At 56.1% G+C, this 57,671-nt stretch carries 52 protein-coding genes, 1 pseudogene and 1 riboswitch (1 of these 54 running past the window's edge); of the genes and pseudogenes, 16 read left to right on the top strand and 37 right to left on the bottom strand.

The genetic code is table 11. The features are described from left to right. The 3 genes in view from BQ5462_RS04200 to BQ5462_RS04190 are tightly spaced (at most 1 nt apart) and all read right to left on the bottom strand, a layout consistent with a single transcriptional unit that may run on beyond the window. On the bottom strand, positions 1-1,268 hold the 5' portion of the coding sequence (locus BQ5462_RS04200) for an AMP-binding protein (protein WP_071142183.1). 46 nt of this gene lie to the left of the window's left edge; the window shows 1,268 of its 1,314 coding nt (coding positions 1-1,268); the start codon lies at positions 1,266-1,268; its stop codon lies beyond the left edge, outside the window. After that, the gene (locus BQ5462_RS04195) at positions 1,204-2,484 is read right to left on the bottom strand and encodes a thiolase family protein (protein WP_083378063.1); all 1,281 of its coding nucleotides are present in this window, start codon (positions 2,482-2,484) and stop codon (positions 1,204-1,206) included. Before BQ5462_RS04195 ends, BQ5462_RS04200 begins: the two co-directional genes overlap by 65 nt. Position 2,485: 1 nt before the next feature. Further along, positions 2,486-3,064: a biotin transporter BioY gene (locus tag BQ5462_RS04190; protein WP_012937770.1), complete on the bottom strand. Its 579-nt coding sequence runs from the start codon at positions 3,062-3,064 to the stop codon at positions 2,486-2,488. A gap of 807 nt (positions 3,065-3,871) precedes the next feature. Between BQ5462_RS04190 and BQ5462_RS04185 the strand changes: the two genes are divergently transcribed. Further along, positions 3,872-4,825, top strand: a complete 954-nt coding sequence (locus tag BQ5462_RS04185) for a LysR family transcriptional regulator (protein WP_071142182.1) — start codon at positions 3,872-3,874, stop codon at positions 4,823-4,825. Here BQ5462_RS04185 and BQ5462_RS04180 read toward each other — a convergent pair. Continuing rightward, a complete protein-coding gene (locus BQ5462_RS04180; protein ID WP_071142181.1) occupies positions 4,786-5,583 on the bottom strand; it encodes an MBL fold metallo-hydrolase in 798 nt (265 codons plus the stop codon). The two genes, BQ5462_RS04185 and BQ5462_RS04180, sit on opposite strands and share 40 nt — an antisense overlap. 227 nt (positions 5,584-5,810) lie before the next feature. On the opposite strand from BQ5462_RS04180, the gene BQ5462_RS04175 reads away from it, so the two are divergent. Further along, a complete protein-coding gene (locus BQ5462_RS04175; RefSeq protein WP_071142180.1) occupies positions 5,811-7,100 on the top strand; it encodes a dicarboxylate/amino acid:cation symporter in 1,290 nt (429 codons plus the stop codon). Next, complete coding sequence (locus tag BQ5462_RS04170; RefSeq protein ID WP_071142179.1) at positions 7,090-7,926, top strand: alpha/beta hydrolase family protein; 837 nt, start codon at positions 7,090-7,092, stop codon at positions 7,924-7,926. The genes BQ5462_RS04175 and BQ5462_RS04170 overlap by 11 nt, the downstream gene beginning before the upstream one ends. Positions 7,927-8,048: 122 nt before the next feature. On the opposite strand, the gene BQ5462_RS04165 is transcribed toward BQ5462_RS04170, so the two are convergent. The 8 genes from BQ5462_RS04165 to BQ5462_RS04135 all read right to left on the bottom strand — a co-directional run bounded on the left by BQ5462_RS04165 (position 8,049) and on the right by BQ5462_RS04135 (position 14,608). Further along, positions 8,049-8,414, bottom strand: a complete 366-nt coding sequence (locus BQ5462_RS04165; protein WP_071142178.1) for a DUF488 domain-containing protein — start codon at positions 8,412-8,414, stop codon at positions 8,049-8,051. A gap of 18 nt (positions 8,415-8,432) precedes the next feature. After that, entirely contained in the window at positions 8,433-8,603 is a 171-nt protein-coding gene (locus BQ5462_RS11230; protein ID WP_159429670.1) for a hypothetical protein, read from the bottom strand. Further along, positions 8,596-10,233 carry a hydroxylamine reductase gene (gene hcp, locus BQ5462_RS04160; RefSeq protein ID WP_071142177.1) on the bottom strand — a complete coding sequence of 546 codons (1,638 nt, stop codon included), beginning with the start codon at positions 10,231-10,233 and terminating at the stop codon, positions 8,596-8,598. Before hcp ends, BQ5462_RS11230 begins: the two co-directional genes overlap by 8 nt. 150 nt (positions 10,234-10,383) lie before the next feature. Then, on the bottom strand, positions 10,384-11,169 hold the full coding sequence (locus BQ5462_RS04155) for a ZIP family metal transporter (protein ID WP_071142176.1): 786 nt from the start codon (positions 11,167-11,169) through the stop codon (positions 10,384-10,386). Between the two features lie 108 nt (positions 11,170-11,277). Beyond that, positions 11,278-11,913, bottom strand: coding sequence for a hypothetical protein (locus BQ5462_RS04150; RefSeq protein ID WP_076978289.1), 636 nt, complete (start codon positions 11,911-11,913; stop codon positions 11,278-11,280). Further along, positions 11,910-13,133 carry a phosphopentomutase gene (locus BQ5462_RS04145; RefSeq protein ID WP_071142175.1) on the bottom strand — a complete coding sequence of 408 codons (1,224 nt, stop codon included), beginning with the start codon at positions 13,131-13,133 and terminating at the stop codon, positions 11,910-11,912. The genes BQ5462_RS04150 and BQ5462_RS04145 overlap by 4 nt, the downstream gene beginning before the upstream one ends. A gap of 5 nt (positions 13,134-13,138) precedes the next feature. Beyond that, positions 13,139-13,927 carry a uridine phosphorylase gene (udp, locus tag BQ5462_RS04140; protein ID WP_071142174.1) on the bottom strand — a complete coding sequence of 263 codons (789 nt, stop codon included), beginning with the start codon at positions 13,925-13,927 and terminating at the stop codon, positions 13,139-13,141. 90 nt (positions 13,928-14,017) lie between these two features. Then, positions 14,018-14,608, bottom strand: a complete 591-nt coding sequence (locus BQ5462_RS04135) for a hydrolase (RefSeq protein ID WP_071142173.1) — start codon at positions 14,606-14,608, stop codon at positions 14,018-14,020. A gap of 167 nt (positions 14,609-14,775) precedes the next feature. Between BQ5462_RS04135 and BQ5462_RS04130 the strand changes: the two genes are divergently transcribed. Then, positions 14,776-15,336, top strand: coding sequence for an ECF transporter S component (locus BQ5462_RS04130; protein WP_071142172.1), 561 nt, complete (start codon positions 14,776-14,778; stop codon positions 15,334-15,336). 147 nt (positions 15,337-15,483) lie between these two features. Here BQ5462_RS04130 and rny read toward each other — a convergent pair whose 3' ends face one another. From rny to BQ5462_RS04055, 15 genes are all read right to left on the bottom strand, one after another. Beyond that, positions 15,484-17,013: a ribonuclease Y gene (gene rny / locus BQ5462_RS04125; protein WP_071143303.1), complete on the bottom strand. Its 1,530-nt coding sequence runs from the start codon at positions 17,011-17,013 to the stop codon at positions 15,484-15,486. Positions 17,014-17,307: 294 nt separating this feature from the next. Continuing rightward, on the bottom strand, positions 17,308-17,796 hold the full coding sequence (locus BQ5462_RS04120; RefSeq protein ID WP_071142171.1) for a regulatory protein RecX: 489 nt from the start codon (positions 17,794-17,796) through the stop codon (positions 17,308-17,310). Next, positions 17,786-18,874, bottom strand: coding sequence for a recombinase RecA (gene recA, locus BQ5462_RS04115; RefSeq protein WP_071142170.1), 1,089 nt, complete (start codon positions 18,872-18,874; stop codon positions 17,786-17,788). The genes BQ5462_RS04120 and recA overlap by 11 nt, the downstream gene beginning before the upstream one ends. A 60-nt stretch (positions 18,875-18,934) precedes the next feature. Continuing rightward, positions 18,935-19,795, bottom strand: a complete 861-nt coding sequence (gene hslO / locus BQ5462_RS04110; protein ID WP_071142169.1) for an Hsp33 family molecular chaperone HslO — start codon at positions 19,793-19,795, stop codon at positions 18,935-18,937. Positions 19,796-19,804: 9 nt separating this feature from the next. Then, the gene (ribH, locus tag BQ5462_RS04105) at positions 19,805-20,266 is read right to left on the bottom strand and encodes a 6,7-dimethyl-8-ribityllumazine synthase (RefSeq protein ID WP_071142168.1); all 462 of its coding nucleotides are present in this window, start codon (positions 20,264-20,266) and stop codon (positions 19,805-19,807) included. Further along, complete coding sequence (locus BQ5462_RS04100; protein ID WP_071142167.1) at positions 20,266-21,489, bottom strand: bifunctional 3,4-dihydroxy-2-butanone-4-phosphate synthase/GTP cyclohydrolase II; 1,224 nt, start codon at positions 21,487-21,489, stop codon at positions 20,266-20,268. The genes ribH and BQ5462_RS04100 overlap by 1 nt, the downstream gene beginning before the upstream one ends. A gap of 12 nt (positions 21,490-21,501) precedes the next feature. Then, on the bottom strand, positions 21,502-22,140 hold the full coding sequence (locus BQ5462_RS04095; protein ID WP_071142166.1) for a riboflavin synthase: 639 nt from the start codon (positions 22,138-22,140) through the stop codon (positions 21,502-21,504). Then, entirely contained in the window at positions 22,125-23,243 is a 1,119-nt protein-coding gene (ribD, locus tag BQ5462_RS04090; RefSeq protein WP_071143302.1) for a bifunctional diaminohydroxyphosphoribosylaminopyrimidine deaminase/5-amino-6-(5-phosphoribosylamino)uracil reductase RibD, read from the bottom strand. The genes BQ5462_RS04095 and ribD overlap by 16 nt, the downstream gene beginning before the upstream one ends. Positions 23,244-23,323: 80 nt before the next feature. Next, positions 23,324-23,436, bottom strand: a riboswitch (FMN riboswitch). A gap of 188 nt (positions 23,437-23,624) precedes the next feature. After that, the gene (locus tag BQ5462_RS04085) at positions 23,625-25,523 is read right to left on the bottom strand and encodes a TonB-dependent receptor plug domain-containing protein (RefSeq protein ID WP_071142165.1); all 1,899 of its coding nucleotides are present in this window, start codon (positions 25,521-25,523) and stop codon (positions 23,625-23,627) included. A 233-nt stretch (positions 25,524-25,756) separates the two neighbouring features. After that, positions 25,757-26,494, bottom strand: a complete 738-nt coding sequence (truA, locus tag BQ5462_RS04080) for a tRNA pseudouridine(38-40) synthase TruA (protein ID WP_071142164.1) — start codon at positions 26,492-26,494, stop codon at positions 25,757-25,759. Further along, the gene (locus BQ5462_RS04075; RefSeq protein ID WP_071142163.1) at positions 26,491-27,297 is read right to left on the bottom strand and encodes an energy-coupling factor transporter transmembrane component T family protein; all 807 of its coding nucleotides are present in this window, start codon (positions 27,295-27,297) and stop codon (positions 26,491-26,493) included. Before BQ5462_RS04075 ends, truA begins: the two co-directional genes overlap by 4 nt. Beyond that, positions 27,291-28,154, bottom strand: coding sequence for an energy-coupling factor transporter ATPase (locus BQ5462_RS04070; protein ID WP_071142162.1), 864 nt, complete (start codon positions 28,152-28,154; stop codon positions 27,291-27,293). Before BQ5462_RS04070 ends, BQ5462_RS04075 begins: the two co-directional genes overlap by 7 nt. Further along, positions 28,139-28,975, bottom strand: coding sequence for an energy-coupling factor transporter ATPase (locus BQ5462_RS04065; RefSeq protein WP_071142161.1), 837 nt, complete (start codon positions 28,973-28,975; stop codon positions 28,139-28,141). Before BQ5462_RS04065 ends, BQ5462_RS04070 begins: the two co-directional genes overlap by 16 nt. A 196-nt stretch (positions 28,976-29,171) precedes the next feature. Continuing rightward, a complete protein-coding gene (locus tag BQ5462_RS04060; protein WP_407923323.1) occupies positions 29,172-30,728 on the bottom strand; it encodes an AbgT family transporter in 1,557 nt (518 codons plus the stop codon). A 273-nt stretch (positions 30,729-31,001) separates the two neighbouring features. Then, positions 31,002-32,546, bottom strand: a complete 1,545-nt coding sequence (locus tag BQ5462_RS04055; protein ID WP_071142159.1) for an AbgT family transporter — start codon at positions 32,544-32,546, stop codon at positions 31,002-31,004. Between the two features lie 239 nt (positions 32,547-32,785). Here BQ5462_RS04055 and BQ5462_RS04050 point away from each other — a divergent pair, with 239 nt between their 5' ends. Then, positions 32,786-33,364, top strand: a complete 579-nt coding sequence (locus tag BQ5462_RS04050; RefSeq protein ID WP_071142158.1) for a hypothetical protein — start codon at positions 32,786-32,788, stop codon at positions 33,362-33,364. A 217-nt stretch (positions 33,365-33,581) separates the two neighbouring features. Here BQ5462_RS04050 and rpoC read toward each other — a convergent pair whose 3' ends face one another. The 6 genes from rpoC to rplU all read right to left on the bottom strand — a co-directional run bounded on the left by rpoC (position 33,582) and on the right by rplU (position 43,079). Continuing rightward, on the bottom strand, positions 33,582-37,625 hold the full coding sequence (gene rpoC, locus BQ5462_RS04045; protein WP_076978288.1) for a DNA-directed RNA polymerase subunit beta': 4,044 nt from the start codon (positions 37,623-37,625) through the stop codon (positions 33,582-33,584). Between the two features lie 16 nt (positions 37,626-37,641). Then, complete coding sequence (gene rpoB / locus BQ5462_RS04040; protein WP_071142157.1) at positions 37,642-41,382, bottom strand: DNA-directed RNA polymerase subunit beta; 3,741 nt, start codon at positions 41,380-41,382, stop codon at positions 37,642-37,644. A 291-nt stretch (positions 41,383-41,673) separates the two neighbouring features. Further along, a complete protein-coding gene (locus BQ5462_RS04035) occupies positions 41,674-42,078 on the bottom strand; it encodes a type II toxin-antitoxin system RelE/ParE family toxin (RefSeq protein WP_071142156.1) in 405 nt (134 codons plus the stop codon). A gap of 60 nt (positions 42,079-42,138) precedes the next feature. Beyond that, positions 42,139-42,429 (bottom strand): 50S ribosomal protein L27, encoded by a 291-nt coding sequence (gene rpmA, locus BQ5462_RS04030; protein ID WP_071142155.1) that lies wholly within the window; start codon positions 42,427-42,429, stop codon positions 42,139-42,141. A 5-nt stretch (positions 42,430-42,434) separates the two neighbouring features. After that, positions 42,435-42,764 (bottom strand): ribosomal-processing cysteine protease Prp, encoded by a 330-nt coding sequence (locus tag BQ5462_RS04025; protein ID WP_071142154.1) that lies wholly within the window; start codon positions 42,762-42,764, stop codon positions 42,435-42,437. A 3-nt stretch (positions 42,765-42,767) separates the two neighbouring features. Then, on the bottom strand, positions 42,768-43,079 hold the full coding sequence (gene rplU, locus BQ5462_RS04020; protein WP_071142153.1) for a 50S ribosomal protein L21: 312 nt from the start codon (positions 43,077-43,079) through the stop codon (positions 42,768-42,770). A gap of 232 nt (positions 43,080-43,311) precedes the next feature. Between rplU and BQ5462_RS04015 the strand changes: the two genes are divergently transcribed. Genes BQ5462_RS04015 through BQ5462_RS04000 form a run of 4 tightly spaced genes read left to right on the top strand, consistent with a single transcriptional unit; the run spans position 43,312 to position 47,019 of the window. After that, positions 43,312-44,316 (top strand): ABC transporter ATP-binding protein, encoded by a 1,005-nt coding sequence (locus tag BQ5462_RS04015; protein WP_071142152.1) that lies wholly within the window; start codon positions 43,312-43,314, stop codon positions 44,314-44,316. After that, positions 44,313-45,173 (top strand): ABC transporter permease, encoded by an 861-nt coding sequence (locus tag BQ5462_RS04010; protein WP_071142151.1) that lies wholly within the window; start codon positions 44,313-44,315, stop codon positions 45,171-45,173. Before BQ5462_RS04015 ends, BQ5462_RS04010 begins: the two co-directional genes overlap by 4 nt. Next, positions 45,154-45,951, top strand: coding sequence for an ABC transporter permease (locus BQ5462_RS04005; RefSeq protein WP_071142150.1), 798 nt, complete (start codon positions 45,154-45,156; stop codon positions 45,949-45,951). The genes BQ5462_RS04010 and BQ5462_RS04005 overlap by 20 nt, the downstream gene beginning before the upstream one ends. Positions 45,952-45,957: 6 nt before the next feature. Further along, a complete protein-coding gene (locus BQ5462_RS04000; RefSeq protein ID WP_071142149.1) occupies positions 45,958-47,019 on the top strand; it encodes a polyamine ABC transporter substrate-binding protein in 1,062 nt (353 codons plus the stop codon). Positions 47,020-47,068: 49 nt separating this feature from the next. Here BQ5462_RS04000 and BQ5462_RS03995 read toward each other — a convergent pair whose 3' ends face one another. The 4 genes from BQ5462_RS03995 to BQ5462_RS03980 form a co-directional block, all read right to left on the bottom strand. Next, positions 47,069-47,512, bottom strand: a complete 444-nt coding sequence (locus BQ5462_RS03995; RefSeq protein ID WP_071142148.1) for a hypothetical protein — start codon at positions 47,510-47,512, stop codon at positions 47,069-47,071. A 58-nt stretch (positions 47,513-47,570) separates the two neighbouring features. Beyond that, complete coding sequence (locus BQ5462_RS03990; RefSeq protein WP_071142147.1) at positions 47,571-48,770, bottom strand: LL-diaminopimelate aminotransferase; 1,200 nt, start codon at positions 48,768-48,770, stop codon at positions 47,571-47,573. A gap of 93 nt (positions 48,771-48,863) precedes the next feature. Then, entirely contained in the window at positions 48,864-49,736 is an 873-nt protein-coding gene (gene dapF / locus BQ5462_RS03985; protein WP_071143300.1) for a diaminopimelate epimerase, read from the bottom strand. Positions 49,737-50,094: 358 nt separating this feature from the next. After that, positions 50,095-51,423: a purple acid phosphatase family protein gene (locus BQ5462_RS03980; protein ID WP_071142146.1), complete on the bottom strand. Its 1,329-nt coding sequence runs from the start codon at positions 51,421-51,423 to the stop codon at positions 50,095-50,097. A 129-nt stretch (positions 51,424-51,552) separates the two neighbouring features. Between BQ5462_RS03980 and BQ5462_RS03975 the strand changes: the two are divergent. The 7 genes and pseudogenes from BQ5462_RS03975 to arsB form a co-directional block, all read left to right on the top strand. After that, positions 51,553-51,777, top strand: a pseudogene (locus BQ5462_RS03975) (phosphohydrolase); the annotation flags it as partial. A gap of 427 nt (positions 51,778-52,204) precedes the next feature. Continuing rightward, positions 52,205-53,158, top strand: coding sequence for a LysR family transcriptional regulator (locus BQ5462_RS03965; RefSeq protein WP_071142143.1), 954 nt, complete (start codon positions 52,205-52,207; stop codon positions 53,156-53,158). 103 nt (positions 53,159-53,261) lie between these two features. After that, positions 53,262-53,582: an ArsR/SmtB family transcription factor gene (locus tag BQ5462_RS03960; RefSeq protein ID WP_071142142.1), complete on the top strand. Its 321-nt coding sequence runs from the start codon at positions 53,262-53,264 to the stop codon at positions 53,580-53,582. A 64-nt stretch (positions 53,583-53,646) separates the two neighbouring features. Then, positions 53,647-54,132, top strand: a complete 486-nt coding sequence (gene arsD / locus BQ5462_RS03955; protein ID WP_071142141.1) for an arsenite efflux transporter metallochaperone ArsD — start codon at positions 53,647-53,649, stop codon at positions 54,130-54,132. Positions 54,133-54,147: 15 nt separating this feature from the next. Further along, complete coding sequence (gene arsA / locus BQ5462_RS03950; protein WP_071142140.1) at positions 54,148-55,881, top strand: arsenical pump-driving ATPase; 1,734 nt, start codon at positions 54,148-54,150, stop codon at positions 55,879-55,881. Further along, the gene (locus BQ5462_RS03945) at positions 55,878-56,294 is read left to right on the top strand and encodes an arsenate reductase ArsC (RefSeq protein ID WP_071142139.1); all 417 of its coding nucleotides are present in this window, start codon (positions 55,878-55,880) and stop codon (positions 56,292-56,294) included. The genes arsA and BQ5462_RS03945 overlap by 4 nt, the downstream gene beginning before the upstream one ends. Further along, a complete protein-coding gene (gene arsB / locus BQ5462_RS03940) occupies positions 56,291-57,337 on the top strand; it encodes an ACR3 family arsenite efflux transporter (RefSeq protein WP_071142138.1) in 1,047 nt (348 codons plus the stop codon). The genes BQ5462_RS03945 and arsB overlap by 4 nt, the downstream gene beginning before the upstream one ends. Positions 57,338-57,671: the final 334 nt, after the last annotated feature.

Below are 57,671 nucleotides of genomic sequence, written 5' to 3'. Positions count from 1 at the left end.
ACCTTCCCCACGGCCGATAATGGCAACGCGTCGATTACTTTCCAGTACCCCGGGATTTCCGTGGGGAGCAGCTGCTCCCTCAGGGCCCTGCGTATCTGCTGCAATGTGGCGTCTTTGGCCAGTACCACGGCGGCGCCCAGATCCTCTCCCCGCTTTTCATCCTTCACCGGTACCACACAGGCATCAGCGATTCCTTCCGTCTGGAGCAGGGCCTGTTCCACCCGGCAGCAGCTCAGGGTAAGCCCGCCTTTGTTGACCACCTGTCCGGACCGCCCCTGGAAAATCAGGTATCCATCCTCATCGAAGTACCCCCGATCCCCCAGGGTGCAGGGCTGGGCCAGCCCCTCCACATGGTAGGGAGTGTCGATGTAAATAAGCCCGTCCCGGCATTCCACCGTAACCCCCGGACAGGGGCGCCCTACGCTGCCCGGATGGGCCAGCAGCTCTTCATAGGTGAGCCAGGTGATGTAATCCAGTTCGCTGGCCCCGTAATACAGCCACAACTGGCTCCGGGGAAAGAAGGATTTCAGCTGTCGGGCTGCCCCGGCTTCCAGCAGCTGGGACCCTGCCATCACCGTACGCACCGTCCGGCAGGGCTGCTGCAGATATCTCAGCAGCAGCTTCAGTTTTACCGGAACCAGGTAGATCAGGGTCACCGGGTACCGGGCCAGTGTCTCCACCCAGAGCCGGCTGTGAAGAGTGGTGCCAATGAGCAGGGTACCGCCGGCGTATACCACCGAGGACCACACACTCAGATTGCCCGTGAAACTCATACTGCCTTCCACAAAAGCCAGGGTATCCCTGTCGATCTGGAAGGCCCGGTTCTGCGCCGGAATGAACCCGGCCCAGCTTTCATAAGTCCGGAACATCAGCTTGGGCAGGCCGGTGGAACCGGAGCTGAGCACCCCCATGCACACCTCCGGCGCCGGTACGGGTGCCTCCGGATTCCCCTTCCGCAGGGTGCCATCATCAATCCAGCCGATCTGCCGCACCCGGCAGAGTTGGTCCGCTGCAGCAGGAGACAGATCTGGATGGCCCAGTACCGGTACCCAGCCGGCTGTTTCCGCGCCCAGGAAGGCAATCAGCTGCTCCACCGGATCCTGCCGCACAATCAGGAGGGTGTTACGGGGCAGGCCCTGGAATTGTCGGGCATAGGCCTTCATCTGTCGGCATATAGCCTCATAGGTATACTGACAGTCTTTTTCAATGAAAAAAGGTTTCGCCGGCTGCACCGCAGCCCAATGCTCCACCCACTGTGCATAATCCATCTGTTCCTCCCCCTGTCTCCAGGATCACCGCGGCTCCTGTCCCTCCGGCACCGGCAATGGCGCACAGAGCGCGCCTTCCGCCCTGTTGTTTCAGGGCCGCCAGGGCATGGATCACTAGCACGGCACCGCTGCACCCGTAAGGATGACCATAGGCCAGGGCCCCGCCCAGGGGCAGGTACCGGTCCACACAGTCCGGATGCCGCCGGGCAAACAGGGCAGAAATCACGGCAAAAGCTTCATTGTATTCGAAATCATCCACATCACTGACGGTCAGCCCCGCTTCCTCCAGGGCCTTGTCCCCTACGGCCAGGGCTCCCAGGGGGCTGAACCGGGGCTCCACCCCTGCCATGGTCACATGGACGATACGGGCCAGCGGTTCCACGGTCCGTCCTTCCCGGGACCACTTTTCCAGCTGCCGGCCGGAACACAAAAGCAGAAAGGCCGCCCCATCCTGGGTCAGGCAGGCATTGGCTGCCGTCAGGGTGGGTGTGCAACTCTCCGTCTTCTGCCGTTCTTCCGGCGTCAGCAGGGCTTCCACTTCATCCTTCCGGAACAGGGTGGGCATCCGTTTGGCCAGCTTTTCATTCATCCGGGGCCGCAGGCTCTCGTCCCGGGTACTTCCGAACAGGCTCACCACATAGGGCGCCAGGGCTCCGCTCTGCCGGGCCTCCGCCGCCTTCTGATGGCTGCGCACCGCCCACCGGTCCAGCTCCTCCCGGGGCACCCGGTACACCTGAGCCGTCCGCTCCGCTCCCTCCAGCATGGTCCGGGGGCTGTCCGTATCGGGCGAGAACTGGGCCGTCATATAGCCTTCCGGTGTATACCGCGCGTCCCAGGGCTGGTACACCCGCCGGGGCTGCATAGAGGACGATTCCACGCCCCCCGCCAGCACCACGTCCAGCAGCCCGCCGCGGATCTGGCCGTACCCCAGGGAAAGCGCTGCCAGAGCCGAGGCGCACTGCATATCCACGGTCAGGGCCGGGGTACTTACCGGAAACCCGGCCTCCAGGGCCATGAGCCGGGTCAGGTTGCCGCCACTGCCCACGGCGTTGCCTCCAATGACCAGCTGAGCCTCCCTGGCCACCGGCACCTGGACGCAAAGCTGCCGGAGAAGGGCAGCGCCCAGCTTCTCCGGCGGAACTTCCTTAAATATGCCATTCTGTAATCCCAGGTGGCTGCGCAGCCCGGCCACCAGATAGACGTCACGGCCCTCCATATCAGAACCCGTACCGCTGCAGCCGGTTGGCCAGGAACGCAGCCAGTACCACCTTCAGGGTATCCCCGATCAGGAAGGGGAACACGGCCATGACCAGAGTCTTCCACACGCCCACTTTGGCCACCGCGTACATGCTGATGCAGCCGCCGATGTAGATGATGGGCATGCCCACGCAGATGCCGATGGCCACCAGTTTCTTGAAGGAACGGCTGTTGCCCCGCACAGCGCTCATGGCGATGGCCGCCACCAGAAAGCCCAGGTTAAAGCCCCCGGTAGGCCCGATCAATTTGATCAGCCCGGACGTACCGCCCACGAACACCGGCACCCCCACAGCCCCCAGCAGCAGGTAGATGCCCAGGATGATCCCTGCCTGTTTTGGTTTCATGACAAAGGCCACCAAGTTCACCATGATGGTCAGTGCCGTCACCATGGCCGGTGTAAAAGGCAGCGGAAAAGAAATGTACGCCGAGACGGCCAGCAGCGCGACACAGACCGCACTGGCCGTCATCACCCGTACCTGTTCCCGCTGGCCGGTCACTGCGGCCGCAGATGGATGCAAATTCTCTCTCATTTCGCTCATTCTTTTCTTCCTCCCTGATATAGATCATGTTTCCCGCATGGACGGGAACGTAAAAGGCCATATGGAACCGCTCCGGTTCTCCCAGCTGTTCGAACAGGCTCCGCCACAGCAATAACCCCTGGACCACCGGATCCACACCCAGATGGATAGGATTCGTGTCTCCGGTAACCCGGGCAAAGGCCCGCAGTTCCTCCGACGAAAAACTCCGCCAGGGGGTATAGCCTTCCAGGCTTCCATCTTCTGCTTTTTGTAAACCTATTTTTTCACTATGGTTTACCTTTTGGGCAAAAAAGAGCAGCTCCGCCTGGAGCCAGCCCACCTGTTCACCCCGTTCCCAGCCTTCCACCAGCAGCTGCTGATAATTCTTCCGCTGCCGCCGGCACCGGGCTGTGAACCGGGTTTCCGGTCCTGCCGTCTGGAAGCGCCGGTAATGGAGCCGGCCGATATAGCTGTTGTCGTAAGCGGGACCCTGGAACGCACCCAGGCCCCTGATGTATCCATCCATGTTTTCTTTCATAATACGTATAAGCGTAGCAGATTTTTGTTTTCTGTTCAACTGTTTTTACAAGCAGGTTAACGCAAATGGTTCCTTATTTTCTCCCTATCTTTCCGGTCAGGCAGCCTGCCGACGTTCCGGAAATTGTATAATCAAGGCATCTGAACAAAGAGGAGGCCTTTCCATGAAAATCAATGCCCGTTATGTGAACCAAGAATGGGCCGGTGGGTGCAAAAGTGCGTGGAAACACCCTCTCTTTCCCGGTAACTATGGTATCATAGAGAAAATACGGCACGGCAGGAGGGATGGTCATGAACCAGAAACAGCTACAATATTTTCTCGATTGCTGCGAAACAAAAAACATGCAAAAGACGGCGGACCGGTTTTTTGTCTCCCGTCAGGGCGTCAGCAAAATGATCCGGGACCTGGAAACCGAATTGGGGACACCGCTGTTCCACCGCTCCCAAAAGGGGCTGGAACCTACAGATTTTGCGTTTTCTCTGATTCCCCATGCCCGGAACCTGCTGGACGAATACGCGTGCATCACCGGCATGAACACCCTGGCCGGCCAGAAGCAGAACGTGGTCACCCTGTATGCACTGGACCATGTCCTGGAATACCTGTCTGCGGATTTCCTGCGGGATTTCCGGAAAGCGTTCCCCCATACGATCCTGAGTACGGTGGAAAGTACGGATACAGGAGCGCTCAACGGCCTGCTTGCGCAGGAAGCCGATTTCGCCATCACCACCGGTCCCATCGACAGCACCCGTTTTACCGCTGGCCCTCTGTTCTATTCCCGTTTCTGCTTCCGTATGGCCGCCGATCATCCGCTGGCACGCAAAGAAAAACTGACCTACCAGGATCTGGCAGGTCAGAAAATCATCAGCAAGGGGCGGGCGTACCGCTGTTTCCGCACCCATATGGATGAAAAGATTCTGGGTGCCGGCATCGCCGTGGATATTTTTGCCGAAACGTCGGATGAAACCATCGCTCTGGACCTGATCCGGAAGGAAGGGGTCATCTCCATCGGTTACGACTATATGGATTTGCTGCATCCCGCCCCGGACATCGCCGTCCGTCCCCTGGACGCTTCCGAATCGGGCTCGGAGCTCTATCTGGTCACCTTGAAGAATACCCTGCCCCGGAAAAGCGCCCGCCAGTTCCGGCAATTTCTGCTGGACTGGATCCCAGCCCATGGCAAAGATCAGATTGCCTGGCCAGGAGCTCAATATTCTACAGTCTCCCCGTCTTCCGGCATATCGTAATCGGTGATGCCCCGCTTCTGCAGACGGCCGCGCATTTCCATACGGGTAATGGAAGCATGGGCTACATTGTCAAAGTGCGTGAGGAAGAGCTTCGCTTCCGGCAGAGTCTGGTGGACGCAATCCACATCTTCGTCATCCATGATCAGACGGCCGAAGCCCACCAGTTCCGCAGCACAAGCGTTCAGCGTCACCACATCGGGCTTGTATTGGAGCAGCGTATCCTGGACGCCCTGATACCAGACCGTATCCCCGGTAACGTACAGTTTCTTTTCGCCGGCTGCCTCGAAAACCACCCCGCAGGCTTCACAGGATGCCTTGACCAGACCGTGACGGGCCGGAGCGCGATGCAGCGTCACGTTCCCGAAAGAGACGCCTTCTGCCGTCAGCAGACGGACATCCGTAAAGCCGGATTTCCGCAGGACCGCCGCATCGGCTTCATCCTGGGTGAAGATCGGCAGACTGTGGTCCAGAGGAGCACCGATGGTCCCCTGGGCCATATCCATGTCGATGTGATCGGGATGGATATGGGTCAGGATATAGGCGTCCACGCCGGCCAGGATGGATTCCACTGATTCCGGCAGACCGAATAACGGCATAGGGATCTGCTCCTTCACCGGATCCGGCACCGTAAACGGATGGCCGGGAATGGTAGCAACCGTGCCAATGCCATACTGCGGCGCCAGCCAGGGGTCAAGCAGGAATGTTTTGTCCCCGAATTGGATCTTATTGGTTGCGTTGCGGATCTGTTCGATTTTCATATGATCTACCTCCTAAAAGGCCTTCTCAAGGCAACTTGCTCTTTGGTTCGTTTCGTTGTGTTCATTATACAGGGAGAGGCGCTGGCAGGAAAAGAACAGAAATCCATGTAGTCCGCAACCATTTGGTTGTCAGTACATATTTTTCACAAATTCTTGAATTTACCACAGTAAAGTTCTATAATTTGTTCATATCTTCATAATCCATTTTATACAAGGGGGAGATTTGTATGACAGCCGCAAACGGCAAATCCCGGTCCACACTGGCCAACTACCGGGATCCCATCATCCTGATCACGTTCTGCGTCCTGGGCGCCATCCTGGGACTGCAACTGGGGCCCAAGGCCGCGTTCCTGAAGCCCATCGGCCAGATTTTCCTGAACTTATTGTTCTGCCTCATCGTTCCTCTGATTTTCTTCTCCATCGCCGGTTCCATCGCCAACACCAAGGATACGGGCAAGGTGGGGAAGATGATCGGCTACACCCTGATCATCTTCATCATCACGGCCACCATCTCCGGCGGCCTGATCCTGCTGGTGACCCACTTCACCGGGGTGCCCACGTCCTTTAGTGTGCCCACGGCTGCCGCTGGTGCCGCCGCCGGGAAACCGGTGACCATCGCGGACCAGATTGTCAACACCCTGACGGTGGGCGACCTGCCGCTCCTGATTTCCCGTTTCCACGTGCTGCCGCTCATTATCCTGACCATCTTCTTCGGCATCTGCGTCTCTATGATCGGCGAACCGGCCAAACCGGTGGTGGACTGGATGAACGCCATGAGCCTGGTGTGCTACAAGATGGTAGCCATCCTCATGAAAGCCGCCCCCATCGGCCTGGGCGCCTACTTCGCCGATTTGACCGGCACCTACGGCGTGGACCTGCTGAAGACGTACGGCAGCGCCATGGCTGTGTTCTACACCGTGGTGTTCGTCTACTTCTTCGTGTTCCTGGGCTTCTACGCCTGGCTGGCCGCCGGCAGCTGGGGCGTTCGGAACTACTTCAAGGTCATCCTGGCTCCGGCCCTGACCGCCCTGGGTACCCGTTCCTCCGCCGCCACCATCCCGCTGCAGATGGAAGCCTGCGACAAGCTGGGCGTGCCCCGGGAGATTTCTTCGGTGGTGGTTTCCATGGGCGCTACCTGCCACATGGACGGTGCCTGCATCGCTGTGGTGTACTCTGAAGTGCTGGCCACGGCTCTGTTCGGCCATCCTCTGGCCGGTTTCGACTTCATCCTGGCCCTGTTCCTGGGCGTGTGCGCATCCGTAGCCACCTCCTCCGTACCCGGTGGTGGTGCAGCCGGTGAAACCATGATCGTCTCCGTGTTCCACCTGCCGGAAAGCGCGTTCCCCATCCTGCTCATGGTCATCGAGCTGTTCGACCCCGGGTGCACCCTGCTGAACTCCTGCGGCGATACGGTGGTGTCCATGATGATCAGCCGCATTTTCTACGGCAAAGACTGGTATAAAAAGAATCTCAACGGAAATCTGCCCGGAAAGGAAGCTCTCGTCCATGAAAATTGATGCCCGCTATCTGCTGGAAGAACCGGAACTGGGTGACGCCGCCCTGCCCGACTCCCTGGAACTGGACCTGCCCATCGACGGCGACCGGATCCTGGGCGAAGTTTATCTGCCAGCCGGGGTCTACGAAGGCCCCCATCCCGCGGTGATTTTGTGCCACGGCATCCCCGGCACCAACAACAACGACGATGTGGCCCAGTGCCTGCGCCGGATGGGCTGTGTGGTGATCCGGCCCTACCACCGGGGTGCCTGGGGCAGCGAGGGGATCTACTCCTTCTCCCACTGCATCCAGGACGCCATTGCCCTGGCCCGCTGGGCCCGGGAAGAGGTGGCGAAAGCCTATGACATCGACCCGAAGAACATCTTCCTGGCCGGCCATTCCAACGGAGGCAACACGGTACTGAACGCTGCCCGCTACCTGCCGTTCCTGCGGGGCATCATCGCCTTCTGTCCCTACGACCACCAGGCCGGGCTGGAGCACATCCCCCACCAGGACCTGAAGACTGCCTTCGAGGAAGCCGCCGCTGTGCTCCATGTGGGCCGGTTCGAAGACCTGTGGCAGGACAGTGTGGAGCACGCCAGCGAATGGAGCTTTACCGCCAATGCCCATCGGTTCCAGGACCGGAACCTGCTGCTCATTGGCGGCCGCCGGGACACGGTGGCTCCGCCGGAATGGATGATCGAGCCCCTGTGGCAAGAGCTGGAAGCCATGCCCACCCAAAGCCATCATAAAAAAGTGCTGCTGGATACCAACCACGGCCTGGACAACGCCCGTCTGGAGCTCATCCAGACCATGGGCGAATGGATCCAGGAAGTCGTGGAAGACTGATTCCGAGCATAAAAATGGGGTGTGAAAAAATACTTTTCACACCCTGTCACTAGTCCCTAGTCTCTAGTCACTAGCCGATGGAAGCCAGCTACGCTGGCAAAATAAAAGGAGCTGTGATTCGCTCACAGCTCCTTTTTTTCGATCCACTCTTTCAGGACCACCGCATTGTTGTGTTCCGGATCCTTGGCACCGTAGAGAAGCGTTACGTTGCCGGCATCCAGGAACGATTTTATTTTTTCCAGAAAGGCACCACTTTCCGGACTCTTTTCCAGCTCGTCCTCATACTTCTGGGCGAAGGCCGGGAACTTTTCCGGATCATGGCCGAACGCCTTCCGCAGTTCGTTTGTGGGAGCGATGGCTTTCTCCCAGGCGGTCAGCTCTGCCTTTTCCTTCTTGATGCCCCGGGGCCACAGCCGGTCCACCAGGACCCGGCTGCCGTCCGTTTCTTCCGGAGCTTCATAAATCCGTTTCACTTGCAGCTTTCCCATGGAAAAGCCTTCTTTCTGTTATTTCGCCTGCCGTTTTTCCTTTTCGGCCACCTGTTCACAGGCCGTCAGAGGGTAGCGGTCGGAATTGTGATGGAACTCGATGCAGGGTTCACAGTCCTTATACCGGGGGCAGTCGAAATTCTTGCATGGGCAGGTGTCCGGATCGTACAGTTTAATCATCTCAGGCACCGAAGAACAGTCTCATGTCGTCTTCTACCGTGCCGATACCGGCAATACCGAAGTTCTTCACCAGGACGTTGGCCACGTTCGGGCTCAGGAAGGCCGGCAGGGTGGGTCCCAGATGGATGTTCTTCACACCCAGGTACAGCAGGGCCAGCAGAACGATGACTGCTTTCTGTTCGTACCAGGCAATGTTGAATACCAGAGGCAGGTCGTTGATGTCTTTCAGACCGAAGACTTCCTTCAGTTTCAGAGCGATCAAAGCCAGGGAGTAGGAGTCATTGCACTGACCGGCATCCAGGACACGGGGAATGCCACCGATATCGCCCAGGTTCAGTTTGTTATATTTGTATTTGGCGCAGCCGGCGGTCAGGATGACGGTATCCTTCGGCAGAGCTTTGGCAAATTCCGTGTAGTATTCACGGCTCTTCATACGGCCGTCGCAGCCAGCCATGACCACGAACTTCTTGATGGCGCCGGATTTCACAGCGTCGACCACTTTGTCAGCCAGGGCGAAGACCTGTTCATGAGCGAAGCCGCCCACGATGGAACCGGTTTCGATTTCAGTAGGAGCCGGGCAGGTCTTGGCCTGTTCGATCAGGGCGCTGAAGTCCTTGTGCCCGTTTTCGTCAGCAGCTACATGGTTGCAGCCAGGATAGCCGGCAGCACCGGTGGTCCACAGACGGTTCTTGTAGCTGTCTTTCGGAGGAACGATGCAGTTGGTGGTCATCAGGATGGGGCCGTTGAAGCTTTCGAATTCTTCCTTCTGTTTCCACCAGGCGTTCCCATAGTTGCCGGCGAAGTTCTTGTATTTCTTGAAGAAAGGATAGTAATGAGCCGGCAGCATTTCGGAATGGGTGTATACATCCACGCCAGTGCCCTGGGTCTGATCCAGCAGCATTTCCAGGTCTTTCAGGTCGTGACCGGAAATCAGGATGCCCGGATTCTTGCGCACGCCGATGTCCACAGTGGTAATTTCAGGGTTGCCGTAAGCCGTGGTGTTGGCTTTGTCCAGCAGAGCCATGCCCTGTACGCCGTATTTACCGGTTTCCAGAGTCAGGGCAACCAGGTCGTCCACGGATTTGGTATCATCCAGGGTAGCAGCCAGAGCGCGTTGGATGAAAGCATCCACTTCTTCGTCGTCCTGGGCCAATACGTTGGCATGTTTGCTGTAGGCAGACAGACCTTTCAGGCCGTAGGTGATCAGTTCGCGCAGGGAACGGATGTCTTCGTTTTCGGTAGCCAGTACGCCCACGGTCTTGGCTTTGGCATCGAATTCTGCTTCAGCACCGTTCCACAGAGCAGCTTCCGGCAGGTCAGCGGTGTCACCCAGCTGAGCCAGCAGGTCAGTTTTCACTTTCAGGGTATCTTTGATCCGGTCGATGATGGCTTCCCGGTCGAAGTTGGCGTTGGTGATGGTGGTGAACAGGTTGACAGTCACCAGATGGTTCACGTTGCGGTCAACGTTCTTTCCGGCAGCCCGCAGAGCGGTGGTCACAGCGGACAGACCCTTGGTCACGTAGATCAGCAGATCCTGCATAGCAGCCACTTCCGGCTTCTTGCCGCAGACACCCACGATGGTGCAGCCTTTGCAGCCGGCGGTTTCCTGACATTGATAGCAGAACATCTTGTTTTCCATTCGTTACTCCCCTTTTCTTCAAGAAAATTTTATTCAAAGGATTTGTTTCTCACTCGATGGCTCTATTATAGCCAAAGCAGAGCAGCAAATCCGTTGTTCAAACAACACATAAAGAAAAAAACACAAAAATTTGTACTAACTGAATCATATTTATCCCAATGCCACATCCAGCGTCATCATGACGGTAAACCCTAATGCGAAGGTGAGCACCCCCACATTGGAATGCTCCCCTTCGGACATTTCCGGGATCATCTCCTCCACCACCACGTACAGCATGGCCCCAGCCGCAAAGCTGAGAAAATAGGGCAGCAGGTGGCCGATGATCCGGGACGCCAGGATGGTCCCCGCCGCCGCAATGGGTTCCACGGCTCCGGAAAGAACCCCGCCCAGGAACGCCTTATGCCGTCCCATGCCCCCTGCTTTTAACGGCAGGGAAATGATGGCCCCTTCCGGAAAGTTCTGGATGGCGATGCCCAGGGACAGGACCAGGGCACTACCCAGGGAAATTTCCTCCGGATTGGTCACATACCCGGCGTAGATCATCCCCACAGCCATCCCCTCCGGGATGTTGTGCAGGGTCACCGCCAAGAGCAGCATGGTGGTCTTGGCCAGATGGGTGTGAGGGCCTTCCGGCTGGTCGCTGTTCAGGTGCAGGTGGGGAATCAATTCATCCAACAGCAGCAGGAGCAGGATGCCGCCCCAGAAGCCGATGACAGCCGGCAGGAACGCCCATGACCCCAGCCCGGCACTTTCCTCCAGGGCCGGGATCAAAAGGCTCCAGATGGAGGCGGCCACCATTACACCGGCCGCAAAACCGGTAAGGCCCCGCTGGACATTCTGGTGGAGCTGGTCCTTCAACACATAGACGCAGGCCGCGCCCAAACTGGTACCGGCAAAGGGAATGAGGATCCCCTGCCACACAGCAGTACTGAACATGGTGCCCTCCTTTCAGCGATTCGTTCAAAGCCAGCGTCAGCTGGCATCCTTCGGCTAGTAACTAGAGACTCGTGACTCGTGCCTGGCGTGTGAGTTTCTCACACGCCCTTAAATCTGTTCCTTCCCCTCCATCTTCATGGCCAGGTTGCTGAGAGCGTACTGGATCTCGGTCTGGGGATGGACGGACAGGGCCACGTCCTTCGTCTCGATTTTCCGCAGTTTCTTCTGCAGGAATTTGCCCGTGTCCTTCTTATACATGTACATGTCGGCCCCGGTGATCACCCGCAGGTAGGTGTCCGGGCCGTCGTCATCCCAGGGGGCCAGGAACAGGGGTTCCACATAGTATTCTTCCATATTCCGCACCACCAGGATGGCCACCACACTGGCCCCCGCTTTGTCGGCGATCTGGTCCATTACGGTCTCGTCCACGGCGCCGCTCTGGCCCAATACTGCGTTGGCCGCTTCCGCCGCCTGGGGATCGGGCAGGAATTCGTACTGGGCCCGGGGATAGGCCTGCCGCACCTGGCGTTTCCACAGGGCTTTCATGGAATCTGTGGCTTCCCCGGTCCGGTCATACACTACAAAAGCAATCTGCTTCCGGTGCAGGGGATCTGCCTCCGTGGCGACTGCTCCCGGTGTCTGCGTTGCAGCCGGTGCCTGTTCTGCCGCCCGGGCCGGTCCCATCATCAGCAGGCTGCCCAGCAGGCAGCACACCAGCATCAACCATTTTTTCCACGTTTTCATTGGATCACCTTCTGATAATTTCCCCGCTTCAGGCTGAGCCCCAGATGATGGGCCAAAATCTGTCCGGCATCGGAATAGGTCCTCATGGGCTGCAGGGTCCCTGGTTTCACTTCCGGTCCGAAGAACAGCATGGGCACATGTTCCCGGGTATGGTCCGTACCCTTCCAGGTGGGATCGCAGCCATGATCCGCCGTCACCAGCACCAGGTCGCCGGGCTGGAGCTTTGCCATCAGTTCCGGCAGCCGCCGGTCAATGAGCATCAGTCCTTCCCCGTAGCCTTCCACATCCCGGCGATGGCCGTAGGTGGAATCGAAATCCACGAAGTTGGTGAAGACCAGGCTCCGGTCGCCGGCTTCCTCCATGGCTTCCAGGGTGGCGTCGAACAGGGCGTCCAGGCCGGTGGCATGCCAGGCTTTCGTAATGCCCCGATGGGCGAAGATATCTGCTATCTTGCCGATGGCATACACCCCGCCGGCTTTTTCGTACACGGCATCCAGCAGGGTGGGTTCCGGTGCCGGTACCGCATAATCGTGCCGGTTGCCGGTGCGGGTGAATTCTCCGGCCTTTTCCCCCACGAAGGGGCGGGCAATGACCCGGGCGATGTGGTAGGGCTGTACCAGCCTGTAGGCGATTTCGCACAGCTGATACAGACGCTCCAGACCAAAGGTCCGCTCATGGGCCGCAATCTGCAGCACTGAATCGGCAGAGGTATAGACGATGGGCTTCCCCGTCTTCATATGTTCCTCACCCAGCTCCTGGATGATCACCGTACCGGAGGCATGCTTTTCACCCAGCACCCCGGGCAGGTTCCCTTCCTTAATCAGACCCTGGATGATGTCTTTCGGGAAACAGTGGGGCTTGTCGGGGAAATAGCCCCAGTCGAACATCACTGGTACCCCCGTAAGCTCCCAGTGACCGCTCAGGGTATCCTTGCCGCTGCTCACTTCCCGTGCATAGCTGTAGGCACCTTTCAAGGGGCCAGAGGACCCGATGGACGGCGTCAGCACGTGGCCGGTACTCATCCGGGAGGCCAGCCCCAGCCCCAGTTTGGCCAGATTGGGCAGATGCAGCAGGTGCCGGGAAGGATCTTTCGCTTTTTCCCCGGCAAACCAGCCGGCGATATGGCCCAGGGTATCCGCTCCCTGGTCCCCGAAACGGGCGGCATCCTCCGCCCCGCCGATACCAAAAGAATCCATCATCAGGATGATTGCGCGTTTCATGATTCTCACTCCCTTGCCAAAAGTTCGTTCAAAGCACGTCTCACAATGGTCTGGAACCGATGTTCAGCCAGCCGGTAGATTTCCGGTGAAGCGATGCTTTCGCTTTCCGTCCGCTTGGCCACCACGCCACACAGGCTGGCGGCCTTCAGACCCAGGGCCTGGGCGGTGACGAACACGGCTGCCGTTTCCATTTCATAGTTGGTGACTCCCAGCTGCTGCCATTCCTTCATGCTGCCCTGGAACCGGCGCAGTACATAGCCGGTGAAGCTGTCGTACCGCTCCTGGCCGGGCCAGAACGTATCAGAACTGCAGCAGATGCCCACCTGATGGGGCACGTTCTCCACCCGGGCTGCATAGTCCAGCAGCTGGGTCAGTTCGAAGTCGGCCACCGCCGGGAATTCCAGCGGGGCATAGTGTCTGCTGGTCCCTTCCAGCCGGACCGCCGCCTTGATGATCACCACGTCCCCCAGTTCCAGGTCGTCCTGGATGGAGCCGGTGGTCCCTACCCGGATCACCCGTTTGATGCCCATGCGGGCCAGTTCTTCCAGACAAATGGCCGTGGAGGGTCCGCCCATGCCGGTGGAGCACACCAGGATGGGTTTGTCCTGCACCTGGGTCAGGCAGCTGGTGTATTCCCGGTGGCTGGTCAGATCCACCGTGGGACCCATGGCCTCCGCCAGGCTGCGCACCCGTCCCGGATCCCCGGGAAGCAGGGCTGTATCCGCCCCCATGAGAAGAGTGCGGGACAACTGGGTATGATACAGGATTTCGTCAGGTTTTGCATAATGTGCCATACCATCACTTCCTTGGCTTCGATTTGTTTCTTTATCTTATATTATACGAAAGAACGGGACCCTGATTCAAGGTCCCGTTTCCCCGGCGAATTATGCCTTTGCTTCTTCTTTTTCCATGGTCTCCCGGACGCTGTCCTCACAGGACCGCATGGCCAGGATGCTCTGTTCGAACACCTTGTTCAGGTCCCAGCCCAGCATGTCGGCGCCCTGTTTGATCACGTCCCGGCTGCAGCCGGCAGCGAAGTGTTTGTCCTTGAATTTCTTTTTCAGGGATTTCACTTCCATATCCTGTACGCTCCTGCTGGGACGCATCAGGGCTGCTGCCCCGATCAGTCCGGACAGTTCATCCACCGTATACAGGACCTTTTCCATTTCTTCTGTGGGTTCCACATCGCTGCAGCGTGGCCAGCCATGGCTGGCCACGGCGTGGATCAGTCTTTCGTCCCAGCCCCTGTCCTTCAGGATCTGGGCTTCCTTCCGGCAGTGTTCCTCCGGATATTTTTCGTAATCCAGGTCGTGGAGCAGGCCCACCATGCCCCAGAAGTCTTCCTGATCCCCGTAGCCCAGTTCCCGGGCAAAATACCGCAGACAGCCTTCCACCGTCAGCCCGTGCTGCAGATGGAACGGTTCCTTGTTATATTCTTTCAGCAATTCCCACGCTTCTTCTCTCGTATTGGCCATAACTGTCTCTCCTTCCGCATCATACTCCATAGTATAGCACAACAGTCAGGGATTAGAGAAACAGAATGAAAAGAAAAGGCACGATTCGGTAAAAAAATCGTACAAACCGTGCATTTTCCCATTGGACTTTTCCCTCTATAATAAAAAGCTATAAGGAGTTGATACCATTGCCTGAAAACAAGATCCGCAAACTGACCCTGGCAGGCATGTTTGCCGCGCTGGCCTTTGCCTGCTTTTCCTATCTCCGGATCGAGATCCCCATGGGTCTGGGGCTCACCGGAAAAATCTATGTAGGCCATGCCTTCATCCTGCTGTCTGCCCTGCTGCTGGGGGCCAAATATGGGGCCCTGTCCGGTGCCATCGGCCTGGCCCTGGCTGATCTGCTGGCCGGCTACACCACCTCGGCGCCGCCCACCTTCCTGGCCAAATTCCTGCTGGGCTGGTCCACGGCTTTTGCGGCCCGACACCTGTGCCACCTGGATGGCCTCACAGATGACAGGGCCAAGTTGAAGGCCGTGGCTGTGGCCGCCATTTTCGGGTCCGTGGTGAACGTGGTGACCGAACCCCTGATCCGGTTCAGCTTCAAGTTCTTCATCCTGGGCCTGCCCAGACAGGTGGCCTATATCAGCGCCCTGAACTGTGCGGTCAGCATGGCCATCAGCAACGTGGTCTCCGTGGTGCTCACAGTAATCCTGTACAAGGTGGCAGAAAAAAGCATCCGGATATAAAAAACCTTCAGACCTGGGTTGGGACGTCCCTCATGAGCCGTCCCTACGCATAAAAACTGTACAAATGATTTTATTGGGCCACCATTCACTACTCACTACTCACTAAAAAAAGGACCCCCGCAAAAATGCGAGGGTCCTTTTTTACACTTACTTCGCGTAATCCACAGCACGGGTTTCCCGTACGATGACCACTTTGATCTGACCGGGATATTCCATATCCTCTTCGATCTTCTTGGCCACGTCATGGGCCAGGATGGTGGCATCGTCGTCGTCCACCTTATCCGGTTTCACCATAATGCGGATTTCCCGCCCAGCCTGGACCGCGTAGCATTTTTCCACACCGTCGAAGGACTCGGCGATTTCTTCCAATCGTGTCAGCCGTTTCAGATACGTTTCCAGGGTTTCACGCCGTGCCCCCGGCCGTGCAGCCGAGATGGCATCAGCAGCCGATACCAGCACCGCCTGCACCGAAGTGGGTTCGCAGTCGCCGTGATGGCTCATGATGGTGTTGATCACGATATCGGATTCATGATACCGTTTGGCCACTTCCGCACCCAGGTCCACATGGGACCCTTCCACTTCATGGTCCACGGCTTTGCCGATATCATGCAGCAGCCCGGCCCGTTTGGCGGAGTTCACATCCACGCCCAGTTCGGCGGCCATAAGGCCTGCCAGATGGGCCACTTCGATGGAATGGCGCAGGACATTCTGCCCGTAACTGGTCCGGTATTTCAACCGGCCCAGCAGCTTCAGCAGTTCCGGGTGGATGCCATGGACGCCCACCTCGAAGGTGGCCTGTTCCCCGGCTTCCTTGATTTTCTGGTCCAGTTCCTTCTGGGCCTTTTCCACCATCTCTTCAATCCGGGCCGGATGGATCCGTCCATCGTTGATCAGCTTCTCCAGGGCGATCCGGGCCACTTCCCGGCGCACCGGGTCGAAGCCGGAGATGATCACCGCTTCCGGCGTATCATCGATGATCAGGTCGATGCCGGTCAGGGTCTCCAGGGTCCGGATGTTCCGGCCTTCCCGGCCGATGATCCGGCCTTTCATCTCATCGTTGGGCAGGGGTACCACCGTCACTGTGGTTTCTGCCACCTGGTCTGCCGCACAGCGCTGGATGGCCAGGGAAATGATTTCCCGTGCCTTCTGGTCCGCCGTGTCCTTGGCTTCCTGTTCCATTTCCTTGATCAGGCGAGCCTTGTCGTGCTTCACTTCCTCCCGGACATTGTCCAGAAGTTCTTTTTTTGCCTCTTCACTGGTCAAACCGGAAATCCGTTCCAGTTCCACCGTTTGCTGGTCGTACAGGGCATCGACTTTGGCCTGGGCTTCCCGCAGGCGGTTGCTTTGTTCCAGAAGTTTTTCTTCCTTCTTTTCATAAGCATCCATTTTTTTGTCGACGTTTTCTTCCTTTTGGACCAGACGTCGTTCGTTCTTGCTGAGTTCTGCTCTCCGTTCTTTATTTTCCCGTTCCATTTCGGAACGCAGACGATGGATTTCTTCCTTCGCTTCCAGTAAAACTTCTTTTTTCCGGGCTTCTCCCGCTTTCCGGGCGTTTTCCAGGATCTGTTTGGCTTTCTCTTCTGCCGACCCGATTTTACCTTCTGCTACGTTTTTTCTAGCGAGATAACCGCCACCAACGCCTATTGCGCAAAGGACTACAGCAACGAGTACACTAATGGGATCTATGATGAGCACCTCCTCTTTTGCGAATTTTTCATACAATCCTCTTCATACAACAAAGAAGGCAACCAGAGGTCGCCTTTACACCCAATGAACGCGATTGGACAGAAATATTTTATAGTATTTTCACATGGGTGTCAATAAAAACAGGCTGTTGCTTTTTTGTAACAGCCTGTTTTTAGCTACCGGGCAGCTTCGCTGCCTCAGTCTCTAGTCACTAGTCACTAGCTGAAGGAAGCCGGCTTCCGCCGGCAGAAAGGAGAAAATCACGCTTCAAAAGTCCTCTTCCTCCTAGTTCCACAGCTCCAGGGCACTGGCAATGGGGCCGGTGCCGAAGCCACGGGAGGCCAGCATCCGGGCCAGGGCCGCCTTCCCCTTCCGGGGTTCGTCCCCATACTTCCGCTTCAGTTTGGCCATCTGCTGCCGGGCCAGCTCTTCCGCCCGCTCCGTTTCCTCCTGGTCCGTCACCTGGTGCAGCACCTCCTGAGCCGGTTCCCCTGAAAGGCACCGCCGCTGCAGCATCAACCGCAGGTACTGCCGCCCATAGAACTTCTTCCGGCGCCAGGCATCCAGTACGTATCCGGCGCACCGGAAATCATCCACGAAATGGTGGTCCCGGAGCTTCTGCAGGACCTGGTCCTGGAGTTCCTCCGGACATCCCCGCTCCGACAGTTTCTGCCGCAGTTCCCGGCTGCTGTGGTCCCGCAGGGCCAGTTTGTCCAGGCAGAAGTTATACGCCTCCGCGTGGGTGGTCAGCAGCTTCTTGCTCTTACTCCACATCGTCCTCAGCCGTTTCCGGAGTCAGGGCCAGACCGTCGTCGTCCTGGTCAGCCGGTTTCGCCTTGGAGGCTTTTTCCCCATTGTCCAGGCTGGCTGCCGCACGGATCTTCTCTTCCACGTCAGCGGCCATGTCCGGATGTTCCTTCAGGAATTTCTTGGTATTCTCCCGGCCCTGACCGATGCGCTGATCCCCGTAGGAATACCAGGCACCGCTCTTGTTCAGGATGTTATACTGCACCCCCAGATCCACCAGGCAGCCTTCGTGGGAAATCCCTTCCCCGTACATGATATCGAATTCAGCCTGTTTGAAAGGAGGCGCCACCTTGTTCTTCACCACTTTCACCCGGGTGTGGTTCCCGATGATCTCGTTGCCGCTCTTCAGGCTTTCCACCCGGCGCACATCCAGACGGATGGTGGAGTAGAATTTCAGAGCCCGGCCGCCGGTGGTCACTTCCGGATTCCCGAACATGACCCCCACCTTTTCCCGGATCTGGTTGATGAATACGGTGGCCGTCCGGGATTTGGCAATGACCCCGGTGAGTTTCCGCAGAGCCTGGCTCATGAGCCGAGCCTGCAGACCCACATGGGAATCCCCCATGTCCCCTTCGATTTCCGCTTTGGGTACCAGGGCCGCCACGGAGTCGATGACGATGATGTCGATGGCACCACTGCGTACCAGGGCATCACAGATTTCCAGGGCCTGTTCCCCCGTATCCGGCTGAGAAATCAGCAGGTTGTCGATGTCCACCCCCAGATGCCGGGCATATTCCGGATCCAGGGCATGTTCCGCATCGATGAAGGCTGCATAGCCGCCCCGTTTCTGGGCTTCGGCGATCATATGCAGGGCCACGGTGGTCTTACCGGAGGATTCCGGCCCATAGATCTCGATGATCCGGCCCCGGGGAATGCCCCCCACCCCCAGTGCGATATCCAGGGACAGGGCCCCGGTGGGGATCACTTCAATGTTCATTTTATCGCTGGCGTCGCCCAGCCGCATGATGGACCCCTTGCCGAAGTCCTTTTCGATCTGTTTCAACGCAGCGTCCAGCGCTTTATTCTTATCAGCATCCAAACTCATACTGTCATCTCCTTGTACTTCTCTTGCTACCACTTAGTATATAAACATCTGTTCGTAAAGTCAAGCGTTCTGTTTCAATTCTTTCAGTTCCTGCTGGGTAAATTCGTAGGATTGGTTGCAGTACTGGCAATGGACTTCGGTTTTGGGATCCTGCAGCAGTTCGTCGAAATCTTTTTCCGGCAGTCCGGTCAGCATGTCGGCCACCTTTTCCCGGCTGCAGCTGCAATGGAAGGAAACGGGATGGGATTCCAGGATCTCCACCTCCAGGCCCTTGGCCACCTTCCGGATCATGCCTTCGGCATCCAGGCCGCTCTCCAGCAGCTCCGTCACGTAGGGCAGGGTCAGGATGTTGTCCTCCAGGGTCTTGATGGTGGTCTCTGCCGCATCGGGCAGCAGCTGTACGAAAAAGCCCCCGGACACTTTCACGGAGCCGTCTTTCTCGATCAGCACACCCAGGGCCACACTGGAAGGAGTCTGTTCCGACACGGCAAGGTATCGGGTCAGGTCCGCTGCGATTTCGCCGCTTTTGATGGTGGACACCCCAGTGAAGGGTTTGCCCACCAGGGGACAGCGGGTCACGGTGACCGTGCCGTAATGGCCCACGCCGCCGCCCACGTCCAGCTTGCCGTTTTTCGGAGGCAGCATCACTTCCGGATGGGTCACAAAGCCCCGTACCGTATAATCCCGGGCATCCGCCATTACCGGTCCCAGGGGACCATCCCCCTTGAACCGCACCGTCACCGCTTCCCCGCTTTTCATGGTAGCAGCCAGCAGCAGCGCACCGGCCGCGGTCCGACCCAGGGCCGCAGCCGCCAGAGGGCTGCAGTGATGGATTTCATTCATATACTGGGTCAGATGGGTGGTGGTCACCGCATAGATCCGGGCATCCCCGGCCGTAGCCTTGACTAATACATCTTCCATGGGCACCTCTTACAGCTGTCTGGTCAGATTGGCCATTTCGATCACAGCCATAGCTGCATCGGAGCCTTTGTTGCCGGCCTTGGTACCGGCCCGTTCCACAGCCTGCTGGATGTTTTCCGTGGTCAGCACCCCAAAGGCCGTGGGGACTTCGGTTTCCATGTTCACCAGAGCGACACCCTTGGACACTTCGTTGCACACATAATCATAATGGCTGGTGGCACCCCGGATCACAGCCCCCAGGCAGATGATGCCGTCATATTTGCCGCTCTTGGCCATTTTCTTGGCGACCAGCGGGATCTCGAAAGCGCCGGGCACCCAGGCCACGGTAATGTCATCTCCGTTGGCGCCGTGCCGCAGCAGGGTATCCTCTGCCCCGCTCAGCAGCTTGCTGGTGATGAATTCGTTGAAACGAGCCACCACGATACCGATTTTCAGACCTTCCGCCAGCAGTTTTCCTTCCAGAGTCTTCATTATTTTTCCTCCACTTTCTCATGCAGATCATGGCCCATCCGAACTTGTTTGGTGACCATGTAACGATGGTTGTAGCAATTGTCCTTCATAATGATGGGCACCGTTTCCGTAATGGTGATGCCATAGCCGGAAAGGCCTGCCCGTTTGGCCGGGTTGTTGGTCATCAGGCGAATGCTGGTCAGTCCCAGATCAGCCAGAATCTGGGCCCCGATCCCATAGTCCCGCATGTCCGGTTTGAAGCCCAGTTTGATATTGGCATCCACGGTATCCAGGCCCTGGTCCTGGAGCTCATAGGCCCGCAGCTTGTTGGCCAGGCCGATGCCCCGGCCTTCCTGCTGCATGTACAGCACCACGCCGCAGCCTTCCTTTTCGATCATCCGCAGGCTGGTGGCCAGCTGGTCACCGCAGTCGCAGCGCAGGGACCCCAGGGCATCCCCGGTGAGGCACTCGGAATGGACCCGGACCAGCACATTCTTCTTACCGGCCACATCCCCCTTGATCACAGCCACATGGCATTTGTCATCCAGATCATTTTCGTAGCCGATGGCCCGGAAGGTACCATATTTGCTGGGCAACGCCACATTGGCGATCCGGTGCACCATCTTTTCGTTCTTTTTCCGGTAGGCGATCAGATCTGCTACGGTGATGAAGGTCAGGTTGTATTTTTGGGCGAATTCGATCAGTTCCGGGGTGCGGGCCATGGTGCCGTCGGCGCTCATGATCTCGCAGCAGATTCCCACCGGTTTCAGGCCGGCCAGCCGGCACAGGTCCGTGGTGGTTTCCGTGTGGCCGGTGCGGCGCAGGACGCCGCCCACCCGGCTGCGCAGGGGGAACACATGGCCCGGGCGCCGGAAGTCTTCCGGTTTGGCGCTTTCATCGGCACATTTCTTGATGGTGTAGGCCCGTTCCACGGCAGAGATGCCGGTGGTGGTGTCCACATGGTCGATGGAAACCGTGAAAGCCGTTTCGTGGTTGTCCGTATTGTTGGCCACCATGGGTTCCATCTGCAGACGGTCCAGGATCTCGCCGTCGCAGGGCATGCAAATCAGGCCCTTGGCGTGGGTGGCCATGAAGTTGATGTCATCGGGAGTCACATATTCGGCGCTCATGATCAGGTCGCCTTCGTTTTCCCGGTCGGGATCATCGGTGACCAGCACCATCTTCCCGGCTTTGATATCGGCAATGGCTTGCTCGATGGTTCCAAATTGAAATTTTTCTTCCATATCCTTCACTCCTTAGAAAAATCCATTTTCAAACAGGGTTTCTCTGGTGAGGCCCCCGGTTGGTTTCTTTTCCAGCATCCGTTCCACATATTTCCCCAGGATATCCGTTTCCAGGTTGACCTTGTCCCCGGTTTTCTTGAAGCCCAGGGTGGTCCACTGTACGGTCAGGGGAATCAGAGAAACGGAAAATGTGGTATCCGTCACTTCCGTGATGGTGAGGCTGATGCCATCGATGGCAATGGAGCCCTTTTCCACCATATGGCGGAGCAGCTCCGGTGCGCAGCTGATGGTGGTCACTCTGGCGATGCCCTCCGGGCGGATCCGGGTAATGGTACCCACTCCATCCACATGGCCGCTGACGATGTGACCGTCCAGCCCGTCCCCTACATGAAGCGTCCGTTCCAGGTTGATCCGATCCCCCTTCTTCAGGGAACCGATGGTGGTGCGGCGGGCCGTTTCCGGCATCACATCCACCGTGAACTGGTGGCTGTCGAACTTCGTCACCGTCAGGCAGGCACCGTTGCAGCACACACTTTCCCCCATCTTCAGCAGGGGCGGGATCTTTTCGGCGCTGATGGTCAGCCGGTAGGAATCCTGTTCCCGCCGCAGGTCTTCCACCCTGCCCAGTTCTGCGATCAAGCCTGTGAACATGGTCTCCAGCTCCTTTCCAGAAGGCCCGTGACCATCAGGTCGGTGCCGAAGGCCTCCGTGTGAGGTTCCAGCAGGGTCACCCGCTGGTCCATGGTCCGTGCGCCCCGGCCGCCGATGGCTGTCAGGTTCCGCCGGCCCCCGATGAGGCAGGGGGCAATGAAGGCATATACCCGCTGGGCCAGTTTCTGGTCAAAGAAAGCGCCATGGACCTGGCTGCCCCCTTCCACCAGCACACTGGTCTTTTCGGCCTTGCCCAGCCTGTCCAGCAGGATGCCCAGGTCCAGGGCGCCCTGCTTTTCCGGAATCTGCCACACGGTGACCTGATCCAGTTTCTGGAAGGCCGCCACCTTGTCGGCATCCGCCCGGCAGGAGGTCACCAGCAGGGTCTTGGCCGCTCCGTCGGTGAACACCTTCCTGTCCATGGGCAGCTGGCAATGGCTGTCCAGCACGATGCGCAGGGGATTTTTCCCCTCCACCAGCCGGCAGGTCAGGGACGGATCATCGTTCAGGACCGTGTTCTTTCCCACCAGGATGCAGTCGTAAATGCTGCGCAGCCTGTGGGCATAGGTCCGGGACTGTTCGTTGGTGATCCATTTGGAATCACCGGACGCCGTGGCGATCTTCCCGTCCAGGGTCATGGCGTATTTCAGGGCCACGAAGGGACGGCCGGTGGTCATCCAGTGCATGAACACCTCGTTCTGCTCATAGGCCTTGTCAGCCAGCACCCCCCGGACCACTTCCACCCCTGCTTCCCGGAGCCGGGCAAAGCCACGGCCGGACACCTTCGGATTGGGGTCGTCGGCCGCTGCCACCACTTTTTTGATGCCGGCCTTGATCAGAGCTTCGCAGCAGGGACCGGTCCGGCCCGTATGGGAACAGGGTTCCAGGGTCACATAGGCCGTACAGCCTGCCACCTGGTTCCCCGCATCCCGCATGGCCATGATTTCCGCGTGGGGCTGGCCTGCCTTGTGGTGATAGCCTTTGCCCACGATCTTCCCCTCCGGATTGACGATGACGCAACCCACCAGAGGATTGGGGCTGGTACAGCCCCGGGCCTTTTCGGCCAGGTCCAGGGCCATCTGCATATATTCTTTGTCTGTCACAGTTTCACCTGCTTTCAAGATTCCAAAATACAAAAGCCGTGCCATCCAGGAAGGATAGCACGGCAGATACACTTTTCCAGCGCTGTCTTTTCTCATCCAGACTGTACTGTCGGTATCGGAATTCCACCGATTCGTGCCGAGGCTCGCGGACTTTACCGCCGGTAGGGACTTGCACCCCTCCCCAAAGACAAAACGTATGATGTTGTTCCGGACTTATTATACCATATCTGTAGGGGAATGCAAGAAGCCAGATACGGCGCCATGGGTCTTGAGAAGTCAGATGTCAGCTTTGTCCGATTTCCAAGCAGACCCAAACTGCTTACAACCAACAAGCTGACTTCTGACATCTGTAGGACTGAAGGGCCGTGTCTGATCTCTTTCTTAGAAGGAGTATTCCGCCCCTACGATGATCCGGCGTCCGGGCATGGGATAGCTGTCCTGTCCATTCACAACGCCGCCCTGTTCTGCATAGGCCGCGTTGTTCAGGTTGTAGAAGTTGGCGAAGCCGGTCCAGTTTTGATCGAATTTGTACCGGGCAATGAAGTCCATGGTCAGGTACCGCTGTTCACCGTAGCTGGCCTTGCTCAGTCCGTTGGCTGCCCGTGCCCGCAGATCCAGGTTCCATTTGGTGTCATGGTACCGGACACCTGCCTGGTAATAGTTGGGAGCGTAGTTGTCATCCCGGACATACCCTGCATCATTCCGGTTGTTTTCCACTTTCACATAGGTATAGGAAGCATCCAGATCCCACAGTTTGTTCAGATGGTGGACGAAGGACAGGGACAGGCCCCGTTTCTTCTGCCGGTCGATGTTTTCTGCATAACTGTCCCAATTGGGCATGATTTTCCAGTTGATGGCATTGTGCAGGTTGCTGTAGAACCCGTTGATGTCCACATCCGTCTTGGGATCCAGCTTGAAGTTATACCCCAGGCTGTACACGTTTCCGGTTTCTGCTTTCAGATTTTCATTCCCTACATATTTACCCCACATCCCATAATCCACGTAATAGTACAGATCATCGATGGTAGGTGTCCGGAACACCTGGTTCCAGGAGAAGTAGGCATGGCTGTCCTTGCTGAACTTCTTGTTGATGGCGGCACTGCCCGTGGTCCGGTTGCCGCTGCGGCTGTGCTTGTCGTACCGCACGCCCGTGTTCAATTGCCAGCTGGGAGCGAACTGCCACTGGTCCTGCAGGAAGACAGCTTTGTTGTTGTAGCCCTTCTTCCCTTTGTAACTGGTTTCGTTATGGGCTTTGGCGTCCCGGTATTCCAGGCCGCCCACCAGGGTGTTCGTATCAGACAGCACGAAGTTCTGCTGGCCTTCGATGCCCCAGTCAGTTTCGTCCATGCCGCCCAGGTTGAAGTAGCTGGTGTAGTTCCGGTAGGTCTGCAGATAGCCGCTGTTTTTGGCATCCCGGTTCCAGTCATAGCGCAGGCCCACATTGTTCGTCTTCTTGTTCAGACGGGAAGGAGACACGTAGTTGACACTGTACGGGTTCCAGCCTTCCATGTTGGAGTAGTCATAGTTCAGGGTCAGCCCGTCGGAAGGGGTGAAATCCTGGGTCAGTTTCAGGGACAGGTTGTCCTGGGTGTAGTTGGACTGGCCCGGCCATTTCTTGGTGTCACCGTTTTTGTCCTTGTATTTGAAGTAGGAAGCCTTGTTCCGGCTGGCGGCCACCTGGAGTCCAGTCTTGTCCACTTTGCCGCCTACGGACACGCCCAGGTCCTGATTACCCCAGGAACCGTAGCCCACCCGGATCTTTCCGGTGGTTTCCTCCGGGGTCTTCGTGATGATGTTGATGACGCCGCCCACTGCATCGGCCCCGTACAGGGTGGAAGCGCCGTTCTTCACCACTTCGATCTTTTCGATCATATCCACAGGAGGCAGGGTATGGGCATCAAACGTAGCTTTGACCATACTGCCCATGCTGTTGTTGAACCGGCGGCCGTCCACCAGTACCAGCACCCGTTCATCCCCATTCAGCATAATATGGGATTCATAGGCTCCCACACCGTTCTGCATCACCCGTGCCCCCGGCACATCCTCCAGGGCATCCGTTACGGTACGATATCCCCGGTCGGAGATCTGCTGGCTGGTGATCACGGTGACGTCCGCCGGCGTATCCACCTTCTGGTTCTTCAGCCGGTTGGCCGTGATCACGATTTCCTGGGCAGGTTTTTCTGCCTGATCCTGTTCTGCGGCCCACACCACAGACGTACTGCCGGCCAGTACGGCCGTCAGTACGGCGGCAGCCAGTTTTTGATTCCACACTTCTTTCATCCGATAACTTCCCTTCTTTTTCATAGAATAGTTCTCTATTAGTCTATCCTATCTGCTGTTATAACACAAGTAGACTGAAGTTATGGATTCCTATAGATTAAAGGAATAGCAAAAGGCGCTGTGAAAAATCATCCACAGCGCCTTTATTTCGCCAGCGCCAGCTGGCTTCCATCGGCTAGTGACTAGTGACTAGTGACGGGGTGTGAAAAAGCATTTTTTCACACCTTCCTGTTTCAATAACTTACATGCATCAAATAGAGCCCCTGGGGCGGAGCAGCCATGCCAGCCTGTTTCCGGTTCCTGGCCGCCAGCACCCGGGCGAAATCTTCCCGGCTCCACGTTCCAGTGCCTACCCGGACCAGGCATCCTACGATGTTCCGCACCATCCGATACAGGAACCCGTCTCCGGTGATGGTAAAGGTGTACAAGTCCCCGTCCTGCACCCAGTGGGCTTCCGTCAGGGTCCGCACCGGTGAGGTATCCTGGCTTCCCTGGTTCCTGAAGGACGTGAAGTCGTGCTTTCCCAGCAGCAGGGCCGCTGCCTGGTTCATCCGGTCCACATCCACCTTTTCCCGGAACTCCCAGGTGGTGTTCCGCCGGGTGGGATCGGGCAGGGGCGCATACAGCAGCTTGTACTGGTAGGTCTTATCCACCGCATCGAACCGGGCGTGGAAATCATCCGGTGCGTAAAAAGCCTCCCGCACCGCGATGTCCGGAGGCAGATGGGGTTCCAGGGCCCGGCGGTAGTTTTCCGGCGGGATCCGGGAGCTGGTGGTGAAGGAAATCACCTGGCCCAGAGCATGGACCCCGGCATCCGTCCGTCCCGCGGCCTTGATCAGGATGGGCTCCTTCAGCACTTCCGTCAGGGCTTTTTCCAGCACCTGCTGGACCCCCACCCCGTTCTTCTGCCGCTGGAATCCCTGGTAATTGGTGCCGTCATAGGCCACAATGGCCTTGATGGTATGGCTCATACAGGCAGCCCCCATTTCAGGAACGCCATGACGGCAAACAGCGCCAGCAGCACCAGGGCTGCCACGGCGTCATTCTTTCCATACGCCAGTTCGTGCATCCGGGTACGGCCTTCCCCGCCCCGGTAGCACCGGGCCTCCATGGCCAGAGCCAGTTCATCCGCCCGCCGGAACGAAGAAATGAACAGAGGGATCAGGATGGGCAGCATGTTCCTGGCCCTTTTCATGATGTTGCCGGAGGTGAAATCCGCCCCCCGGGACATCTGGGCTTTCATGATCCGGTCCGTTTCCTCCAGCAGGGTGGGGATGAACCGGAGCGCAATGGTCATCATCATGGCCAGTTCATGAGCCGGCACCCCCACCTTCTTGAAAGGACGCAGCAGGGATTCGATGCCGTCGGTCAGGACAATGGGTGATGTGGTGAAAGTCATGAGAGAGGAAACCAGCAGCAGCAGCACCAGCCGCAGGGACATCTTCACCCCCAGCACAATGCCTTCTTTCGTAATGTGGATGAATTTCCACTGCCACAGGATTTCCCCGGGGTCCGTGACGAAGTGGATCACCATGGTCAAAAGGATGATGATCCACAGGGGTTTGATGGAGCGGAGCAGCAGGCCCGGCGGCAATTTGGCCAGGACGGCCCCCACCACCAGGAAACCGATCAGCACCCCATAGGAAAGAGGCGTTTCGGCCAGAAAGACCATGACCATATAGAACAGCACCGCCAGGATCTTGGTCCGGGGATCCAGGTGATGGATACAGGATTCACCGGGGTAGTACTGCCCCAGGGTAATGTCGGTCAGCATACTTTCCACCCCTTTGCTTTGTCAATGGCCCGGATCAGTTCCGCTTTGGTCAGCGGCGTTCCTTCGATGGGCAGTCCCTGCTGGCGCAGTTCCTCCGCCAGTTTCACACTTTCCGGCACATCCACGGAAAGGGACTGGAGCTTTTCCCGGTCATGGGTGAACAGTTCCCGGGCCGGTCCGTCCAACTGCAGCCGGCTGTCGCTCATGACCAGCAGACGGCTGGCGTACTGGGCCGCTTCTTCCATGCTGTGGGTAATCAGCAGCACCCCCATCTTCCGTTCCCGGAAGATTTTCTGCAGCTGCTGGAAAATGTTGTCCCGGCTGATGGGGTCCAGACCGGCGCTTGGCTCATCCATGATCAGGTAATCCGGTTCCATGGCCACCACCCCGGCAATGGCCACCCGGCGCATCTGGCCGCCGGACAGCTGAAAGGGGGACCGCTGGGCAAAGGTATCGAAGTCCAGGTCCACGAAGGCCATTGCACTGCGGATGGCCCGGTCCACTTCCTGTTCGTTCTTTCCCTGGTTCCGGGGCCCGAAGGCGATGTCTTCGTAAATGGTTTCGGCGAACAGCTGGTGTTCCGGATACTGGAACACCATCCCCACCCGGTTCCGGGCCTTCCGGGCTTCCGGGGTCTTGTCCGCCAGGTCCACCCCATCCACCAGCACTCTGCCGCTGGCCGGATGGAGGAGGCCGTTCAGATGCTCGGCCAGGGTGGATTTCCCGCTGCCCGTATGGCCGATCAGGGCCACGAATTCCCCTTTTTCCAGGTTAAAGCTCACATCATCCAGGGCCTTTTTTTCCAGGCTGGTGTGCGTCATATAACTATAGGACACATGGTCTACTTGGATGGACATAATGCTTCACACAACTCCTTATGGGTAATGATGGGCGGCAGCCTGTGGCCCTGCTTGTTCAGCGCATTGGCCACTTCTGCTGCCAGAGGACATTCCAGCCCCAGCCCCCGGATCCGGTCCACCTGGGTGAACACCTCTTTGGGCGTTCCCTGGAGCACGATCTTGCCCTTCTGCATGGCAATGATCCGATCCGCCAGGATGGCTTCTTCCATTTTATGGGTGATATACACGATGGTGATGTGCTTTTCCCGGTTCAGTTTCAGCACCGTGCTGACGATTTCCTTCCGGCCCCGTGGATCCAGCATGGCCGTGGGTTCGTCAAAGACAATGCACCGGGGCTCCAAAGCCAGCACCCCGGCAATGGCCACCCGCTGTTTCTGCCCCCCTGAAAGCCGGTGGGGAGCCCGTTTGGCATAGTCCAGCATATCCACCGCTGCCAGGGCTTTTTCCACCCGGGGACGGATTTCCGGGCCCGGGACTCCGATGTTCTCCAGACCGAAAGCCACATCTTCTTCCACAATGGCCGCCACGATCTGGTTGTCCGGATTCTGGAACACCATGCCCACCGTCTGCCGGACAGGCCACAGGTTTTCTTCATTGGCTGTATCCAGGCCTGCCACCAGACAATGGCCGCTGGTAGGGGAAAGCAGGCCGTTGAAATGACGGGCCAGGGTGGATTTGCCACTGCCGTTGGTGCCAATGATGGCCACGAACTCACCGGGCATGATGGACAGATTGATTCCGTCCAGCGCTGTCATTTCCTGATTCTGCCCATCTACATACGTATGGGTCAGGTCCTTGGTTTCAATAATCGGTTCCATAACAACCTCCATAAACATAAATTATATCTTTGTTTACTGGATGTCGTCAAATAGAAAAAGACGTGAGAAACGCTTTTTTCTCACGTCTTTTTTAGTGATTAGTGGTTAGGGATTGGTGGTTGGAGAATCCGCTGGTACGCCCCAGGGGCTTACCAAAAGCCTGCAAAGAGGACCGTGCCGCGCAGGCTTCTTTTTTTTACAGGATTCCCGCCGGAAGGGCCATTTCCACCCCCGGCCCGATGGGCAGACCCAGCGTCATCCAGACCACCAGGAAAAGGATCCATACGATCTGCAGTACCACGGCAATGGGGATCAAATTGGATACCAGAGTTCCGATGGCAGCCTTGGGCATGTATTTCTCCTGGGCCACACTCAAGATCATCCACAGATACGGGTTCATGGGAGTAAAGCAGTTGGTGGGAGAATCGCCCAGCCGATACAGCAGCTGGGTGTATCCGGGATGGTATCCCAGCAGCATGAACATGGGAATGAAGATGGGGGCAAAGATGGCCCACTTGGCCGACCCGGAGGACATGAAGATGTTCACGATGCTGGTGATGATGATGAAAATCACGCACATGGGCAGCCCTGTGAAGCCCACACTCTTCAGGAAATCAGCCCCTGCAATGGCAATCAGGGTCCCCAGATGGGTCCAGCTGAACAGGGCCTGGAACTGACCGCAGAAGAAGCAGAACACCACAAAGGCGCCCATACCGCTCATCTGTTTTACCATGGCCTTGTTCACATCCTTGATGGTCTTGAAGGAGCCGGTGGTAAAGCCGTAGGTGAGTCCCGCCAGACTGAACAGGAAGAACAGCAGCGGAATCAGGCCTTTCAGCAGGGGCGATCCTACAAAGGTATGACCGTCTTTGGAAAGGATCCCCGTAAAGAAGCCCGCCACCAGCACGGCGATGTACACCAGTACCACCAGGCCGGCCCGGTTCAGGCCCTTCCGTTCCAGTTCTGTCACGTCCCCCAGTTCCTCATCGCAGCCGGGACCGTCATAGACACCGAACCGGGGTTCCACCACCTTGATGGAAACCAGTCCGATGATCAGAGCGCACAGAAACGTGGAAGCGAACATGAAATACCAGTTGCAGGTCACATCCACGGCAAACACACCGGCTTTGCCCAGGAACCCGTCGATGGCCTGGTTGGTCAGGCCCTGGAGCAGGGAATCCGTACCGGCGATCATCAGATTGGCGCCAAAACCGGCTTCGGCCCCGGCAAACCCCACCATCATACCCACCACCGGATGCTTCCGCACACCGATGTAGGCCACAGCTGCCAGAGGCGGAATCACCACCATGGCCGTATCAGAGGCGATGTTGCCGCACACCCCCAGGAAGGCCACGATGAACGGCACCAGAGAGGGCGGCACGTTCTTCATGCTGCGCCGCAGAAGAGCCGCCAGCATGCCAGATTCTTCACAGAACCCGATGGCCAGGGTCATGGTGATCACCAGACCCATGGGAGCGAATCCGGTGAAGTTTTTCACCAGGGTGCTGAGCAGCCATTGGATGCCGGCCTTGGAAAAGAAGTTCTGGGATGCCACCATTTTATGAGAGGCCGGATTTTCCAGGGCAAAGCCCGCCTGGGTGCAGAGCGCCCCCACAATGGCCGTGAGGATGAACAGGATGCCGAACAGGATGGCCGGGGGCGGCAGTTTGTTGCAGACCCGTTCGACGGTGTTCAGGAACCGGTCCAGAAGACTGGCTCTGGGTGGATTCTGTGATGCCATTTTTGATGCCATAGATGTGGAACCTCCTTGATACATTCCATGCTGCAGGGACTCCCCTGTTTTCCTGCAGAAAAATCGGCAGACTTGGTGGAGCAGGGTTTTCCATTTTGTGTTTCATTTTTAATAAGGGTTCCCTGATATTATAACAGATTAGCAGATGAATTTGCAGGAATTTTACATATTTTCTGATTAAAAATCTATTTCAGACGGACATAGTAGGATTCTTCGAACGAAAAAAGACTGCTGCACACAAAGTGTACAACAGTCTTTTGCATGATTGTTCTGTTACAGCACACCAGCCGGCAGAGCCAGTCCCACGCCAGGACCGATGGGGAGACCCAGGGTGACCCAGACTACCAGGAAAATGATCCAGGCGATCTGCAGGACAACGGCGATGGGGATCATGTTGGCGATCAAGGTACCGATGGCACAATCCGGCATGTATTTTTCCTGGGCAACGCTCAGGATCATCCAGATGTACGGGCTCATGGGAGTGAAGCAGTTGCCCGGAGAATCACCCAGCCGATACAGCAACTGTGCAAAACCGGGATGGTACCCCATCAGCATGAACATGGGAACGAAGATCGGTGCCAGGATGGCCCACTTGGCGGACCCGGAGGATACGAAGATGTTGATGCAGGCGGTGACCAGGATGAACGCGATGCACATGGGAAGACCCGTGAACCCAATCCCCTTCAGGAAGTTGGCCCCGGAAATGGCCAGCAGCGTGCCCAGCTTGGTCCAGTTGAACAGTCCCTGGAACTGGCCGCAGAAGAAGCAGAACACCACATAGGCGCCCATACCGCTCATCTGTTTCACCATGGCGGCATTCACGTCCTTGATCTTGGTGAACTTGCCCACGCTGTACCCATAGGTGAGGCCACCGATGGAGAACAGGAAGAACAGCAGCGGGATCAGGCCCTTCAGCATCAGGGAACCCACCACGGTCACACCGTCTTTGGACAGCACCTGGGCCTTGAAGCCGATAATCACAACGATGATATAAAGGAGCATGGCCAGAGCCGCCCGATGGATCCCTTTCTTTTCCACAGGGGTGATGTCCACCTTGGCTTCTTCCGTTTCCACCCCTTCATATTTGGGGAACCGGGGTTCGATGATATGCACGGACACCCAGCCAATGACCAGGGCGCACAGGAAAGTGGAAACAAACATGAAGTACCAGTTACAGGTTACATCCACCACGAAAGCGCCTTCCTTGCCCAGGAATGCGTTGATGGCCTGGTTGGTCAGGCCCTGGAGCAGGGAGTCGGTACCGGCCACCAGCAGGTTGGCGGTGAACCCGGCCTGGGCTCCTGCGTACCCCACCATCATGCCTACCACCGGGTGTTTCTTGACCCCGATGTACACAATGGCAGCCAGGGGCGGAATGACGATCATGGCCGTATCAGAAGCGATATTCCCGCAGGTACCCAGGAAAGCCACCAGATACGGAACCACATTGGGTGGTACATTTTTCATGGAACCACGGAGAATCGCTTCCAGGAATCCAGCTTCTTCGCAGAACCCGATGGCCATGGTCATGGTGATGACCAGTCCCAAAGGAGCGAATCCGGTGAAATTCTTCACCAGGTTGGTCAGCAGCCACTGGACCCCTGCCTTGGAGAACAGATTCTGGGAAACCACAGCTTTCCCCGTTGCCGGGTTGATCAGACTGAAGCCGCTGGAAGTAAGCCCGGCCCCGATTACAGCCGTAATTAAGAATAAGACCACGAACAGGATGGCGGGTGGCGGCAACTTGTTGCACACCGTTTCGATGGTATTCAGGAAACGGTCCACCCAGGTTTGCTTTGCTGCATTTTTTGCAACCATAGAATGACAACCCCCTTAAAAGATTTTGTATACTACACACAACATACAGGATGGTGTGCTGCAGCCAATAAATAATCAAACGTTCATATCTTTTATAAAGAGATCGTTTATATAATATCATCATTCCCCCGGCTTGTCCAGACTTTCCATTCCCCTGGACTTGTATACTTTCTCCATGTTATAATTGGTACAAATTTTCTCTTATAAATTTGTAATGCAGAAAGGATGCATGACCCGTTATGGATGAAGTTCTGATACAGATTTTCCCCAACATGACCCTTTGGAAGCTACATTCCCTGAAAGAATACCTGATTTTCGGGATGCTTCTGGTGGGAGGCTTCCTGCTTTTCTGGTTCTGGACCCGGCGGCTGAAAAAAGCCAGGACGCCGGAAGGAGCACGGAAACGGGTGCTGAAAGCCATTGGTTCCGCTTCTCACGGAGATTTTCAGGAGATTACGCCGGCAGACGCCCCTAAAAACCGGAATTCTCTCTGGATCCGCCTTCCTCACGATTGGCTGCTGATGGAAGTTCTGTATCGTGGATACAGAATACAAGGTTCGGAATGGGCTGAACAATGGACAGTCAGCGATAACTCTGAAAGCAGAAATATCCCCAATCCCCTTATAGTACTGGGAAAAGACAAAGAAGCTGCAAAAAAACAGATTGCTGCCTCTGCAACGCCCCTTCCCTCCATCCACACCTTTGTCATCTGCGCCGACAATTACGCCGACCCCAGTTTCCTGCTGGATGAAGGAGCCCGAAAGCACACCCTGTCCGTGGCAGAGCTGAAAAAGTGGATCAAAAAAAGAAATCAATGAAACAGAGAAACGAAGGGGGTGTGAAAAAATGCTTTTTCACACCCCGTCACTAGTCTCTAGTCACTAGCCGATGGAAGCCAGCTGACACTAGCGAAATAAAGGCGCTTATGGTACTCTGTAAAAATCGCGTAAAAAAGCCGCTGTAACTACCAGTCCATGATAGTTACAGCGGCTTTTCTCCGCTTTGGAACAGCGCTTACGAACGGATGACCGCTCTTCAGGCTTCCGGCTGCTGCTCAGGAGATGCAGTTGCTTCAGGGGCTTCAGGCCCATCTTCGGCAATCGCTTCCACCGGGTGATGGAACTTCAGCTGGATGTTCCGATATTTGGGCATCCCGGTCCCGGCAGGGATCAGTTTGCCGATGATGACGTTTTCTTTCAGGCCCAGCAGCGGATCCACCTTGCCTTTGATGGCGGCATCGGTCAGGTTCCGGGTGGTTTCCTGGAAGGAAGCAGCGGACAGGAAGGAATCCGTAGCCAGAGATGCCTTGGTGATCCCCAGCAGGATGGGATGGCCGGTAGCCGGCTGTTTCCCTTCTGCCAGCACTTCGTCGTTCTCGTCTTCGAATTGGGCAATATCCACCACAGAGCCCGGCAGCATGTTGGTGTCGCCGGCTTCGTCGATCTTGTATTTCCGCATCATCTGACGGACCATGACTTCCACGTGCTTGTCGTTGATTTCCACGCCCTGGGATTTGTATACGCCCAGCACTTGCTGTACCAGGTAATGACGGGTAGCGGCAGGACCGGAAATCCGCAGGATGTCGTGGGGATTCAGGGACCCTTCGGTCAGGCGATCGCCCACTTCCACCTTGTCGCCTTCCGCCACATGGATCTTGGCGCCATAGGGGATGTGGTAGGTTTCGTCCGTACCATCTTCCTTGTGGATGATGATGAAACGGCCCTCTTCCTTTTCCTGGATTTCCACAGTACCGGCCACTTCGGACAGGATACCGGGATGTTTCGGTTTCCGTGCTTCGAACAGTTCTTCTACACGAGGAAGACCCTGGGTGATATCGTCAGCACCAGCAACACCGCCGGTGTGGAACGTTCTCATGGTCAGCTGGGTACCCGGTTCGCCGATGGCCTGGGCAGCGATGGTGCCTACGGCTTCGCCCACTTCCACTTTCTTGGCGGTGGCCAGGTTCCGGCCGTAGCAGGCCCGGCATACGCCGAAGTGGGACTTGCAGGTCAGGACAGAACGGATCTTGACTTTTTCCCGCAGATCGGCGATGACATCCGCCATATCTTCGGTGATGTAGTCATTGATGTGGTAAATGACCTTGCCGTCCTTGTCGGTGATGTCTTCGGCCAGGGTACGGCCGACCAGACGGTCACGCAGGGTTTCCAGCACGGTGCTCTTGTTCTTGCCAGCCGTGATGGCTTCTACATACACGCCATCCACTTCGTTGTTGCGGATCTTCATTTCCTTCACGGTGCCATCGTCCAGGATGGTTTCCATCACTTCTGCGGTGAATTTGTCGCCGGCCTTGGCCAGCACTTTGTCTTCCCCGTTGACGATGTCTTCTTCCACCTGTTTGTTCAGGAAATGGTGGGTCATATGTTCGCGGAAAGCAGCCTTGACCTTGTCTTCAGGGACGTTGATCTGCAGCACTTCCGGTTCTTCATTGCTTTCTTCATCCGCAGGATACAGGCTGATTTCCAGGATCTTGGCGGCCATCAGGCGGTCGAAGACTTCTTCGCTCACCAGGGTGTCAGCTTCTGCCAGGATGGAACCATCCTCCGGGTTCAGCACGCTGGCAGCCAGCGTACGGCCTACGGCATAGTCCTTCAGCTTATGCTGGCTGGATCCCAGGACGGATTTGCAGAACCGGGCCCGTTCCCGTACCAGGTTCATACCCGTCACATCACAGTCTTCTTCCCGGACGATGACGTCCTGGGCCACGTCTACCAGACGACGGGTCAGGTACCCGGAGTCGGCGGTCCGCAGTGCGGTATCGGTCAACCCTTTCCGGGCGCCGTGGGAAGAAATGAAGTATTCCAGAATGGTCAGCCCTTCACGGAAGTTGGACTTGATCGGGCGGTCGATGATCCGGCCGGAAGGGTCAGCCATCAGACCACGCATACCAGCCAGCTGACGGATCTGCTGGATGTTACCACGGGCACCGGAGTTGGCCATCATGTAAACCGGGTTGAACGGATCCATGGTGTTCTTCATCAGAGCGTTGGCCACGTCTTCGGTGGCTTTGTCCCAGATGGCGATGACCTTACGGTACCGTTCGTCGTCGCTCATAAGGCCCCGGTTGAAGATGGTTTCCACTTTGTCCACCTGCTTTTCAGCAGCAGCCAGGATGGAAGCCTTTTCTTTCGGGATCTTGATGTCGGAAGCGGCAATGGACAGACCGGATTTGCAGGCGTTGTCATAGCCCAGTTTCTTCACGATATCAAGCACACGGGCAGTACCGAAGTTGCCGTACAGTTTGTGAGCCTTGGCAACCAGACGGCCCAGTTCCTTCTTGTCGATCAGTTTGCCCAGCAGCCAGGTGCCGTCTTCCTGTTTGGAGTAATACCGCATTTCCACAGGCAGTTCGCAGTTGTAGATGATGTTGCCCATGGACGTGGTGACCAGGCTTTCGCCCTTGTCAGAGGGTTCCGGGAAGATCTCTGCATTGGGGACCTTGACTTTGATCCGGGCCTGCAGGTCGATCACATGGTTGAAATAAGCCAGACGGGCTTCATCAAAGCTGATGAAGCGGCGGCCTTCTCCCTTGGCCCCATCCTTGAAGATGGTCAGGTAGTAAGCCCCCAGCACCATATCCTGGGTAGGAACGGTAATGGGTTTCCCGTCTTTGGGCGCCAGGATGTTGTTGACGCTCATGATCAGCACACGGGCTTCCGCCTGGGCTTCGGCAGACAGAGGCAGATGGACAGCCATCTGGTCACCGTCGAAGTCGGCGTTGAAGGGGGTGCAGACCAGGGGATGCAGTTTGATGGCACGGCCTTCGGACAGGATCGGTTCGAAAGCCTGGATGCCCAGACGGTGCAGGGTCGGAGCACGGTTCAGCAGTACAGGATGTTCTTTGATCACGTCTTCCAGTACATCCCACACAGCATCCGTGGCCCGTTCCACCATCCGTTTGGCGCTCTTGATGTTGGTGGCAGCGCCGGTTTCCACCAGCCGTTTCATGACAAAGGGCTTGAACAGTTCCAGTGCCATTTCTTTCGGCAGACCGCACTGGTGCATCTTCATTTCAGGCCCGACCACGATTACGCTACGGCCGGAGTAGTCTACACGTTTCCCCAGCAGGTTCTGACGGAAACGGCCCTGTTTCCCTTTCAGCATGTCGGACAGGGATTTCAGAGGACGGGTACCGGGGCCCGTTACGGCACGGCCGCGGCGGCCGTTATCGATCAGAGCATCCACTGCTTCCTGGAGCATCCGTTTTTCGTTCCGGACGATGATGTCCGGAGCCTGCAGTTCCTGCAGCCGTTTCAGACGGTTGTTCCGGTTGATGACCCGGCGATACAGATCGTTCAGGTCGGACGTGGCGAACCGGCCGCCGTCCAGCTGGACCATAGGACGCAGGTCTGGGGGGATTACCGGGATGACATCCATGATCATCCATTCCGGTTTGTTCCCGCTCTTCAGGAAGGCTTCGCACACATCCAGACGGCGGACGATGTTCCGTCTCTTCTGGAGGCTGGTTTCCGTCTTCAGGGCAGCCCGCAGTTCCTTGGTCAGTTCCGGTACGTTGATTTCATGGAGCAGTTCCTTGATGGCTTCTGCGCCCATGCCCACCCGGAAGGTAGGACCGTATTCATCCAGTTTTTCCTGATATTCGGCTTCGGTCAGCAGTTGTTTCTTGGTCAAGTTGGTGTCGCCCGGATCCAGTACGATGTAGCTGGCAAAGTACAGGACTTTTTCCAGAGCCCTTTGCCCGATGTCCAGGATGGCACCCATCCGGCAGGGGATCCCTTTGAAATACCAGATGTGGGAAACAGGAGCTGCCAGTTCGATGGAGCCCATCCGGTCACGACGGACTTTGGAACGGGTGACTTCCACGCCGCATTTGTCACAGACCACACCTTTATAACGGATGCGTTTGTACTTGCCGCAATGGCATTCCCAGTCTTTGGTCGGCCCAAAGATCCGTTCGCAGAACAGACCATCCCGTTCCGGTTTCAGGGTTCTATAGTTGATGGTTTCCGGTTTGGTGACTTCCCCGTGAGACCAGGCTCTGATCTTCTCGGGGGACGCCAGACCGATTCTCATAGAATGAAATTTATTTACGTCCAACAAGAGCGCTCACTCCTTCCTACTCTGCATCAGACCCGTTGTCGTCGCCGTTATCATTTTGGGAATCATCCAGATTCATGTTCCCGATATCTGCAATCACATCGAAGTCGCTGCCTTCCGGCTGGTCTTCATCCGGGCTCAGTTCTTCGTCGCTGTTCTGGTTCGCGCCGTTCGTTTCGCCCACGTTGGCTGCGGTATGGTTGGCTTTGTTGGCCATATCCATATCCAGCTCTCTGGCAATATCGCCCATTCCGATGTCTTCATCTTCATCGTCCAGGTCGATTTCTTCATCGTCTTCATCCAGGACCTGGATGTCCAAACCGATGGCCTGCATTTCTTTCACCAGCACCTTGAAGGATTCAGGCACACCCGGTTCAGGGATGTTTTCACCCTTCACGATGGCTTCGTAGGCTTTCACACGGCCCACCACGTCATCGGACTTCACGGTCAGGATTTCCTGCAGGGTATAAGCGGCACCGTAAGCTTCCAGTGCCCATACTTCCATTTCCCCGAATCTCTGGCCGCCGAACTGGGCTTTACCACCCAGAGGCTGCTGGGTCACCAGGGAGTACGGACCGGTGGAACGGGCATGGATCTTATCTGCAACCAGATGGTGCAATTTCAGGTAGTAGATGCAGCCCACAGTAACAGGGTTATCGAAAGGTTCGCCGGTACGTCCATCGTACAGGATGGTCTTGCCGCTGGGATCCACGCCACCCAGTTTCAGGGTCTTCTGCATATCGTCTTCCCGGGCGGAATCGAACACAGGCACTGCCACAGGCACGGCATGGTCCACTGTCTGGGGCATACCATACTTATCCACATCATAACCGGCTTCTTTCAGTTCGCCGGCCAGGCTGGGATCACCGGATTCGATCCGCATGCCCAGGCCGCAGGCGGCCCAGCCCAGATGGGCTTCCAGGATCTGCCCGATGTTCATACGGGAAGGCACGCCCAGGGGGTTCAGTACGATCTGTACCGGTTCACCGTTGGGCAGGAACGGCATATCTTCCCGAGGCATGATCCGGGAAACCACACCCTTGTTCCCGTGGCGGCCTGCCATCTTATCGCCTTCGCTGATCTTCCGTTTCTGCACGATATGGACACGTACCTGTTTGGAAACGCCGGGGGGCAGTTCGTCGCCGTTTTCCCGGGTGAAGATCTGCACGCTGACAATGATGCCGGATTCGCCGTGAGGCACCCGCAGAGAGCTGTCCCGGACTTCCCGTGCTTTTTCTGCGAAGATGGCACGGATCAGCCGTTCTTCCGCACTCAGTTCCGTTTCACCTTTCGGAGTGACTTTGCCGACCAGGATATCACCAGGCCGTACTTCCGCACCAATGCGGATGATCCCGTCTTCATCCAGGTCTTTCAGGGCTTCTTCAGAAACGTTGGGGATGTCCCGGGTGATTTCTTCAGGTCCCAGTTTCGTATCCCGGGCATCGCAGTTGTATTCTTCGATATGGATGGAGGTGAACACATCTTCCTTCACCAGATCTTCGGACAGCAGTACAGCATCTTCGTAGTTGTAGCCTTCCCAGGGCATGTACGCTGCAATGGCGTTGCGGCCCAGAGCCAGTTCGCCGTGATCCGTGGCAGGACCATCGGCCAGGACCTGGCCTTCTTCCACCTTGTCGCCTTTATAGACAATGGGGCGCTGGTTCACACAGGTGCTCTGGTTGGAGCGTTTGAACTTCAGGACGTTGTATTCATCCACACCGGCACCATCGGCCCGGGTGATGATGATCTTATCGCCGCTGACGTATTTCACCGTGCCGGCATGCTTGGCCAGGATGCAGACACCGGAGTCCACAGCCACTTTGTATTCCATGCCGGTACCTACAACAGGCGCCTTGGGATTCAGCAGAGGCACAGCCTGCCGCTGCATGTTGGCACCCATCAGAGCACGGTTGGCGTCATCGTTTTCCAGGAAAGGAATCAGGGCTGCTGCGATGGACATAACCTGTTTAGGAGAAACGTCCATGAAATCCACACGGGTAGGAGGGATGGAAAGCACATCGTTCCGTTCCCGGCAGGTTACGTGGCTGTTCACGAAGGAACCGTCGTCGTTCAGCGGTTCGTTGGCCTGTGCCACGATATAGTTATCTTCCTCGTCTGCGGTCATGTAAACGATGTCGTTGGTCACCTTGCCGGTCTTCTTGTCCACCCGGCGGTACGGAGTTTCGATGAAGCCGTACCGGTTCACCACACCATAAGCGGCCAGGGACCCGATCAGACCGATGTTCGGGCCTTCAGGGGTTTCAATAGGACACATACGGCCGTAGTGGGAAACGTGTACGTCGCGGACTTCGTAGCCGGCACGTTCACGGGACAGACCACCGGGCCCCAGAGCAGACAGACGCCGTTTGTGGGTCAGTTCAGCCAGAGGGTTGTTCTGGTCCATGAACTGGGACAACTGGCTGCTGCCGAAGAATTCCTTCACCGCAGCCACCACCGGGCGGATGTTGATCAGGGCCTGGGGCGTAATGACGTCAGCATCCTGCAGGGTCATCCGTTCCCGGATTACCCGTTCCATACGGGACAGCCCGATCCGGAACTGGTTCTGCAGCAGTTCCCCTACGCAGCGTACACGACGGTTGCCCAGATGGTCGATATCGTCCTTGCCTTCCATGCCGTCGATCACGTTCAGCAGGTAAGCGAAGGAAGCGATCACATCAGCCGGAGTGATGACCCGGACAGAAGCATCGATATCCTTGGTGACGATGATGTGTTCCGGATGTTCCTGATAGTTCACCCACACATCCGCATAGCCGGGTTCGCTGTAGATCCCGCTTTGTTCCAGCTTGTCGATTTCTTCATCGCCAATGATGGTGCCTGCCGGCAGGACCACTTCGCCCTGAGTGCCATCGGGATTTTCGAAGGCAATGGGAGAAGTCAGTTCCTTGCCCAGCAGACGATGGCGCCAGCCCAGTTTCTTGTTGACCTTGTAACGGCCCACGTTGGCCAGGTCATACCGACGATTGTCGGAGAAGATGTTCTTGATCAGCTGAGCGGCATTTTCCAGGTTAGCCGGTTCGCCAGGACGCAGCTTCCGGTAGATTTCCAGCAGTGCATCCTCTTCGTTCTTGGTGGTATCCTTGGCCAGGGTGGCAGTCAGGAAGGGATGTTCACCAAAAGTCTTGATGATATCATCGTTGGTGGGCAGGCCCATCACACGCAGCAGTGCCGTGGCCGGCAGTTTCCGGGTCCGGTCCACACGGGCGTAGATGATGTCGTTCAGATCGGTTTCGTATTCGATCCAGGCGCCCCGGTTGGGGATGACCGTGGTCCCGTACAGGAACTTGCCCATGGGATCCATATCTTTGGAATAGTACACACCAGGAGAACGGACCAGCTGGCTGACGATGACCCGTTCAGCCCCGTTGATCACGAAGGTACCGGTATCGGTCATCAGAGGGAAGTCACCCATGAAAACGGTGGATTCCTTGATTTCGCCCGTATCCTTGTACAGCAGGCGCACGTCCACATTCAAAGGTGCTGCATAGGTAGCGTCCTTCTCTTTGCAGGTCTCGATATCATATTTGGGATCCCCAATGGTGAAGTTTTCAAAACTCAGTTCCAGGTTGTCAGTGAAATCCTTGATCGGGGAAACGTCTTTGAATACATCGTGCAGCCCCTCTCTTATGAACCACTCATAAGATTTTCTCTGCAGGTCGATCAAATGAGGCATCTTCAGGACTTCTTTGATCCGTGCATAACTGTACCGGATGCGGTCGCCATTATGAACCGGCTTAAACATGTGGTCTCTCACTCCTTTTCTCTAGGCAGGTATTCGAAGAAAGTACTAAGAATCTATCACATAAAAAAACAAGGCAGTCAACACAACTAAGATTGATCAGCCTTGTATCTTGCAATGTCTCTCAGTCAGCATTTCGTGCTCCTCTCCTCACTTGAGCGGGAACGCGATGTCCAACCACTGAGCACTCGCGAAACCTATATATCCTGCTTGTAACAAACTTCATGGACGATAATTATACCATATTACAGTGGAATTGTTCAAGAATACATGTGAACTTTTTATGAATTCTTTTTAAAAAGCCTTGCTATTTTCATGGAAAGGTTTTCCATCCCGGATCAGTGGGTTCCATTCCGGATGATCCAGGGCCAGCCGGATCAATGTGATCACATTGAAGTTGGAATTGTACCGGTAGAAGATCAGGAACCGGCCGCAGGGATAACAGCGGACCCCTTCCAGGTCCAGCAGAGAGTCCCGGGCATTGGCTGCCAGTTTGGGCATTTCCTCCAGCGCATGCAGTGTGGCTTCCAGCTGCTGCAGTTCTTCCGGGGTGCAGTGTTCCTTCGCCGCTGCTTCGTCCCGCTGTGCCTGCCGGGTACGCAGCAGGTTCCCCTCCAGATCCGCCATGTCTTCCTGTTCCAGGCTCCGGAGCCCTTCGCCCAGATACTGGCGTACCGTTTCCCGCAGGGTTTCTTCCATGATGGTTCTCCTTGCTCTCATATAGAAAAAGAGTGCCGCAGCTGCGACACTCTTTGGCGATTAAGCTTCCGCTTCAACCGGGTAAACGCTGATCTTCCGACGATCTTTACCCCATCTTTCAAAAGCAACCTTGCCGGCCACCTTTGCATAGATGGTGTAGTCTTTACCCATGCCAACGTTCTGGCCCATGTGGAACCGGGTGCCACGTTGACGGACAATGATGGAACCAGCCGTTACCAGCTGACCATTGTGTGCTTTCGTGCCCATGCGTTGTGCATTGGAGTCACGGCCGTTGGAAGTGGAGCCGCCCCCTTTATGATGGGCGTGTAATTGAAGGATTAATTCGAACACGATGTTCACCTCCTGTGCTCTTTGATAACGAGATAGTCGGGCGAATAAGTCTTCTGCAGATGACGGAGACCGCAGACCATGGTCTGCAGGATGGCTTCCGTCTTTGCATCCGGTTCATCCACCAGACAGACTCCCAAGGTACCGGCTTCCTGGTCAATGGAGTAGTCCACCCTGCGGTGGAGCACTTCATTCAGGCCATTGGCGGCCACCTGGGTATCCAGCGATACGGCAAAGCAAACTTCATCGAATCCTTCCGGATTGAACTCTGCATGTCCTGCCACGGTGTATCGTCTGATTCTGCCACGATTGTTGTAGTAGATATCTACCTGGATCATGGCTTAGGCTTCGATAGAAGTGATTTCAACCTGGGTGAAGGGTTGACGATGACCCTGGCGTTTCCGATAGTTGGATTTTGCTCTGTATTTGAAAACAAAGATCTTATCGGCTTTGCCCTGTTTAGCAACCTTGGCGGTTACTTTAGCGCCTGCAACGGTAGGAGTACCCACTTTTACATCGCCATCGTTGACAACAGTCAGAACTTCGTCAAAAACGACTTCCTGGCCTTCTTCAACGTTCAGTTTTTCAACATTCAGTACGTCGCCTTCGCTGACACGGTACTGTTTGCCACCTGTACGGATAATAGCGTACATATCTGCACCTCCCTCATTCAAGACTCGCCGGATGCGGTAACTCCCTACGGAGTTTTACGGAACCTCTCCGTGCGGTAGTGCTAAATTCACATTCAGCCTTCAAAGTATACTACATGGGCAGAAAAAAAGCAAGTTCTTCCCCTGCCAAAAATGCATTTTTATTCTGTAACTGGGGACCCAATCATGCTATAATAATTGAATTGTAAAGAAAGAAAGGTCGTGAGAATCAAAGATGAAAGAAATGATTCGTCTGGTGGGGATCACCAAGGAGTTTGAAGACAACCTGATCATCCCCACCCTTAACCTGACTATCTACGACGGAGAATTCGTGACCCTGCTGGGGCCCTCCGGCTGTGGCAAGACCACAATACTGCGCATGATTGCCGGTCTGGAGACGCCCACTTCGGGTCATATTTTTCTGGATGACGAAGAGGTCACCCAACTGGCCCCCTACAAGCGCAATGTGAACATGGTGTTCCAGCATTATGCCCTGTTCCCCCATATGACAGTGGAAGAAAACATCCGCTTCGGGCTGCTGATGAAAAAAGTTCCCCGCCAGGAGCAGCAGAAACGGATTGCCGAAGTGCTGCAGCTGACCCAGCTGGAGGAGCTGCGTTACCGGAAGCCCCAGCAGATGAGTGGCGGCCAGCAGCAGCGGGTCGCCATCGCCCGGGCTCTCGTAAACAATCCAAAAGTATTGCTGCTGGACGAACCATTGGGTGCCCTGGACTACAAGCTGCGGAAGACCATGCAGGTGGAACTGCGGAGCCTGCAGCAGCGCCTGGGCATCACCTTCATCTATGTCACCCACGACCAGGAAGAGGCCCTGACCATGAGCGACCGGGTCATCATCGTGAACGGCGGCCGCATCGAGCAGGACGATCCTCCGGAGAAGATCTACCAGTATCCCCGGAGCCGGTTCGCTGCCAGCTTCATCGGCGAGAACAACTTTTTCCCTGTACCCGGCGATGACAGCCGCCTGCTGGCCATCCGGCCCCAGTTCCTGGTGGTGACCGCTGAAAACGAGGAGACCCCTCCGGAAAAGAAGCCTCTCCATACAGGGACCATCGAACAGATCCTGTTCTGCGGCACCTTTGACAAGCTGTTCATCCGGCTGGATGACGACCGGCAGGTGATCACTGCCTACCAATATTATGATGAACACCGGGATTGGGATCTGGGCGACCGGGTCGGTATCTGGTGGAATCCCCAGGACAGCGTCCAGGTGACGAAATGAAGCGGGGCAAACTGCTGGTGCTGCCAGCCATGGGGTGGCTGGGGCTGTTCTTCGCCCTGCCCCTCCTGATTGTGGTGATCGTCTCCTTCGCCTCCCGTACACCCTACGGCCAGGTGGTTTTCAACTGGACCCTGGAGAACTACATCCAGTTCCTGGAGCCTCTGTATCTGAAGATTTTCGTCTTTACCCTGGGTACCGCCTTTTTAACCACCCTGCTGACCTTCGCCATGGGCTATCCGGTGGCCTACACCATCGCCATGGTCCTGCCAAAAAAATGGCAGCAGGCCGGCATCATCCTGGTCATGATCCCCTTCTGGATCAATTTCCTGATCCGCTCCTATTCCTGGGTGATCATTCTCCGGGCCCACGGTCTGGTAAACAGCTTCCTCATGTCCATCGGTGCCATCGAAGTGCCTCTGCAGCTGCTGTACAACAACACTGCCGTGCTCATCGGCATGGTCTACGGGCTGCTTCCCTTCATGGTCCTGCCCATCTACGTTTCTCTGGAACAGATGGACAAACGTCTGCTGGAAGCTGCCAGTGATCTGGGTGCCGGTTCTTTGACGGCATTCCGGAAGATCACGCTGCCCCTGACCATGCCCGGTGTGGCCGCCGGCTCCATCCTGGTTTTCATCTCCTCCCTGGGGATGTTCGTAGTGCCGGACATCATGGGCGGTGCCAAAAGCTCCCTGATGGGGAACGTGATCCAGAACCAGTTCCTGTCCGCCCGTGACTGGCCTTTCGGGTCGGCACTGTCCATCATCCTGGCACTGCTCAGCCTCATCATGATCGTGCTGTATTACAAGGCCCTGCAGGCCCAGAAAGGAGGCCACCCCCATGAAGAGAAACTGGCGTAGTGCCACCCTGGTGGCTTATTCCCTTGCCATCCTGGCTTTTCTGTATCTGCCGCTCCTGATTCTTTCCCTGTATTCCTTCAATGATTCCCGGATCAATGCGGTATGGACCGGTTTTACCTTCAAATGGTATGCGGCGCTGCTGGAAAATGATCGGGTACTGGAAGCCCTGGGCAACAGTCTGCTGATTGCTTCTGTCACCACCGTAGTGTCCACCGTCATGGGCACACTGGCGGCCCTGGCCCTCCATCGCTATCAGTATAAATGCAGGCTGCTGATCAACAGCCTGTTGTACCTGCCCATCCTGATCCCGGAAATCGTCATGGGGCTGTCGTTGCTGGTCCTGTTTTCCCAGCTGGGCATCAACCTGGGGCGGCCCACCCTGATCATAGCCCACATCACCTTCTGCATCTCCTTTGTGATCATCACTGTAGGCGCCCGTCTGGAAGGGTGCCGGCAGGATCTGGAGGAAGCTGCCAGCGACCTGTATGCCACCCCCTGGAATGCCTTCCGGTATGTGACCCTGCCCATGATCGCACCGGGGATCATCGCCGGTGCTCTCATGGCTTTCACCCTGTCCATCGATGATTTCGTCATCAGCTTCTTTGTGGCCGGTCCCAACTCCACCACCCTGCCCCTTTACATTTACGCCATGGTGAAGCGGGGGATCTCGCCCCAGATCAATGCCCTTTCCACCTGCATGATGCTGGTCACCATCTCCCTGGTGGTGATTTCCCAGCTGCTGCAGAAAAAGGATTTCCATTCTTCCCGAAAGGACTGATGCTGCATGAAGAAAATCCAATGGCTGCTGTGCGGACTCCTGGTTTTCCTGCTGATGGCCTTCACCGGCTGCGGCAAAGAGAAACCGGAGGAAACCGATGACAGACAGGTTTTGAACCTGTTCAGCTGGGCCGACAACTTCGACCCGGAAATGATCAAGGCCTTTGAAAAAAAGTACCACTGCAAGGTGAACTACGATGTGTTCGCCAACAACGAAGAACTGCTGGCCAAGCTCCAGGCCGGCGGGGCCCAGTACGATCTGATCCAGCCGTCCGATTATATGGTTTCCACCATGATCAAGCTGGATCTCCTGGAAAAACTGGATAAAGAGGCCATTCCCAATGCACGGAATGTGATGGATGCCCTCCAGCATCCCGATTTCGACCCCAACGGAGAGTATTCCGTCGTCTACACCTGGGGCATGACAGGAATCGTGTACAACAAGAAATACATCAAGGAGCCTCCCACTTCCTGGAATGACCTGTGGAAGCCGGAATACAAAGGCCGGGTGATCCTGTTGAACGACAGCCGGGAAGTGTTCGGCATGGCCCTGAAGAAGAACGGCTGGTCCAATAACTCCACAGATCCTGCCCAGCTGAAGAAAGCCTATGAAGATCTGACCCTGCTGGTGCCCAACATCCTGGCTTACGATACGGATGGCATCAAACAGAAATTCATTGCCGAGGAAGCCTGGATCGGAACCATGTGGTCCGGGGACGCTTCCTACAGTTACCACGAGAACCCCAACCTGGGTTTTGTCATTCCCAAAGAAGGGACCCTGGTGTGGGCCGATACCCTGGCCATTCCCAGGGGCGCCAAACACAAGAAACTGGCAGAGGAATTCATCAACTTCCTGTTCGACCCCCAGGTCAGTGCCAAAAACTACGAAGCCATCGGGTATAACGATCCCAACGGCAACGCCAAACAATACCACTCTCAGGAATATCTGGAAGACCCCATGCTGAATGCCGCCATCACCCACCTGAAAGAAGGGGAATGGCTCCATGACATCGGAGATGCCATTACCATGTACGACCGGTACTGGACAGAACTGAAGACGATCCGATAAAAAAAACAGGCTGCCGCCAATTGGCGACAGCCTGTTTTTTGCGTTCAGCTTATTTGGAAGCCTGCTGAGCCGGTACTTGTTTCACTTCTACCGGTACCAGGTTCAGGCCCTGCAGCTGGGCTTTTCTGCCCTTGGTGCTGAATACGAAAGTCATCTGCACATTGGGAGCCTTTTTCGCATCGCCGATGTAGATCAGACGGTCAGCATCCTGGAATTTGTCCAGGCGCACCAGTTTCAGGTTGCTGATGCCCCCCAGCTGGTTGGTCACGCCGTTTTTCATGTTGTTCAGAGCGGCTGCGTTGAAGTTCTTCTGCAGTTCCGGAGAAAAGCCGGCAGCTGCATCAGCCAGCTGGCCTTTGCCCTGGATCAGTTTGATCACTTTCGTAGTGGTCACTTCTTCCTGGGCCAGCAGATCACTGGCCGGGCTGGCAAAGCCCAGGCTTGCCATTCCCAGAGACAGTACAGCCGTCAGCATCAGAATCAATTTTTTCATGTTTCCTACACCCTTTCTCTTTCTATGATCATATTGTATGTGAAACTGAGAGCAGAAATCAAATGCTGTCCTTTTCGATCCGTTCCATGGCTTCTTTCGTGCCTTCATGGGTCCCGAAAGCGCTCAGGCGCAGATAGCCTTCGCCCATTTTACCGAAGCCGGCACCGGGCGTACCTACAATGGCCAGGTCATTCAGCAGATGGTCGAAATATTCCCAGCTGCCCATGCCGTTGGGGCACTTCACCCAAACGTAGGGAGAATATACACCGCCGTAGTACTTGTACCCCTTTTTATCGAAGGTGGCCATCATCATACGGGCATTTTCCCGATAGTAGTCCAGCATGTCCCCGCATTCTTTTTCGCCCAGAGGCGCCAGTGCCGCTTCCGCGCCCCGTTGCACGATGTAATTGACCCCGTTGAATTTGGTGGTCTGACGGCGCAGCCACATCTTGTTCAGGCTCATTTCCTTGCCTTCCGGAGATTTCCGGGTCAGCTGCTGGGGCACCACGGTATACCCACACCGGGTACCGGTGAACCCTGCCGTCTTGGAGAAAGAGCAGAATTCGATGGCGCAATCCTTGGCACCGGGGATGGTATAGATGCTCCGGGGCATATCCGGGTTGGTGATGAAAGCTTCATAGGCCGCATCATACAGGATGATGGCATCGTTCTTCAGCGCATAGTCCACCCATGCCTTCAGCTGTTCCTTGTTATAGGCAGCGCCGGTGGGGTTGTTGGGGGAGCACAGATAGATGATATCGGCCTTCACAGAGGGATCCGGCATGGGCAGGAAATCGTTTTCCGGAGTCCCGTTCATATACAGGATCTTCCGGTCCCGCATGACGTTGGTATCCACATACACAGGGTATACAGGATCCGGAACCAGGATCACATTGCTGTCATCGAACAGATCGGTAATATTGCCGCAGTCGCTCTTGGCACCGTCGCTGACAAAGATGTCCTTGGTTTCCAGCTGTACTCCATGACGGGCATAGTACTTCACAATGGCTTCGTGGAGGAATTCATAGCCCTGTTCCGGACCATAGCCCCGGAAGGTTTCCTTGTGGCCCATTTCCTGCACCGCCCTGGTCATGGCTTCGATGACGGAAGGCGCCAGAGGCAGGGTTACATCCCCGATGCCCATTTTAATGATTTTTTTATCCGGATGGGCTTCCGTGAAAGCCTTGACCCGGGCAGCGATATCCGAAAACAGATAGCTTTCCTTTAATTTTGCGAAATTACCATTTACCAATGCCATATTTTTTCTCCTTTAATACGAAACGTTCTTTTTCAACTGCAAACCTTTATTTATTGTAAAGTAGCAGGATGGGAATGTCAATTCCTGCCTCATTTATTTCAATAAATCTTCCGGAAGATCGATGACCCCTTCGTACACGGTGGCAGCCGGTCCCTTCAGGATGATGGTGTCATCCTGTTCCGCCTTCACCTGCAGCAGTCCTCCCTTGGCTTCCACCTTCAGGAATTCATTGGGTTTTCCGGCTTTTCCCAGATGCACACAGGTATACCCCACAGCACAAGCTCCGGTGCCGCAGGCCCAGGTCTCCCCGCTGCCCCGCTCCCAGACCCGGAACTTGACGTAATCCGGGCGGACCACCTGGACAAATTCCACATTGACCCGTTCCGGGAACACAGAAGAATGTTCGATGACTTTTCCCATCGCTTCCACCGGCGCCGTATCCACATCATCCACGAAAAGGACAAAATGGGGATTGCCCATGGAGACGGCCGTGCCCCGCACTGTGAATTTGACCCCGTCCGAACGGGTGAAGGTCACATCCCTGTCAATGCAGGTTGCTTCCGGCCAGTCCATGGGAATGTCCTTCGTATCGGTAATGGCTTTTCCCATATCCACTTCGGCCATGGACACCTTGCCATTTTCCACCGTCATGTGGATGGTCTTGATTCCGCCCAGGGTTTCCAGGGTAATGGTGTCCTTATGGGTCAGTCCCTTGTCATATACGTATTTGGCAATGCACCGGGAGCCATTTCCGCACATCTTCCCTTCCGATGCATCGGCATTGAACATCCGCATCCGGAAATCTGCCTTATCCGAAGGGCAGATGCAGATCAGTCCGTCAGAACCGATACCGAACCGACGGCGGCTGACAAATTCTGAAATTTTGCCGGGATTGGGCAGCATTTTATCCATACAGTCCACATACACATAGTCGTTCCCACAGCCATGCATCTTGGTGAATTTGATTTTCATGAAGTGTTTCCCCCTCATTCTCATTTGAATCCATATTATATCATGAAACCGTATCCTATGCACTCCTGCTGTGATTTCAAGGGGAGCGCCGGCAAACAGGTTACCTGGAAGTGCCTTCTTTTCTCTTATAACAGGTTATGGTAGACTAACTGTAGAAAAGGAGGAGATTCTGCAATGATGAAGGAAAAATTACTGGCCCTTTCCCTGGGGATGCTCCTGTGCGGCATGATGCCTACAGCGGCAGATCCGTCCGCCATTTCCCCTTCAGGACGGCAAGGAAACAATCAAAAGGACAGTCATAGGTTTTCCCGTCAAAATGGATCATCCGGATTTCTCCTTTCACAGGTCCCGTTCACTGGGCCTTTTTTTCCATGGTGGCCGTGTCCAGCAGGGTTCCATCGGGCAGGAAGGCCTGGAGCTGCAGCTCTGTATCCGTCTTGGTCATGACCAGATAGTTGTCCGTTTCCGGCTGAGGGGCCACATATTCATCCAGGGGATGTTCTTTCCACAGGCCGGGATAGCGCACATCGCCGGCCACCCCGGTGAGGATATACAGAGGCCCGTCGGGATTGTGGCGGAAATCCCGGATATGGCCCCGGTTCCGGTAGGTGTGGAGATGGGCGCTCAGCACCAGGTCGATGCCGTATTCATCAAAGAGCGGCATCCAGACCTTCCCTTCCTGCTCGATGCCCTCATCACGACCTGTACGGCCCGTAGCCGGATTGAAGGCATACCGGAGAGGATCCTTGTGCATCACCACAATATTCCATTTCTGCCGGTTCTGTTCCATGTCCTTCCGGAACCACTGGATTTCGTCCTGTTCCAGGTTGGGCTCCAGGTCCTTCATTTCGGAAAACACCGTATCCAGCACAACGAAATGCACATCCCCCACCGTAAAGGAGTAGAACCGGTTGGGATACTGGGCATAGCCGTTTTGCGGCAGATTGAACAGTTTCATATAGGCTTCCGGGCGGCGGACCTTCCAGTTCAGGTCATAGGTCTCATGGTTGCCTACCGTCGTGGCCATGGGGATCTTCTCCGCCATGGGTTCCACCACATCGAACCAGGCATTCCACTGGCTGGCATCCTGGCCGTTATCCACCTGATCCCCCATGTTCACAAAGAACTGGGCATCTTGGTTCCGCTGCCAGGCCGGCATGGCCGTGGCTTTCCACACGCTGTAATCCGCACTCTGGGAATCCGGGAAGATCAGGGCCTTGAAACTGTTACCCTGGAACGTGGTGAGGGGCATCCAGTCCGTGGCCTTCTTGCTGTAGCACAGCCGGTATTCATACTGAGTGCCAGGCTGCAACCCTTCCAGATGGGCCGTATGGATAAACGTCCTCGCCTTTCCATCCTGGAAAGCCTCCTCGCTGGCCTGGACAGTCTGGATATCCTCCTGTCCCTTCACCCGGAATTCCACCCGGGGCTTTTCTTCGGCAAAATCCGACTGCCACATAAGGGTCCGGCTGGTGGAAGGGTCCTTCGTCATCACCTGCCGGATGTTCCGGATTTCCGTCCCAGAGATCAATTCATAATGGATGGCCTGGTGTTTTCCCCAGGCAAAGACATCTTCCACCGGACGGGTCACATACCCGGGCAAAAAACGCCAGGCCGTAATGGCTGCCAGGACCGCCAAAAGGAGGGCCAGGACCCCTCCCTGTTTCCGATTCATTTTCATGGTAGTTTCCTTTCCAATTCATGGTATCACAATCGTCAAACGTATTATGGTTATTATAAAATGGAATAGTCGGTGGTGCCAATATCTTTTCCGTATGGTCGGTTATACGAAAATTTTACAAAAATCCAAGAAGCCAGCGGAACCGCCGTGGATCCCATCTCCGCCTCCATCATCCTGGCCGATAAGACTGATGTGCGCCGGAACCGGGTACACAATACCGTATCGGAGACCTTTGACAAACACGATACCGTAAACTATGCAGCCCTCACCAATAAGCTGCATATCGATTCCCATAAGAAAGTCATCACCCTGAAAATCGAACTGGATGAGAATATCTGTTCCATGATCGACTATTAATGAGGATATGACAAACGGGGCTGTGAAGAAATGAAAATCCATTTCTTCACAGCCCCGTTTCATTCTCTCAGGTCAAAAACTGTAACTTCCTACCCCCAGGTTTCCTGCACGATGGCTCACCTGTGTCCTAGAGTCACTGTGATTCGCAGATTTCTGTGCAGCCAGAGGGCTGTTCTTTTGGATGATGGCACCCCATACACTCTGAAAATCTTTGGGACGGAAGCCCAGATTCATTTCCCACATGGTAACGCCTTGCATTTTCATACGGATCTCCCCTTCCCTTTTTTCTGTTCCTTGCGGATTGGTTGTTTTTTCTTTGTGACTTCAGTATACCCCATATTGCTCACAAAGAAAAACAAGTAGTTTTATATAGCGTAACAAGCTTTTCCCTGTGCTATAATACCAATCAAAAGGAGGGGATTCCATGGAACTGGCACAAAAAATGTTCCTGTTGGCGGCAGAAGAGATGAATTTCACCAAAGCGGCCAGAAGGGCCTTCGTTACCCAGCAATGTCTCAGCGAACATATCCAGAAGCTGGAAAAACAACTGGGGACGAAACTGTTTCAAAGGGGAGGCCGTCTGCAGCTGACAGATACGGGTAAGGCTCTGGTCAGCACCCTGCACCAGATCCAACATCTGGAGGAAAATCTGCAGCAGAGGATCCAGGAAATCGAGGCCGGAGAAATCGGTGAAATCCGTCTTGGGATCAGTACCACCCGGGCCCGGCTCCTGCTGCCCCGTTTTCTGGAACGGTACCATAGGGCCTATCCCCAGGTCCACATTTCCATTACCCTGGGCGATACCGTCCATCATCTCCAGCTGTTGAAGACCCAGAAGCTGGATCTGGTACTGGGCTTGGACGCTCCTCCAGACCCTTTCCTGGAGGAACTGCTGATTGGAAGGGAAAAACTGATGGTGGTGGGTACCCGTTCCTTTTTCAGCCGCTACAGCCGCAAAAACAAGGACCTTTCCAGCTGGAAAACGGGAGATACCCTGTCCCTTGAGACATTCACGCCCTTTCCCCTGATAGGCAACCGGGAGCACAGTACCCTGCTGGAACTGGTCCAAAGCTGTCTCCGGGAAAATCATCTGGATTGTCCCCAGCCCATTTCCATCAGCGACATCGGTACCCAGGTCCAACTGTGCCGTCTGGGGCATACGGCCACCTTCTGCAATGATATCCTGGCTTTCCCCTTGATCCGGGAAGTGGAAAAGAGCCAGGAAGATCCCCTGCTGGCTTTTTACATTGCCAATGAGACCCACACCATGCGTTCCAGCATTTTGCGCCTGAAAGCCCAGGTACGGCCCAGATACCTGGAGGATTTCACGGAAGCATTGCTCCAGTATATGAAAAAAGCTGCTGCCACGGTTAGATAAAACGGAGGAAATATGCCGGGCAGGTCTTCTTGACAATCTCCAGGAATCGTCTTATACTACAGCTAATAGATTTATATTTATCAATATGAAAGGAGAGTATCCCATGGAATCTTTATCCCATACAGCCCGACAGTTCAAGGCCCTTGCCGATGAAAACCGTCTCCACATCCTGGAACTTCTCCAGGGAGGAGAACGGTGCGCCTGCGTGCTGCTGGAAAATCTCCATCTGTCCCAGCCCACCCTTTCCCACCATATGAAAATCCTGTGCGACGCGGGGCTGGTCACCGGTCGGAAAGAAGGCAAATGGGTCTACTATACCCTGAACCGGAACACAGCCCGGGAACTGGAAGAACGGATCCGGGACCTGTTCCGGGAAATCCCCTCTCTCCAGCCGACGGACTGCAACTGCCACAAGTGCCAGTAAATTTTTTGCGTTAACAGATTGATAAATTTCAATCTATAAATTTATTTTCTGGGAGGAATCCATTATGGAAAGAAAACAAGTACAGATTTTTGAACAGGCCATGTGCTGCCCTACAGGACTTTGCGGTCCTTCCATCGATCCGGAACTGCTGCGGATTTCTGCAGTGCTGGACACTCTGGAAAAACACGGAATCCCGGTGGAACGGTATAATCTGAGCAATGCGCCCCTCAAGTTCATCCAGACCCCGGCAGCAGCAGAATTCCTGCAGCACCATGGGCCTGAGGAACTGCCTCTGATCCTGGCAGATGGAAAGATCTGGATGACCGGCCGTTACCCCACCAATGAGGAATTTGTCCGGATGCTGGATTTCAATCCGGCCCTGCTGGTCGAAGACTCTGCCCCGCAGGACAGCGAAAAACAAGGACCCGGCGCCTGCTGCTGCTGCGAAGAAGAACCGGATGCCGGATCCTCCTGCTGCTGCGAAGAAAAGAAAGACAGCGAAACGTCCGGTTCCTGCTGCGGTTCCAGCTCTTCCAGCTGCTGTCAGTGAAGAAGGGAGACCCCCATGGAACTGTATGATCCTTTTGCCGCCATCCGCACCCAGTATGTGTTCTTTACCGGCAAAGGCGGTGTGGGTAAGACCTCCACAGCCTGTGCCACCGCCGTGGCTCTGGCCGACGCCGGACAGAAAGTGCTGCTGGTCAGCACGGACCCGGCCTCCAATCTCCAGGACATCTTTTCTCTGGAACTGAAAGAAAAACCCACTCCCATTCCCGGTGTCCCCGGGCTGGAAGCGGCCAACCTGGATCCGGTCAAGGCCGCTGCCGCCTACCGTGAAAGCGTGGTAGGTCCCTATCGGGGCATTCTGCCGGAAGCCGCCCTGCGGAACATGGAAGAACAGCTGTCCGGCTCCTGCACCATCGAAATCGCTGCTTTCAACGCCTTTACGGATTTCCTCACAGATCCGGAAACGGCCACAGCTTATGATAGGATCATTTTCGATACAGCTCCCACCGGCCATACCCTGCGGATGCTCCAGTTGCCTTCTGCCTGGAGCCAGTTTATCAGCACCAGTACCCACGGAGCCTCCTGTCTGGGTCAACTGTCCGGCCTGGAAAGCCGGAAGGCCCTGTACCGGCAGGCTGTGGAAACGCTGGCGGATCCTGGCCGGACCACCCTGCTTCTGGTGGCCCGGCCTGACCGGCCTCCGCTTTTGGAAGCGGACCGGGCCTCCCGGGAACTGGCCAAACTGGGCATCGGCAACCAGCAGCTGATCATCAACGGGCTGCTGGAAAAAACCGATGATCCGGTCACCAAAGAACTTTTTGCCAAACAGCAGATGGCTCTGGCAGAAATGTCCCAGGGGCTGAAAATCCTGCCATCCTGGCAGATTCCCTTCCGGAGCTACAATGTGACCGGCCTGGACCATGTACGGGCTCTCTTGAAAGGGGAAGTGGCCCCAGCCGCCGGCCGGGAACAACAGGCTCCCGTCCATACCCTCCAGGAGGTGGCGGAAGATCTGGAGCGGAATCATCGGAAGGTCATCTTCACCATGGGCAAAGGCGGCGTGGGAAAAACCACTGTAGCGGCGTCCCTGGCTCTCCGTCTGGCCCAAAAGGGACACCAGGTACTGCTCACCACCACCGACCCGGCCGGCCATCTCCAGGAAATCCTGGATCAGACGGACCGGCTCCAGCTGTGCCAGATCGACGAGCAGGCTGAACTCCGCCGCTACCAGCAGGAAGTTCTGGACCAGGCTCGGAAAAATGGCCTGAAAGAAGGAGACCTGGCCTACATCGAAGAAGACCTCCGTTCCCCCTGCACCCAGGAAATCGCCGTGTTCCGGGCATTTGCAGAAATCGTAGCCCGGTCCGGGGACCGGATTGTCATCATCGACACTGCCCCAACCGGCCATACCCTGCTGCTCCTGGAATCCACAGAAAACTACGACCGGGAGATCCGCCGGACCCGGGGTGCTGTTCCCCCTGCCGTCCAGCAGCTGCTGCCCCGGCTGAAAGGGCCGGAAACGGAAGTGGTGATCGTCACCCTGCCGGAAGCCACTCCCGTGTATGAAGCCCTGCGTCTGGAAGCAGATTTGAAACGGACCCGGCTCTACAGCCGCTGGTGGATCATCAACCGGTGCTTCAGCCAGACTGCCGCCCAAAGTCCTCTGCTGAAGGCCAAAGCGGACCGGGAAATCCCCTGGATCAACCAGGTGGCAGCCCACGCCGACGGTTGTGCAGCGGTGATTCCCTGGAAACAGTGGGAAATCAAAGGAAAGGTGCTGGAAACTTTATGAGACGAAAACCTGTTGTTGCTTTTCTCTGTATCCAAAACTCCTGCCGGAGTCAGATGGCCGAAGCCTTTGGCCGTCACCTGGCAGAAGATGTGTTTGTCAGCCGTTCTGCCGGTACCTGTCCGGCAGAACGGATCCATCCAACCGCCCAGCGGCTGATGAAGGAACTGTACCGGATCGACATGGAAAAAGAAGGCCAGTTCCCCAAAAGGCTGGAATCCCTGCCCACGCTGGACATGGTGGTGACCATGGGCTGCGGTGTCCAATGTCCGGTACTGCCCGGGGTGAGGACCCTGGCCTGGGAAATCCCTGACCCGGCCAACAAACCAGATCCAGAGTTCCGTACCATTATAGAAACCATCCGGTCCCAGGTGCTGTCCCTCCGGGATCAGATGAAAGGAGATGTCACAAAATGAAGGAAGGTAAAGATCCGGGCATCAGCCCGTTCCAACGGTATCTTTCTCTTTGGGTATTCCTCTGCATGGTGGCTGGAGTCCTGATAGGCCATTTCCTGCCTGCTGTTCCCCGATTCCTGGACCATTTACAGATTGACGGGATTTCCATACCCATTGCCATCCTGATCTGGATCATGATCTATCCCATGATGATGAAGGTGGATTTCCAGAGCATCCGTGAGGTAGGGCGCCATCCCAAAGGACTGTTTGTCACCTGGATCACCAACTGGCTGATCAAACCCTTTACCATGTATGGTCTGGCTGCCTTCTTCTTTTATCATGGATTCCACGGATTCATTCCAGAGGAACTGGCCACCCAATATCTGGCCGGGGCCGTTCTCCTGGGTGCAGCTCCCTGTACGGCCATGGTCTTTGTGTGGAGTACCCTGACCAAGGGAGATCCCGCTTATACGGTTGTCCAAGTAGCCACCAATGATCTGATCATCCTGGTGGCATTTGTACCTATTGTCAAATACCTGCTGGGTGTATCCCATGTAACTGTTCCCTACAGCGTGCTGTTCCTGAGCATCTTCCTGTTCGTAGTGATTCCCCTGGCCGGAGGGATCCTGACCCGAATCAGCGTCATAGAGCGGAAAGGTGCTGTTTATTTCAACCAGATCTTTGTCCATAAATTCGATCAGGCAACCACCTGGGGACTGCTGCTGACCCTGGTGATCATTTTCAGTTCCCAGGCCCAGGTCATCCTGTCCAATCCCTTCCATATCCTGCTGATTGCCATTCCCCTGGTCCTTCAGACCTATCTGATCTTTGCCATCGCCTATGGCGCCAGCAACCTGCTCCATCTGCCACATGACATTGCAGCTCCGGCCGGCATGATCGGTGCCTCCAACTTCTTCGAACTGGCCGTAGCCGTGGCCATTGCCCTGTTCGGAGTCACCAGCCCCGCCGCCCTGGCCACCACCGTAGGCGTGCTGACAGAAGTCCCCGTGATGCTGAGCCTGGTGAAAATTGCCAACAGGAAACAACAGCCTGACCATAAATGATAAAAACATAGGGAGTAAAGGCGCTGTGAAAAATCATCCACAGCGTCTTTATTTCGCTAGCGTCAGCTGGCTTCCATCGGCTAGTGACTAGAGACTAGTGACTAGTGACGGGGTATGAAAAAATCACATTCCCCTTTTTCAGTGGCTGGTGAATAGCGAGTCGTGATTGGAAAAGAATTTTTTGTACGCAAGGCAGGTCGGTAAGAGGGTCGATCAAAGCAATCGGCCCCTACAGCGTTGGGGTCATAGCGATACCGTACTCCCTCAGCCGGGCAGGGTGCCGCTGGCCGACCATGGAGCCGAGCGTAAAGCCATTTTCTGTTTCGCTCATCCG

The organism is Acidaminococcus timonensis, from assembly GCF_900106585.1.
Taxonomy (GTDB): Bacteria; Bacillota; Negativicutes; order Acidaminococcales; family Acidaminococcaceae; genus Acidaminococcus; species Acidaminococcus timonensis.
The sequence above is the reverse complement of the archived record's forward strand: the minus strand, read 5'-3'. Positions and strand labels throughout refer to the sequence as shown.

Excerpts from the sequence above, each read along its gene's own strand:
- BQ5462_RS04010 (WP_071142151.1), top strand. The coding sequence starts at position 44,313 with ATGAAGCGGGGCAAACTGCTGGTGCTGCCAGCCATGGGGTGGCTGGGG.
- BQ5462_RS04055 (WP_071142159.1), bottom strand. The coding sequence starts at position 32,546 with ATGGTTGCAAAAAATGCAGCAAAGCAAACCTGGGTGGACCGTTTCCTG.
- BQ5462_RS04085 (WP_071142165.1), bottom strand. The coding sequence starts at position 25,523 with ATGAAAGAAGTGTGGAATCAAAAACTGGCTGCCGCCGTACTGACGGCC.
- BQ5462_RS04150 (WP_076978289.1), bottom strand. The coding sequence starts at position 11,913 with ATGAAAACGTGGAAAAAATGGTTGATGCTGGTGTGCTGCCTGCTGGGC.
- BQ5462_RS04100 (WP_071142167.1), bottom strand. The coding sequence starts at position 21,489 with ATGGAAGAAAAATTTCAATTTGGAACCATCGAGCAAGCCATTGCCGAT.
- BQ5462_RS04135 (WP_071142173.1), bottom strand. The coding sequence starts at position 14,608 with ATGGCCAATACGAGAGAAGAAGCGTGGGAATTGCTGAAAGAATATAAC.
- BQ5462_RS03990 (WP_071142147.1), bottom strand. The coding sequence starts at position 48,770 with ATGGCATTGGTAAATGGTAATTTCGCAAAATTAAAGGAAAGCTATCTG.
- BQ5462_RS04015 (WP_071142152.1), top strand. The coding sequence starts at position 43,312 with ATGAAAGAAATGATTCGTCTGGTGGGGATCACCAAGGAGTTTGAAGAC.
- BQ5462_RS04190 (WP_012937770.1), bottom strand. The coding sequence starts at position 3,064 with ATGAGCGAAATGAGAGAGAATTTGCATCCATCTGCGGCCGCAGTGACC.
- BQ5462_RS03980 (WP_071142146.1), bottom strand. The coding sequence starts at position 51,423 with ATGAAAATGAATCGGAAACAGGGAGGGGTCCTGGCCCTCCTTTTGGCG.
- hslO (WP_071142169.1), bottom strand. The coding sequence starts at position 19,795 with ATGGAAGATGTATTAGTCAAGGCTACGGCCGGGGATGCCCGGATCTAT.
- BQ5462_RS04050 (WP_071142158.1), top strand. The coding sequence starts at position 32,786 with ATGGATGAAGTTCTGATACAGATTTTCCCCAACATGACCCTTTGGAAG.
- hcp (WP_071142177.1), bottom strand. The coding sequence starts at position 10,233 with ATGGAAAACAAGATGTTCTGCTATCAATGTCAGGAAACCGCCGGCTGC.
- BQ5462_RS03995 (WP_071142148.1), bottom strand. The coding sequence starts at position 47,512 with ATGAAAAAATTGATTCTGATGCTGACGGCTGTACTGTCTCTGGGAATG.
- BQ5462_RS04070 (WP_071142162.1), bottom strand. The coding sequence starts at position 28,154 with ATGTCCATCCAAGTAGACCATGTGTCCTATAGTTATATGACGCACACC.
- arsB (WP_071142138.1), top strand. The coding sequence starts at position 56,291 with ATGAAGGAAGGTAAAGATCCGGGCATCAGCCCGTTCCAACGGTATCTT.
- rpoB (WP_071142157.1), bottom strand. The coding sequence starts at position 41,382 with ATGTTTAAGCCGGTTCATAATGGCGACCGCATCCGGTACAGTTATGCA.
- BQ5462_RS04195 (WP_083378063.1), bottom strand. The coding sequence starts at position 2,484 with ATGGAGGGCCGTGACGTCTATCTGGTGGCCGGGCTGCGCAGCCACCTG.
- BQ5462_RS04095 (WP_071142166.1), bottom strand. The coding sequence starts at position 22,140 with ATGTTCACAGGCTTGATCGCAGAACTGGGCAGGGTGGAAGACCTGCGG.
- BQ5462_RS04120 (WP_071142171.1), bottom strand. The coding sequence starts at position 17,796 with ATGTGGAGTAAGAGCAAGAAGCTGCTGACCACCCACGCGGAGGCGTAT.
- BQ5462_RS04025 (WP_071142154.1), bottom strand. The coding sequence starts at position 42,764 with ATGATCCAGGTAGATATCTACTACAACAATCGTGGCAGAATCAGACGA.
- udp (WP_071142174.1), bottom strand. The coding sequence starts at position 13,927 with ATGGCACATTATGCAAAACCTGACGAAATCCTGTATCATACCCAGTTG.
- recA (WP_071142170.1), bottom strand. The coding sequence starts at position 18,874 with ATGAGTTTGGATGCTGATAAGAATAAAGCGCTGGACGCTGCGTTGAAA.
- BQ5462_RS04145 (WP_071142175.1), bottom strand. The coding sequence starts at position 13,133 with ATGAAACGCGCAATCATCCTGATGATGGATTCTTTTGGTATCGGCGGG.
- BQ5462_RS04175 (WP_071142180.1), top strand. The coding sequence starts at position 5,811 with ATGACAGCCGCAAACGGCAAATCCCGGTCCACACTGGCCAACTACCGG.
- arsD (WP_071142141.1), top strand. The coding sequence starts at position 53,647 with ATGGAAAGAAAACAAGTACAGATTTTTGAACAGGCCATGTGCTGCCCT.
- BQ5462_RS04155 (WP_071142176.1), bottom strand. The coding sequence starts at position 11,169 with ATGTTCAGTACTGCTGTGTGGCAGGGGATCCTCATTCCCTTTGCCGGT.
- BQ5462_RS04180 (WP_071142181.1), bottom strand. The coding sequence starts at position 5,583 with ATGAAAATCGAACAGATCCGCAACGCAACCAATAAGATCCAATTCGGG.
- BQ5462_RS03960 (WP_071142142.1), top strand. The coding sequence starts at position 53,262 with ATGGAATCTTTATCCCATACAGCCCGACAGTTCAAGGCCCTTGCCGAT.
- BQ5462_RS04185 (WP_071142182.1), top strand. The coding sequence starts at position 3,872 with ATGAACCAGAAACAGCTACAATATTTTCTCGATTGCTGCGAAACAAAA.
- BQ5462_RS04065 (WP_071142161.1), bottom strand. The coding sequence starts at position 28,975 with ATGGAACCGATTATTGAAACCAAGGACCTGACCCATACGTATGTAGAT.
- BQ5462_RS04005 (WP_071142150.1), top strand. The coding sequence starts at position 45,154 with ATGAAGAGAAACTGGCGTAGTGCCACCCTGGTGGCTTATTCCCTTGCC.
- arsA (WP_071142140.1), top strand. The coding sequence starts at position 54,148 with ATGGAACTGTATGATCCTTTTGCCGCCATCCGCACCCAGTATGTGTTC.
- BQ5462_RS04060 (WP_407923323.1), bottom strand. The coding sequence starts at position 30,728 with ATGGCATCAAAAATGGCATCACAGAATCCACCCAGAGCCAGTCTTCTG.
- rplU (WP_071142153.1), bottom strand. The coding sequence starts at position 43,079 with ATGTACGCTATTATCCGTACAGGTGGCAAACAGTACCGTGTCAGCGAA.
- BQ5462_RS04165 (WP_071142178.1), bottom strand. The coding sequence starts at position 8,414 with ATGGGAAAGCTGCAAGTGAAACGGATTTATGAAGCTCCGGAAGAAACG.
- BQ5462_RS04000 (WP_071142149.1), top strand. The coding sequence starts at position 45,958 with ATGAAGAAAATCCAATGGCTGCTGTGCGGACTCCTGGTTTTCCTGCTG.
- BQ5462_RS04075 (WP_071142163.1), bottom strand. The coding sequence starts at position 27,297 with ATGCTGACCGACATTACCCTGGGGCAGTACTACCCCGGTGAATCCTGT.
- BQ5462_RS04035 (WP_071142156.1), bottom strand. The coding sequence starts at position 42,078 with ATGGAAGAAACCCTGCGGGAAACGGTACGCCAGTATCTGGGCGAAGGG.
- BQ5462_RS04170 (WP_071142179.1), top strand. The coding sequence starts at position 7,090 with ATGAAAATTGATGCCCGCTATCTGCTGGAAGAACCGGAACTGGGTGAC.
- truA (WP_071142164.1), bottom strand. The coding sequence starts at position 26,494 with ATGAGCCATACCATCAAGGCCATTGTGGCCTATGACGGCACCAATTAC.
- BQ5462_RS03945 (WP_071142139.1), top strand. The coding sequence starts at position 55,878 with ATGAGACGAAAACCTGTTGTTGCTTTTCTCTGTATCCAAAACTCCTGC.
- BQ5462_RS03965 (WP_071142143.1), top strand. The coding sequence starts at position 52,205 with ATGGAACTGGCACAAAAAATGTTCCTGTTGGCGGCAGAAGAGATGAAT.
- ribH (WP_071142168.1), bottom strand. The coding sequence starts at position 20,266 with ATGAAGACTCTGGAAGGAAAACTGCTGGCGGAAGGTCTGAAAATCGGT.